49 protein-coding genes (2 of these 49 cut by a window edge) are annotated in these 57,671 nt (G+C 70.5%); 21 read left to right on the top strand and 28 right to left on the bottom strand.

Annotated elements, in window-relative coordinates:
* The 3 genes from ACIO52_RS26600 to ACIO52_RS26590 form a co-directional block, all read right to left on the bottom strand.
* Positions 1 to 299: the 5' portion of a serine hydrolase domain-containing protein gene (locus ACIO52_RS26600; RefSeq protein WP_402647665.1), read on the bottom strand. It extends 952 nt beyond the left edge of the window; only the first 299 of its 1,251 coding nucleotides appear in the window; the start codon lies at positions 297 to 299; the stop codon falls past the left edge of the window.
* 76 nt (positions 300 to 375) lie between these two features.
* Positions 376 to 2,127, bottom strand: coding sequence for a malto-oligosyltrehalose trehalohydrolase (gene treZ / locus ACIO52_RS26595; RefSeq protein WP_402647662.1), 1,752 nt, complete (start codon positions 2,125 to 2,127; stop codon positions 376 to 378).
* A gap of 81 nt (positions 2,128 to 2,208) precedes the next feature.
* Positions 2,209 to 4,128 (bottom strand): hypothetical protein, encoded by a 1,920-nt coding sequence (locus ACIO52_RS26590; protein WP_402647660.1) that lies wholly within the window; start codon positions 4,126 to 4,128, stop codon positions 2,209 to 2,211.
* A 96-nt stretch (positions 4,129 to 4,224) separates the two neighbouring features.
* On the opposite strand from ACIO52_RS26590, the gene ACIO52_RS26585 reads away from it, so the two are divergent.
* Genes ACIO52_RS26585 through ACIO52_RS26575 form a run of 3 tightly spaced genes read left to right on the top strand, consistent with a single transcriptional unit; the run spans position 4,225 to position 5,106 of the window.
* Positions 4,225 to 4,560 carry a hypothetical protein gene (locus ACIO52_RS26585; protein WP_402647657.1) on the top strand — a complete coding sequence of 112 codons (336 nt, stop codon included), beginning with the start codon at positions 4,225 to 4,227 and terminating at the stop codon, positions 4,558 to 4,560.
* Positions 4,561 to 4,605: 45 nt separating this feature from the next.
* A complete protein-coding gene (locus ACIO52_RS26580; protein ID WP_402647655.1) occupies positions 4,606 to 4,740 on the top strand; it encodes a hypothetical protein in 135 nt (44 codons plus the stop codon).
* Positions 4,741 to 4,755: 15 nt separating this feature from the next.
* Positions 4,756 to 5,106: a hypothetical protein gene (locus tag ACIO52_RS26575; RefSeq protein WP_402647652.1), complete on the top strand. Its 351-nt coding sequence runs from the start codon at positions 4,756 to 4,758 to the stop codon at positions 5,104 to 5,106.
* Here ACIO52_RS26575 and dnaE read toward each other — a convergent pair.
* Entirely contained in the window at positions 5,042 to 8,632 is a 3,591-nt protein-coding gene (gene dnaE / locus ACIO52_RS26570) for a DNA polymerase III subunit alpha (RefSeq protein WP_218720654.1), read from the bottom strand. The two genes, ACIO52_RS26575 and dnaE, sit on opposite strands and share 65 nt — an antisense overlap.
* Positions 8,633 to 8,850: 218 nt before the next feature.
* On the opposite strand from dnaE, the gene ACIO52_RS26565 reads away from it, so the two are divergent.
* From ACIO52_RS26565 to ACIO52_RS26525, 9 genes are all read left to right on the top strand, one after another.
* Positions 8,851 to 10,032 carry a sensor histidine kinase gene (locus ACIO52_RS26565; RefSeq protein WP_218720653.1) on the top strand — a complete coding sequence of 394 codons (1,182 nt, stop codon included), beginning with the start codon at positions 8,851 to 8,853 and terminating at the stop codon, positions 10,030 to 10,032.
* Positions 10,033 to 10,259: 227 nt separating this feature from the next.
* Entirely contained in the window at positions 10,260 to 11,168 is a 909-nt protein-coding gene (locus tag ACIO52_RS26560; protein ID WP_402647648.1) for a trypsin-like serine peptidase, read from the top strand.
* A gap of 105 nt (positions 11,169 to 11,273) precedes the next feature.
* The gene (locus ACIO52_RS26555) at positions 11,274 to 12,071 is read left to right on the top strand and encodes a LytTR family DNA-binding domain-containing protein (RefSeq protein WP_218720651.1); all 798 of its coding nucleotides are present in this window, start codon (positions 11,274 to 11,276) and stop codon (positions 12,069 to 12,071) included.
* Positions 12,068 to 12,433 (top strand): hypothetical protein, encoded by a 366-nt coding sequence (locus tag ACIO52_RS26550; protein ID WP_218720650.1) that lies wholly within the window; start codon positions 12,068 to 12,070, stop codon positions 12,431 to 12,433. Before ACIO52_RS26555 ends, ACIO52_RS26550 begins: the two co-directional genes overlap by 4 nt.
* A 124-nt stretch (positions 12,434 to 12,557) precedes the next feature.
* On the top strand, positions 12,558 to 14,312 hold the full coding sequence (locus ACIO52_RS26545; protein WP_218720649.1) for a cation acetate symporter: 1,755 nt from the start codon (positions 12,558 to 12,560) through the stop codon (positions 14,310 to 14,312).
* Positions 14,313 to 14,461: 149 nt separating this feature from the next.
* Complete coding sequence (locus ACIO52_RS26540) at positions 14,462 to 14,818, top strand: DUF485 domain-containing protein (RefSeq protein WP_218720648.1); 357 nt, start codon at positions 14,462 to 14,464, stop codon at positions 14,816 to 14,818.
* Positions 14,815 to 16,449: a cation acetate symporter gene (locus ACIO52_RS26535; RefSeq protein ID WP_402647644.1), complete on the top strand. Its 1,635-nt coding sequence runs from the start codon at positions 14,815 to 14,817 to the stop codon at positions 16,447 to 16,449. Before ACIO52_RS26540 ends, ACIO52_RS26535 begins: the two co-directional genes overlap by 4 nt.
* A gap of 74 nt (positions 16,450 to 16,523) precedes the next feature.
* Complete coding sequence (acs, locus tag ACIO52_RS26530; protein WP_402647641.1) at positions 16,524 to 18,467, top strand: acetate--CoA ligase; 1,944 nt, start codon at positions 16,524 to 16,526, stop codon at positions 18,465 to 18,467.
* Positions 18,468 to 18,534: 67 nt separating this feature from the next.
* Positions 18,535 to 19,167: an LON peptidase substrate-binding domain-containing protein gene (locus ACIO52_RS26525; protein WP_308248642.1), complete on the top strand. Its 633-nt coding sequence runs from the start codon at positions 18,535 to 18,537 to the stop codon at positions 19,165 to 19,167.
* A 6-nt stretch (positions 19,168 to 19,173) separates the two neighbouring features.
* Here ACIO52_RS26525 and ACIO52_RS26520 read toward each other — a convergent pair whose 3' ends face one another.
* On the bottom strand, positions 19,174 to 20,148 hold the full coding sequence (locus ACIO52_RS26520; protein WP_402647638.1) for an NAD(P)-dependent alcohol dehydrogenase: 975 nt from the start codon (positions 20,146 to 20,148) through the stop codon (positions 19,174 to 19,176).
* 174 nt (positions 20,149 to 20,322) lie between these two features.
* Here ACIO52_RS26520 and ACIO52_RS26515 point away from each other — a divergent pair, with 174 nt between their 5' ends.
* On the top strand, positions 20,323 to 20,742 hold the full coding sequence (locus ACIO52_RS26515; protein ID WP_218721104.1) for a Rieske (2Fe-2S) protein: 420 nt from the start codon (positions 20,323 to 20,325) through the stop codon (positions 20,740 to 20,742).
* Positions 20,743 to 20,750: 8 nt separating this feature from the next.
* Here ACIO52_RS26515 and ACIO52_RS26510 read toward each other — a convergent pair whose 3' ends face one another.
* Positions 20,751 to 21,221 carry a VOC family protein gene (locus tag ACIO52_RS26510; protein ID WP_218721103.1) on the bottom strand — a complete coding sequence of 157 codons (471 nt, stop codon included), beginning with the start codon at positions 21,219 to 21,221 and terminating at the stop codon, positions 20,751 to 20,753.
* 154 nt (positions 21,222 to 21,375) lie between these two features.
* Between ACIO52_RS26510 and ACIO52_RS26505 the strand changes: the two genes are divergently transcribed.
* Positions 21,376 to 22,236: an LLM class F420-dependent oxidoreductase gene (locus ACIO52_RS26505; protein WP_218721102.1), complete on the top strand. Its 861-nt coding sequence runs from the start codon at positions 21,376 to 21,378 to the stop codon at positions 22,234 to 22,236.
* 4 nt (positions 22,237 to 22,240) lie between these two features.
* On the opposite strand, the gene ACIO52_RS26500 is transcribed toward ACIO52_RS26505, so the two are convergent.
* Both ACIO52_RS26500 and ACIO52_RS26495 read right to left on the bottom strand, forming a co-directional pair.
* Positions 22,241 to 22,948, bottom strand: a complete 708-nt coding sequence (locus tag ACIO52_RS26500) for a hypothetical protein (protein WP_402647633.1) — start codon at positions 22,946 to 22,948, stop codon at positions 22,241 to 22,243.
* Complete coding sequence (locus ACIO52_RS26495) at positions 22,945 to 23,844, bottom strand: hypothetical protein (protein WP_374104911.1); 900 nt, start codon at positions 23,842 to 23,844, stop codon at positions 22,945 to 22,947. The genes ACIO52_RS26500 and ACIO52_RS26495 overlap by 4 nt, the downstream gene beginning before the upstream one ends.
* A 139-nt stretch (positions 23,845 to 23,983) precedes the next feature.
* Here ACIO52_RS26495 and lspA point away from each other — a divergent pair, with 139 nt between their 5' ends.
* The 3 genes from lspA to ACIO52_RS26480 all read left to right on the top strand — a co-directional run bounded on the left by lspA (position 23,984) and on the right by ACIO52_RS26480 (position 26,248).
* Entirely contained in the window at positions 23,984 to 24,601 is a 618-nt protein-coding gene (gene lspA, locus ACIO52_RS26490; protein ID WP_402647630.1) for a signal peptidase II, read from the top strand.
* Complete coding sequence (locus ACIO52_RS26485) at positions 24,598 to 25,524, top strand: RluA family pseudouridine synthase (RefSeq protein WP_218721098.1); 927 nt, start codon at positions 24,598 to 24,600, stop codon at positions 25,522 to 25,524. Before lspA ends, ACIO52_RS26485 begins: the two co-directional genes overlap by 4 nt.
* Positions 25,525 to 25,612: 88 nt before the next feature.
* Positions 25,613 to 26,248, top strand: a complete 636-nt coding sequence (locus tag ACIO52_RS26480; protein WP_402647627.1) for a hypothetical protein — start codon at positions 25,613 to 25,615, stop codon at positions 26,246 to 26,248.
* Between the two features lie 171 nt (positions 26,249 to 26,419).
* On the opposite strand, the gene ACIO52_RS26475 is transcribed toward ACIO52_RS26480, so the two are convergent.
* Positions 26,420 to 27,238: a PhzF family phenazine biosynthesis protein gene (locus ACIO52_RS26475; protein ID WP_218721097.1), complete on the bottom strand. Its 819-nt coding sequence runs from the start codon at positions 27,236 to 27,238 to the stop codon at positions 26,420 to 26,422.
* An 80-nt stretch (positions 27,239 to 27,318) separates the two neighbouring features.
* On the bottom strand, positions 27,319 to 29,742 hold the full coding sequence (locus tag ACIO52_RS26470) for a cation-translocating P-type ATPase (RefSeq protein ID WP_402647623.1): 2,424 nt from the start codon (positions 29,740 to 29,742) through the stop codon (positions 27,319 to 27,321).
* 35 nt (positions 29,743 to 29,777) lie between these two features.
* Between ACIO52_RS26470 and rarD the strand changes: the two genes are divergently transcribed.
* A complete protein-coding gene (gene rarD / locus ACIO52_RS26465; protein ID WP_218721095.1) occupies positions 29,778 to 30,701 on the top strand; it encodes an EamA family transporter RarD in 924 nt (307 codons plus the stop codon).
* A 162-nt stretch (positions 30,702 to 30,863) separates the two neighbouring features.
* A complete protein-coding gene (locus ACIO52_RS26460; protein WP_402647712.1) occupies positions 30,864 to 31,748 on the top strand; it encodes an ADP-ribosylglycohydrolase family protein in 885 nt (294 codons plus the stop codon).
* A gap of 108 nt (positions 31,749 to 31,856) precedes the next feature.
* Here the strand turns inward: ACIO52_RS26460 and ACIO52_RS26455 are convergent, their stop codons facing one another.
* From ACIO52_RS26455 to ACIO52_RS26445, 3 genes are all read right to left on the bottom strand, one after another.
* Entirely contained in the window at positions 31,857 to 35,093 is a 3,237-nt protein-coding gene (locus ACIO52_RS26455) for an arabinosyltransferase domain-containing protein (protein WP_402647619.1), read from the bottom strand.
* A gap of 129 nt (positions 35,094 to 35,222) precedes the next feature.
* On the bottom strand, positions 35,223 to 35,720 hold the full coding sequence (locus ACIO52_RS26450) for a hypothetical protein (RefSeq protein WP_316573335.1): 498 nt from the start codon (positions 35,718 to 35,720) through the stop codon (positions 35,223 to 35,225).
* A gap of 57 nt (positions 35,721 to 35,777) precedes the next feature.
* Positions 35,778 to 37,172, bottom strand: coding sequence for a DNA polymerase IV (locus ACIO52_RS26445; RefSeq protein WP_218721092.1), 1,395 nt, complete (start codon positions 37,170 to 37,172; stop codon positions 35,778 to 35,780).
* Positions 37,173 to 37,267: 95 nt separating this feature from the next.
* Here ACIO52_RS26445 and ACIO52_RS26440 point away from each other — a divergent pair, with 95 nt between their 5' ends.
* Positions 37,268 to 38,143, top strand: a complete 876-nt coding sequence (locus ACIO52_RS26440) for a UTP--glucose-1-phosphate uridylyltransferase (protein ID WP_218721091.1) — start codon at positions 37,268 to 37,270, stop codon at positions 38,141 to 38,143.
* A gap of 3 nt (positions 38,144 to 38,146) precedes the next feature.
* Here the strand turns inward: ACIO52_RS26440 and ACIO52_RS26435 are convergent, their stop codons facing one another.
* The 9 genes from ACIO52_RS26435 to ACIO52_RS26395 form a co-directional block, all read right to left on the bottom strand.
* The gene (locus ACIO52_RS26435) at positions 38,147 to 38,656 is read right to left on the bottom strand and encodes an NlpC/P60 family protein (protein WP_255588518.1); all 510 of its coding nucleotides are present in this window, start codon (positions 38,654 to 38,656) and stop codon (positions 38,147 to 38,149) included.
* 305 nt (positions 38,657 to 38,961) lie between these two features.
* Positions 38,962 to 42,093 (bottom strand): isoleucine--tRNA ligase, encoded by a 3,132-nt coding sequence (ileS, locus tag ACIO52_RS26430; protein ID WP_218721090.1) that lies wholly within the window; start codon positions 42,091 to 42,093, stop codon positions 38,962 to 38,964.
* A gap of 276 nt (positions 42,094 to 42,369) precedes the next feature.
* Entirely contained in the window at positions 42,370 to 42,570 is a 201-nt protein-coding gene (locus tag ACIO52_RS26425; RefSeq protein WP_316573332.1) for a hypothetical protein, read from the bottom strand.
* 83 nt (positions 42,571 to 42,653) lie between these two features.
* Complete coding sequence (locus ACIO52_RS26420) at positions 42,654 to 43,514, bottom strand: DivIVA domain-containing protein (protein ID WP_218721088.1); 861 nt, start codon at positions 43,512 to 43,514, stop codon at positions 42,654 to 42,656.
* A gap of 60 nt (positions 43,515 to 43,574) precedes the next feature.
* Positions 43,575 to 43,877 carry a YggT family protein gene (locus ACIO52_RS26415; protein WP_019046242.1) on the bottom strand — a complete coding sequence of 101 codons (303 nt, stop codon included), beginning with the start codon at positions 43,875 to 43,877 and terminating at the stop codon, positions 43,575 to 43,577.
* Between the two features lie 89 nt (positions 43,878 to 43,966).
* The gene (locus ACIO52_RS26410) at positions 43,967 to 44,722 is read right to left on the bottom strand and encodes a cell division protein SepF (RefSeq protein ID WP_218721087.1); all 756 of its coding nucleotides are present in this window, start codon (positions 44,720 to 44,722) and stop codon (positions 43,967 to 43,969) included.
* 107 nt (positions 44,723 to 44,829) lie between these two features.
* Positions 44,830 to 45,573 carry a YggS family pyridoxal phosphate-dependent enzyme gene (locus ACIO52_RS26405; RefSeq protein ID WP_218721086.1) on the bottom strand — a complete coding sequence of 248 codons (744 nt, stop codon included), beginning with the start codon at positions 45,571 to 45,573 and terminating at the stop codon, positions 44,830 to 44,832.
* Positions 45,570 to 46,301: a peptidoglycan editing factor PgeF gene (gene pgeF / locus ACIO52_RS26400; protein WP_402647610.1), complete on the bottom strand. Its 732-nt coding sequence runs from the start codon at positions 46,299 to 46,301 to the stop codon at positions 45,570 to 45,572. The genes ACIO52_RS26405 and pgeF overlap by 4 nt, the downstream gene beginning before the upstream one ends.
* A gap of 102 nt (positions 46,302 to 46,403) precedes the next feature.
* Positions 46,404 to 49,595, bottom strand: a complete 3,192-nt coding sequence (locus ACIO52_RS26395) for an AAA family ATPase (RefSeq protein WP_402647607.1) — start codon at positions 49,593 to 49,595, stop codon at positions 46,404 to 46,406.
* A 162-nt stretch (positions 49,596 to 49,757) separates the two neighbouring features.
* Here ACIO52_RS26395 and ACIO52_RS26390 point away from each other — a divergent pair, with 162 nt between their 5' ends.
* Complete coding sequence (locus ACIO52_RS26390; protein WP_218715999.1) at positions 49,758 to 50,303, top strand: hypothetical protein; 546 nt, start codon at positions 49,758 to 49,760, stop codon at positions 50,301 to 50,303.
* 164 nt (positions 50,304 to 50,467) lie between these two features.
* Here ACIO52_RS26390 and ftsZ read toward each other — a convergent pair whose 3' ends face one another.
* From ftsZ to murD, 6 genes are all read right to left on the bottom strand, one after another.
* Positions 50,468 to 51,721, bottom strand: coding sequence for a cell division protein FtsZ (gene ftsZ, locus ACIO52_RS26385; protein ID WP_218716000.1), 1,254 nt, complete (start codon positions 51,719 to 51,721; stop codon positions 50,468 to 50,470).
* Between the two features lie 160 nt (positions 51,722 to 51,881).
* On the bottom strand, positions 51,882 to 52,559 hold the full coding sequence (locus tag ACIO52_RS26380) for a cell division protein FtsQ/DivIB (protein WP_218716001.1): 678 nt from the start codon (positions 52,557 to 52,559) through the stop codon (positions 51,882 to 51,884).
* Between the two features lie 8 nt (positions 52,560 to 52,567).
* On the bottom strand, positions 52,568 to 54,010 hold the full coding sequence (gene murC, locus ACIO52_RS26375; protein WP_316573696.1) for a UDP-N-acetylmuramate--L-alanine ligase: 1,443 nt from the start codon (positions 54,008 to 54,010) through the stop codon (positions 52,568 to 52,570).
* 119 nt (positions 54,011 to 54,129) lie between these two features.
* The gene (gene murG / locus ACIO52_RS26370; RefSeq protein ID WP_308248323.1) at positions 54,130 to 55,245 is read right to left on the bottom strand and encodes an undecaprenyldiphospho-muramoylpentapeptide beta-N-acetylglucosaminyltransferase; all 1,116 of its coding nucleotides are present in this window, start codon (positions 55,243 to 55,245) and stop codon (positions 54,130 to 54,132) included.
* Between the two features lie 58 nt (positions 55,246 to 55,303).
* Positions 55,304 to 56,809, bottom strand: a complete 1,506-nt coding sequence (gene ftsW / locus ACIO52_RS26365; protein WP_374104814.1) for a putative lipid II flippase FtsW — start codon at positions 56,807 to 56,809, stop codon at positions 55,304 to 55,306.
* Positions 56,806 to 57,671, bottom strand: the 3' portion of a protein-coding gene (gene murD / locus ACIO52_RS26360) for a UDP-N-acetylmuramoyl-L-alanine--D-glutamate ligase (protein WP_218716008.1). Its footprint extends 571 nt past the window's final position; 866 of the gene's 1,437 nt are visible here — the last part of the coding sequence; its start codon lies beyond the right edge, outside the window — the gene reads right to left on this strand; it ends in the stop codon at positions 56,806 to 56,808. Before murD ends, ftsW begins: the two co-directional genes overlap by 4 nt.

Below are 57,671 nucleotides of genomic sequence, written 5' to 3'. Positions count from 1 at the left end.
TGGTAGTCGATCAGGCCGCGATCGGCGAGCCGGTGGATGACGGTGGCGGTGACGCCCTTGGTCGCGGAGAACACGATGGGCGCGGTGTCGGCGGTCCACGGCCGGTCCCCCGCGCTGCCGGTCCACAGATGGGCCAGGGGTTCGCCGTGCCGATAGATCGCGATGGCGCCGCCCGCGCTGCGGCGATGGCCGATCAAGGTGGCGAAAGCGCGCACCAGCGGACCGAATCCGGCTGCGGCGTGACCGCCCACACCGGCCGGGAGGGCAGCGCTGTCCTGCCCATAAGCGTCGTTGCTCATCGTTCAACCGTACGGACGTCTGTTCGCTTGGGCAACGGTCTACCGGCGACCGTAGCCGAGCCGTGCTCTGCGCGGATCAGTCGGTGACCACGGTCCCCGCGCCGTCGCCCTCTTCCAGCACGGCGAAACTGTGCCCCGAGATGAGCGTTCCCGCACCGGATTCGGTCGCGGGCGCCCAGGCGAGCAGCACCCGGCCGTGCACCGGGATCACCGCCTCGTCCTCGGACAGGTTGCAGACCACCGAGATCCGGCCGCGCCGCAGCACGAACCAGCGATTCGCCTCGTCGTAGTCGGCCCAGACCCGTTCCAGCCAGGGGTCGGTGAACTCGGACCTGCTCCTGCGCAGAGCGAGCAGCGCGCGATAGCAGGCGAGCAGCCGGGCATGCGGTTCCCTGGTCGGTTCGGTCCAGTCCAGCTTGGAGCGGAGGAAGGTGTCCGGGTCCTGCGGGTAGGGCACCTCGTCGGTGGACCAGCCGTGCTCGGCGAATTCGGCCCGGCGGCCGGCCGCGGTGGCCGCGCCGACGACCGGGTCGGTGTGCGAGGTGAAGAACTGGAACGGGGTGCGCGCACCCCATTCCTCGCCCATGAACAGCATCGGCGTGCTCGCCGAGAGCAGCACCAGCGCCGCCTTCACCGCCAGCTGTCCCGGGGTGAGATAGGCGCTCGGGCGGTCGCCGACGGCCCGGTTGCCGATCTGGTCGTGGGTGCAGGTGTAGCCGAGCAGGGCGCTGCCGGGGATCAGCGCGCGCGGGATCGGCGTGCCGTGGGTGCGGCCGCGGAAGCTGGAATACGTGCCGGCGTGGAAGAACCCGTGGGTGAGGGTCTGGGCCAGGCAGGCCAGCGAGCCGAAATCGGCGTAGTAGCCCTGCCGTTCACCGGACACGGCCGTGTGCACGGCGTGGTGCAGGTCGTCGTTCCACTGGCCGGTCAGGCCGTAGCCGCCCGCCGCGCGCGGCGTGATCAGGCGAGGGTCGTTGAGGTCGCTTTCGGCGATCAGGCTCAGCGGGCGGCCCAGATGCGCCGACAGCGCGGTGGTTTCGACGACGAGTTCCTCGAGCAGGTGGGTCGCGGTGCGGTCGACCAGCGCGTGCACGGCATCGATGCGCAGCGCGTCGATGTGGAAGTCGCGCAGCCAGCGCAGGGCGTTGTCGATGATGTGGCGGCGGACCGCGTCGGAGCCGGGACCGTCCAGGTTCAGGCTCTCGCCCCAGGTATTGCGCCCCGAGGTGAGGTAGGGGCCGAAGCGGGGCAGGTAGTTGCCGGAGGGGCCGAGATGGTTGTAGACCACGTCCAGGCAGACCGCCAGGCTGCGCGCGTGGCAGGCGTCGACGAAGCGTTGCAGGCCGTCGGGACCGCCGTAGCTCTCCTGCACCGCGTACCAGAGCACGCCGTCGTAGCCCCAGTTGTGGGTGCCGTCGAAGGCGTTGACCGGCATCAGCTCGACCGTGGTGACGCCCAGCGCGACCAGGTGGTCGAGCCGGTCGATCGCCGCGTCGAAGGTGCCGTCCGGGGTGAAGGTGCCGATGTGCAGTTCGTAGAACACCGAACCGGCCAGCTGTCTGCCGGTCCAGTTCCGGTCGGTCCAGGCCGCCGGGTCCAGGTCGTGCACGGCGGAGGGCTCGTGCACTCCGTCGGGTTGGCGCGGGGAGCGCGGGTCGGGCAGCACGGTCGGATCGTCGTCGATCAGGAACCCGTAGCGGGCGCCCTGACCTGCGTCGACGGTGACCGACCAGCGTCCGCCGCCATTGCGCCGCATCGCATGGGTCACCCCGTCCAGTTGCAGCCGCACCGCCCCCGCCTCCGGCGCCCAGACCCGAAACTGCCTCATGGCCCCAGCATCGCACGCGCGCGGTCATCGGGCAGGGCGACCGGTGCCACGCGCGGTGGGGCTCCCGGCTTCCGGCCGACGTCAGTCGTGGGCCACCACCCCGACCGGCCCTGTGCCGAAGCACAATTCGATGTTCGGCGTCAGCGCGCGGACCCGCAGCGCCGTGCCGCCGCCGAGCATGCGGAGGTAGACCGGATGCAGTCCGGCCCTGACCTCGGCGACGGTTTCGGCGGCGCCCTCGAACGAGACGGCGATCGCGCCGTCGCGGTCGGCCAGGTAGTTGAGCTGGGCGGTCCATTCGCGGATCTGCATCGGTCCGTCCAGCGGCAGCCGGAGCGCCTCGCCCGGCGTCATCCGGTAGCCACAGCCGGGTTCCGGGGCGGGCACGATCGAGCGGTTCCACCACACCTGGGCGTCGACGAGGTCGCCGTCGTCGGTGAACATCCGCAGGTGCGGTGTCGAGCGGGCGAAGGTGTCCGGTCCGGCGAGCGCGGCGAATACCTGGTCGGTCATGTTCTGCGGGAAGGCCAAGGGGTTGAGCACGTTCCAGGGAACCTCTTGCGGCAAGAGCGGCGCGTCCGCGCCCGGGAGTGCGGCGCGCACCCCGGTGACGTAGGTGCGGGCCGGGCTCGGCTCCCAGGAGCGGGTGAAGGTGACGGTTGAAAACACGCTGCTCACGAGGAAGATCACGGTCGCCGCCACGGGCGCGACCGCGCGGAAGCCAACGCGATCACCGTCGTCTCGCTCCGCGACGAGCTGCCGCACCGCGAGCCCGCCACGGAGGCGTTCTCCCGCCTCGTGAGCCGTGTCATCGGCCACCGAGGAACCGGCGCGGACGCCACGCGGCACGCGGTGCGCGGCGGTCATGATCAGGGCGAGTCCCAGGCAGGCGATCACGGCGACATCCGCGAAGTACCGGATGGACTGCAGCAACAGCGCCGCGGTGCCCGGTCCGTCACGCAGCACCACCACCGGCGCGACGGTCAGGACGACGTAGGCGGCCGCGCACACCCAGACCGCGCCGACCCGGACGCGCGTGCGGATCGTCCACGCCGCGAACGCGATCAGCAGCAGCCAGCACAGCGCGACGGCCACGCCGGGCGGATCGGCCCACGGGGTCGCGGGCTGCCAGCGTTCCCACCGCCACGGTCCCCCGAACAGAGCGGGTACCAGGCCGTCCGAGAGCGCTTGGCGCAGCAGCGCGGTGGGCTGCTCGGGCCGGGACAGCCCGCGCGGACGCTGGATGACCAGCAGGAAGAACGCCGACCACGCCAGCAGCACACCGCCCGCCGCCGTCCAGAGAGCGGCGCCGCGCCGGGCGACCGCGCGCACCGATTCCCCGCGGACGTACGCCGACAGCGTCACCACCGCGAACGCGACCGGCAGCACCACCACCGCCTTCTCGAAGCACAGCAACGCGACCGCGTACCCGGCCGCGCCCGACACCGCGTACCGACGGCGGCCGGTGCGCACGAGCCGCAGGGCGTCCGCGCTGACCCAGGCGAGCGCGATCTGCAGCGGCAGCGCGTTCACCGCGGCCGACCACCAGGCGAAGGCGGGCACCGTCAGCGGCACGAACAGGTAGCAGGTCAACGGCACCAGCAGGCGTGGCCCGGTCCCGAGCAGCACGACGACCAGCCGCAGCACGGCCAGGGAGGCCAGCAGCTGCAACAGCACCAGGACGGCCGCCGCCACTGCCCACTCGAACGGCGCCACCGCGGTCACCACCCAGGTCAGCGCGAACGCCATCGGCATCACGTGTCCGTCGTGGCTGGTGAACAGCAACTCCGCCGACCACAGCGGATGCCGCCCCACCTCGCCGAGCAGGATGAAGTCGTCCCAGTAGAAGAACCCCGACGCCGCGACCCAGCCGCGCAGGACCAACTGCGCCACGATCAGCGCGGCGGCGGCGAGCAGCACGGCCCGCGGCGACACCCGCAGGCGCGGCCGCGCGGGCCGCGCGGGTTGTGGTGGCGAATCGAGCCGAGTCGCTGACGTCACGTCTCCCGACGCTAGCTCGTCGCCCGCCGGGTTTCGATGAGCACCCGCCGGGGCCGTTCTGGACTGACATGTCCACAACGCGCGACGGTCGCCGTCATGGCCCGTCCCAAAGCATTCGACGAGGACCGCGCGCTCCAGCGCTCCATGACGACCGAGAACGCGACCATCTTCGAGATCCTCGACCGCGGCGCACCGGCCCGCGATCGTCTCCGTGCGGTCCTGGACCAGGCCGCCGACGCTCCGGACGCCGAACCGGCGGGCTGCCTGGTGCTCGATTCGACCGTCGAGCTCGCCCCGCACGACACCGCGGTCAGGGCGACGCTGCGCGCCGACCAGGACCGCAGCCTCGCCGCGCTCACCGCCACCATCACGGGCAGCGCGCCGGGGAGATCACCACCGACCGCCCCGCCCGCGACCTCGCCCGGTTCCTGACCGCGACGATCAGCGGCATGCGCGTCGCCGCAGAGAGAGCTCTCCGTGCCGCCCGCCCTCTGCATCCTGGGGTTGTCGATCTTCGCCCAGGGCAGCTCCGAGCTGATGCTCGCCGGACTGCTCACCGACCTCGCCGCCGATCTCGGTGTCTCCATTCCCCCTGCGGGCCTGGTCATCTAGGGCTTCGCGCTCGGCATGCCGGTCGGGGCACCGGTGCTCGCCGCGGTCACGCTGTGCCTGCCCCGGTGCGACACCCTGCTGGTCTTCCTCGCCGTCCTGGTGGCCGCGCATATCGTCGGCGCGCTGACCGGCGAGTACCGGATGCTGTTCGGGACGCGCGTGGTGAGCGCGTTCGTCGACGCCGGTTTCTGGGCGATCGCGGCGGCGAGCCCGGTCCCCGCCGACCTGCGCGGCCGGGCGATGAGCATCGTTTCTCGACCGGCCGGGGGCGCGCGGTGCTCGCGGGAGCACCGCGCCCGGCTCAGCCCAGGCAGCCGGGACCGAGCAGTGCCTTCAGATCGCCCATCAGCGCCGAGGACGGGCTGACCCGCCAGCTGTCGTCGAGCTTGAGCAGGGTGGTCTTCTCCCGCGCGCCGACATGGCGGACATGCACGTCGGAGGTGCCGGGGTGGCGCGAGAGCACCTTCTTGAGCTCACCGATCTTGTCCGGCGTGCACATGCGGGTCGTCATCACGACCGATACCGGCTTCGCCACGCCGATCGCCGAGAGATCGGGCACCACAAGGTCGTTGGCGATCAGCGAGATGCGGTCGTCGCGGACCGACACGCGCGCCTTGACCAGCACCACGGCGTCCTCGACCACGTCCATGCCGTAGACCGAGTACGACTGCGGGAAGAACAGCACCTCCACGCCACCGGTGAGATCCTCGAGCTGCGCCGAGGCCCAGGCGAGGCCGTTCTTGTTGATCCGCCGGTTGACCGAGGCGAGGATGCCGCCGATGGTCACCTGCGCGCCGTCCTTGACGTCGCCTTCCAGGATCGCCGGGATGGGCGTGTCGACCTGGGCGGCCAGCACGTGCTCGACACCGTTGAGCGGATGCCCGGAGACATAGAGGCCCAGCATCTCGCGCTCGAGGGCGAGCTTGTGCTTGGTCTCCCATTCGTCCTCGGGGACCTTCACATTGAAGACCGAGGCCACCGAGTCGTCGCCGTCGTCCAGGCCGCCGAACAGGTCGAACTGGCCGATCGCCTCGGCCTTCTTGGTCGACATCACCGCGTCGATCGCATCGGAATGGATCAGCAGCAGGCCCTTGCGCGGATGCCCGAGGGAGTCGAAACCGCCTGCCTTGATGAGCGATTCGGTGACCTTCTTGGAGCAGGCGATCGCGTCGATCTTGTTCAGGTAGTCGGAGAAGTCGGTGAACTTCGACTTCTCCTTGCGCGCGGCGATGATCGAGGACACCACGTTGGCGCCGACGTTGCGGACCGCGCCCAGACCGAAGCGGATGTCCTTGCCGACCGAGGCGAAGTTCTGCTCGGACTCGTTGACATCCGGCGGCAGCACCGTGATGCCCATCTTGCGGCAGTCCGACAGGTAGATCGCGGCCTTGTCCTTGTCGTCACCCACGGAGGTGAGCAGGCCGGCCATGTACTCGGCCGGGTAGTTGGCCTTGAGGTAGGCGGTCCAGAAGGAGACCAGGCCGTAGCCGGCGGCGTGCGATTTGTTGAACGCGTAGCCGGCGAACGGGAGGATGGTGTCCCACAGGGCCTTGATCGCGGGCTCGGAGAAGTCGTTCTTGAGCATGCCCTCGCGGAAGCCCGCGTAGGCCTCCTCCAGCACCGAGAGCTTCTTCTTACCCATGGCGCGGCGCAGGATGTCGGCCTGACCGAGCGAGTACCCGGCGACCTTCTGCGCGATCTGCATGATCTGTTCCTGATAGACGATCAGGCCGAAGGTGTCGGCCAGGATCTCTTTCAGCGGCTCTTCGAGCTCGGGGTGGATCGGCTTGACCTCTTGGCGACCGTTCTTGCGGTCGGCGTAGTCGTTGTGGGCGTTCATGCCCATCGGGCCGGGGCGGTACAGCGCCAGCACGGCGACGATGTCCTCGAAGCCGGTGGGCTGCATGCGGCGCAGCAGATCGCGCATGGCACTGCCGTCGAGCTGGAACACCCCGAGCGTGTCGCCGCGGGCGAGCAGCTCGTAGGTGGCCGGGTCGTTGAGCGGCAGATGATCCATGTCGAGATCGATGCCGCGATTGGCCTTGATGTTCTCCAGGGCGTCACCGATGACGGTGAGGTTGCGCAGACCCAGGAAGTCCATCTTCAGCAGGCCGATGGCCTCACACGACGGGTAGTCCCAGCCGGTGATGATCGCGCCGTCCTGCGCGCGCTTCCACACCGGGATCGCGTCGGTGAGCGGCTCGGAGGACATGATGACCGCGCAGGCGTGCACGCCCGCGTTGCGGATCAGGCCTTCCAGGCCGCGCGCGGTCTCGTAGATCTTGGCGACGTCGGGGTTGGAGCTGATCAGCTCACGGACCTCGGCGGCTTCCTTGTAGCGCTCGTGGTCCGGGTCGGTGATGCCCGAGACCGAGATGTCCTTGGCCATGATCGGCGGCGGCAGCGCCTTGGTGATCTGGTCGGCGATGGCGAAACCGGGCTGGCCGAACAGGACTCGCGCGGAGTCCTTGATCGCGGCCTTGGTCTTGATGGTGCCGAAGGTGATCACCTGGGCGACGCGGTCGCTGCCCCACTTCTCGGTGGCGTAGCGGACCATCTCACCGCGGCGGCGATCGTCGAAGTCGATATCGATATCGGGCATCGACACGCGCTCGGGATTGAGGAACCGCTCGAACAGCAGGCCGTGCGGGATCGGGTCGATATTGGTGATGCCCATCGCGTAGGCGACGAGCGAGCCCGCGGCCGAACCACGGCCGGGGCCGACGCGGATGCCGACCTCGAGGGCATGGCGGATCAGGTCACCGACGACGAGGAAGTAGGCGGGGAAACCCATTTCGCAGATGACGCCGAGTTCGTAGTCGGCGCGGGCGAGGTAGTCCTGCGGCGGGCCGTCGGGGAAGCGGCGATCCAGACCGTCGAGGACTTCCTTGCGCAGCCAGGTGGCCTGGGTGTGGCCCTCGGGCACCGGGAAGATCGGCATCCGGTCGCGGTGGGCCCACACGTCGTCGTAGGACTGCACGCGTTCGCCGATGAGTTCGGTGTTGTCGCAGGCGCCGGGGACCTCCGCGTCCCAGATCGCGCGCATCTCCGCGGCGGACTTCAGGTAGTAGCCGTCACCGTCGAACTTGAAGCGGGTCGGGTCCGAGAGCGTCTTGCCGGTCTGGATGCACAGCAGCGCTTCGTGATTGGTCGACTGGTCCTTGGTGACGTAGTGGCAGTCGTTGGTGGCGATGGGCGGAATGTCGAGCTGCTTGCTGATGCTGAGCAAGCCCTCGCGGACCCGGCGCTCGATGGACAGGCCGTGGTCCATCACCTCGAGGAAGAAGTTCTCCTTGCCGAAGATCTCCTGCCACTTCGCGGCGGCCTCGAGCGCCTCGCGCTCGTGACCGAGGCGCAGCCGGGTCTGCACCTCACCCGACGGGCAACCCGTCGTGGCGATGATGCCCTCCGCATACTGCGCGATGATCTCCTCGTCCATGCGCGCCCACTTGCCCAGCTGACCCTCGATGGAGGCCAGGCTCGACAGTTTGAACAGGTTGCGCAGGCCGGTCGCGTTCTCGGCGACCATGGTCATGTGGGTGTAGGCGCCCGAACCCGACACGTCGTCGCTCTTCTGACCGGGATCGCCCCACTGCACCCGCTTGGTGTTGAACCGCGACTCCGGCGCGATATAGGCCTCGATGCCGATGATCGGCTTGATGCCGGCCTTCTTGGCGCTGTTGTAGAACTCCGAGGCGCCGTACATGTTGCCGTGGTCGGTCATGCCGACGGCGGTCATGCCCAGCCGTTCCGCCTCCGCGAACAGCGGCGAAATCTTCGCCGCACCATCGAGCATGGAGTACTCGGTGTGGTTGTGCAGGTGAACGAACGATCCGGACGGAGCCAAGACGGTCCTTCCTCCCAGGGTGTCGACGGGGGTTGGCCTAGGCATTCTAGGCACGTGGGTCCGACAACATTTCGCGTGCCACACGGGCACCCCGCCCCCGTGCTGGACGGTTGCGGCGTGTCGTGGCGAAGGTCACCGGCGAGTCCTCGGCAACGTCTGTTTTCCGCTGGTTCACCGGGGCGCGCGGGCACCGGGCGCGCGCATCGGCGCGCGACGGCGGACTGCGGCGATAATCGCCGGATGCGAGCGGACAGGAGTGCACGGTGACGACCACAGCGGTGGCGCTGGCCGGTGTGGTGATCGTCGTGGCCACCGCCTGGCTGGTGTGGCGACGGACGCAGCGGGTGGTGACCACGCCTGCCCAGCGGGCCGTTCATCAGGCGTTGCATACCGCGTCGCTGGCGGCGGTGCCGTTGCGGCGGGGGTTGACGGCGGAGGCGGCGCGGGAGGCGGCGCCGCATCTGCGGGCGCTGGCCGGGGCCGAGGCGCTGGGAGTGGTGGACGCGGAGGCGACGCTGCTGGCGTGGGATGGGCCGCATCCGGAGATGGTCGAGGCGTTCGCCGAGGCGGCGCGGCGGGCGATCGCCGATGAACGGGCGGTGCTGGTCGGTGGGGACGAGCATTCGCTCATCGCGCAGCCGCTGCTGATCGAGACAGGGGCGGCGGTGGGGGCACTCGGGATGGTGACCACCGGGAAGCCGGGACCCGGCATGCTCGGGGCGGCGGGTGAGGTCGCCCGGTATGCGTGCGGGCAGCTGGAGCTGGCCGAGCTGGACGCCTCGAGGGCCCGGGTCGACCGGGCCGAACTGCGGGCGCTGCGGGCGCAGATCAGTCCGCATTTCATCTACAACGCGCTCAATACGATCGCCTCCTTCGTCCGCACCGATCCCGACCGGGCCCGCGAACTCATCCTCGAATTCGCCGACTTCACCCGCTATTCGTTCCGCGCCGCGGGCGAATTCACCGTCCTCGCCGACGAACTGCGCAATATCGAGCGCTACCTCGCGCTGGAACAGGCCCGCTTCGGCGACGCACTCGACGTGCGGTTGCAGATCGCACCCGAGGTACTCGGCGTGGTGCTGCCGTTCCTGGCCCTGCAACCGCTGGTGGAGAACGCGGTGCGGCACGGCCTCGGCGGCGGCGGTCGCGGCGGGCACTTGAGCATCGTCGCCGGCGACGAGGGCACCGACTGCCTGATCAGCGTCGAGGACGACGGCATCGGCATGGACCCCGAACTCCTGCGCTCGGGCGCCCTCGACGCCGTCGACACCGGCACCGGCCCCGCCCGCACCGGCGAAGCCGCCCACGTCGGCCTCGCCAACGTCGACGACCGCCTGCGCGCCGCCTTCGGCAACGACTACGGGCTGGTCGTGGACACCGCCCCCGGGGCGGGCACCAAGGTCAGCATGCGCGTCCCCAAATTCCGTGCGGGCATCCGCGCCTGAACGACCGGGTTCCCGGACGGGCGGATCGCGGATGATCGCACGCTCGTCACACACTCTTAAACATATCTGTTTCGGAAACCGATACTGTGACGCCTGTTCACAGCTAACATCTCGTTCACCCACTGGGCGCTGGGGTGACGACGGCGCCCCGCGGGCTTCCACCCCCTTGCGCGGCGTTGCCGACCTGGCTGCGTCGGCGACCGCGCCGACATCGAACAGGATTCGCTGTGAACAAGACTCGTCGGACAGGGCAGCGGCTCGCCGCGGCCGCGGTCACGATCGCCGCCTGCACGCTCGGGGGGATCCCCCACGCCACGGCCGACAGTGCCGTGCAACCGGATCCCAGTGGCTCGCTGCTCTACAGCCGGCTGGTGAAGAACGACGACGGATCACTGAAAACCAACGGTAAGGGCGGCTATTTCGTCTCCGCGCCCTACACCGGCAACGAGGTGACCCGCAAGGTCGGCAGGCTCACCACCGGCGGGCTGTGCACCGCGACGGTGCTCGACAGTCCGAGCGGCGCCTTGGCGATCACCGCGCGTCACTGCATCGACAACGACGCGGCGCTGATCGCGGCCGGCAGGGCGACATTCACCCCGGCCTGGCACGACGGGCAGCGCCCCTACGGTGACTGGGTGGTCGACAGGGCCTTCACCTCCGAGATCCCCGTGGACGGCAGCGTTCCCGATGTCGCCGTGCTCGCGATCCGCCCCGCCGAGGGCAACCGCGTCGTCTCGGCGGCCACCGGTGGCGGCCTGAAGGTGCACCCGGCACTGTCGAGCAGCCAGTCGGTCCAGTCGACACTGCTCGGCTACCCCGGTCCCGAACCGTACAACGCCGTGCTGATGTCGGCGTGCGTGGGCGATTACACCTATTTCCCCGGCCGGGGCCGCGCCGCCGTACACCGGGTCACCGACCAGTCCGAGTGCCACGTCGGTGGCGGATCCAGCGGCGGCCCCTACGTGACCGGTACGGCCGCGGGCCCGCAGATCATCACCGTCCTCAACAGCGACGGCGGCTCGGCGATCGCGGGGGTCGCCCCCGCCCTCGTCACCGAAGCCGACAACTGGGTCTTCGCCCAGTACCCGGGCCTGCCCCGCGGGGGTGGCTTGCCCTCCACCGGTTCCGGTTCCTGACCCGAGGCAGGGTGATGCGGCGCAGGTCGGTGGGCGAACCGGCCCGAAGACCTGGCCGCTGTCCGGGTACGCCGCGCGTCCACGTGCCGCTACCATGGATGGGCTGTGACCTGGACCACCGAAGAATCACCGACCGCGCTGCGGGTGCTCGCTGTCGATGACGAGAAGCCCGCGCTCGACGAGCTCGTGTACCTGCTGAGCGCGCAGGCCGGGGTCGGGGAGATCCATCGGGCGAGCGAGTCGACCAGTGCGCTGCGGTTGTTGCGGGCCCATCCGATCGACGCGGTGTTCCTCGACATCGATATGCCGGGGCTCACGGGGATGGAGCTGGCGGGGATCCTGTCGGAGTTCGCGGAGCCGCCCGCGGTGGTGTTCGTGACCGCGCACGACGATCACGCGGTGGCGGCGTTCGACCTCGGGGCCGTCGACTATCTGCTGAAGCCGTTGCGCGCGGCGCGACTGGCGGAGGCGGTGCGGCGGATTCTCGCCGCCAGGGTGTCGGCGCCCGCGGCGACACCGCCGGAACCGGCGCATCCGAGCGAGGTGATCCCGGTGGAGCTCGGCGGGGTCACGACCCTGGTGAACCGGGCCGATGTCGCCTGGGTCGAGGCCGACGGCGATTACGCGCGGTTGCACACCGGCACCGGATCGCACCTGGTGCGGATTCCGCTCTCGGCGCTCGAGGCACGATGGGCGGACGCCGGGTTCCTGCGGGTGCACCGCTCGTACCTGGTGGCGTTACGCCTGGTCACCGGGCTGCGCAGCGTGGGCACCGGCACGGTGGTGTGTCTGCGGGCCGAGGGCGCGGCCGGGGCGGTGGAACTGCCGGTGAGCCGACGGCAGGTACGCGAACTCAAGCAGCGGCTGGTGCACGGCCCGCGACAGAACTGGTCGCAGCGATGACCGGACCGCAGCGCCCGCCCCGCGAGCGCGTGGTGCTGGCGCAGCGGCGGGGCGCGCGGCAGGTTCGCACGCGCACCGAAGTGGTCGAGCAGACCGATCTCGGCGCCGCCCTCATCAGCGGTCTGATCCGCGCGCAACTCGGCCTGGCACTGCGCCTCGGCCTGGTCGTCGTCGCCGGGTTCGGCACGCTGCCGGTGCTGTTCGGCATCGATGCCGTGGCCGAGACGACCGTCCTCGGCATCCGGCTGCCCTGGCTGATTCTCGGTTTCCTCGCGTTCCCCACGCTCTACGCGGTGGGACGGCTGTACGTGCGCCTTGCCCAGCGCAACGAAGACGACTTCCTCGAACTGGCCGGGGACTGAACATGACCGCCCGCGACCTCACCGCCGTGCCTGCGCCGCGGACCACCACCGGCGCGACGATTCCGCGCGAGGCCGACGGCCCGACCCCGCCCCGCGTGACCTCGGCGCCGCCCGGATGCCCCCGATGAGCGTCGGCAATCCCGCCCTCACCGTGACCGCCCTCGTGTTGGCGGCTCTCGCCACGATCGGCATCGGCTTCTACGGAGTTCGCCTCTCGCGCACCACCTCCGACTTCCTGGTCGCCTCCCGCACGGTCGGCTCCCGGTGGAACGCGGCGGCGATCTCGGGCGAATACCTGTCCGCCGCGTCGTTTCTCGGCGTCGCCGGGCTCATCGCCAAGTACGGGACCGACGCGCTGTGGTATCCGGTGGGCTTCACCGCGGGCTACCTCGGGCTGCTGATGTTCGTCGCCGCTCCCCTGCGCCGCTCCGGCGCGTACACGGTCCCCGACTTCGCGGAGTTCCGGCTGGGCTCGATCCGGTTGCGGCGCATGGCCGCCGGGCTGGTCGTCGTCGTCTGCGCGGTGTATCTGATCCCGCAGTTCCAGGGCGCCGGGCTCACGCTGCACATCCTGCTCGGCGCGCCGTCCTGGGTGGGCGCCGTCGCGGTCGGGATGATCGTGCTGGCGAATGTGATCGGCGGCGGCATGCGATCGGTGACATTGGTGCAGGCCTTCCAGTACTGGCTGAAACTGACCGCGGTGGCGGTGCCCGCGCTGGTGCTGGGCCTGCACTTCCTCGCCGACGAACGCCCGGTCGGCACGGCGGCGCCGTCGACGGTGGCCGAGCGCACCACCGTCGACATCTCGACCGATGTGGTGGTGCACCTGGATGTCTCCCAGCAGGTCACCGTGTTCGGCACCCTCGACGGACGCAGCGAGGACGGGCCGGTCCTGCTCACCCCCGGCGACCACACCCTGGCCGCGAACACCGAACTGATCCTCGACGCGGGATCGGCGGTACCGGTGGTCGCCGGCGCACCCGCCGACGGCGCGGGCTGGGTGGCACCCGGCGGCGGCTTGGGCGGCGAACACCCCCAGTACCAGGTGTTCTCGCTGATCGTGGCGACCTTCCTCGGCACCATGGGGCTACCGCACGTGCTGGTCCGGTTCTACACCAACCGCGACGGACCGTCGGCCCGCCGGACCGCGCTGACCGTGATCGGGCTGGTCGGCCTGTTCTACCTGTTCCCGATCCTGCTCGGCGTCTTCGCCCGGCTGTACGTGCCGCAGCTGCTGATCACCGGCGCCTCCGACGCGGCCGTCGTCCTGCTGCCCGGTGCGGTGCTCGGTGGCCTCGGCGGACAGCTGCTCGCCGCCCTCGCCGCGGCGGGAGCCATCGCGGCGTTCCTGTCGACGTCCTCGGGTTTGCTGGTCAGCCTCGCCGGGGTGCTCAGCACCGACGTGCTGCGGGGCCGGATCCGGGACTTCCGCGCCGCCGCGCTGGTCGCCGGGCTCGTCCCGCTGACCCTGGCGCTGACGGTCGCGTCCCTTGATCTCTCACGCACGGTCGCGCTCGCCTTCTCGGTGGCCGCCTCGACCCTGTGTCCGCTGCTGGTGCTGGGCATCTGGTGGCGCGGGCTCACCGCAGCGGGTGCGGCGAGCGGACTCCTGACCGGTGGCATCACCGCCGGTGGCGCGACGGTGCTCGCGGTCCTCGGCGGGGTCTCGCCCGAACTGGCGGGCGGCTGGGCCTCGGCGATCGTGGACTACCCGGGCGCGGTGAGTGTGCCGCTGGCGTTCGCGGTGACGATCCTGGTGAGCCTGCTGACCAGGAAGCAGGACAAGCGCGCGATCGCCGGGATCTTCCTGCGGATGCACGCACCGGAACGGCTCGGGATGAGCGCCGACCGCGACCCCGAATCGGCCGCCCACCGGTGATCTCGCGCTGACCGTTCGTCGCGCCACAGCGACCGTTCACCGCACATGTGACGGCTTTCACCGAGTGACCCAGGCCACACCATCCTGCGCGTCCGCTCGCCGTCTTACCGTCATCCCACGCACGACCCCCTCACGCTAGGACCTCGAGCATGACCGAAACCGATACCGAAGAAGCGCCCGACCGGCGCGCGCCGAGTGCCGAGGAATGGCTCGCCGTGCAGGCGAGCCCGCAGTTCCAGGATCTGCGCAATCGCCTGCGCCGCTTCGTCTTCCCGATGACCGCGCTGTTCCTGCTGTGGTACCTCAGCTACGTGGTGCTCGGCGCGTACGCGCACGACTTCATGGCCACGAAGGTCTTCGGCAACATCAACGTGGGTCTGCTGCTCGGCCTCGGGCAGTTCGTCTCCACATTCCTCATCACCGGGCTCTACGTCCGCTTCGCCAATCGTGAGCTGGATCCGCGCGCCGCGGCCATTCGCGAGTCTCTCGAGGAAGGCCGCGCGTGAACATCCTTGCCGCGGACACGACGGTGGGTAACCCCGTCGCCAATATCGCCATCTTCGCGCTGTTCGTCGCGGTCACCATGGTCGTGGTGATCCGGGCCAGCCGCAACAACGCCAGTGCCGCCGACTATTTCACCGGCGGTCGTGGCTTCTCCGGTCCGCAGAACGGCATCGCCATCGCCGGTGACTACCTGTCGGCGGCCAGCTTCCTCGGCATCGCGGGCGCGATCGCCGTCTACGGCTACGACGGGTTCCTGTACTCGATCGGCTTCCTCGTCGCCTGGCTGGTCGCGCTGCTCCTGGTGGCCGAAATGCTGCGCAACACCGGCAAATTCACCATGGCCGACGTGCTCAGCTTCCGATTGAAGGAAGGCCCGGTGCGCACCGCGGCCGCGCTGACCACGCTGACCGTGTCGCTGTTCTACCTGCTGGCGCAGATGGCGGGCGCCGGCGGTCTGGTCGCGCTGCTGCTCGACATCTCCAGTCGCGCGGGCCAATCGGTCGTGATCGCGATCGTCGGCGTGCTGATGATCGTCTACGTGCTGGTCGGCGGCATGAAGGGCACCACCTGGGTGCAGATCATCAAGGCGGTGCTGCTGATCGCGGGCGCCGCGCTGATGACGGTGATGGTGCTGGCGAAGTTCGGCTTCAACTTCTCCGACATCCTCGGTGCCGCCCAGGAATCGGTGAGCGAGTCGACCAACAAGGCCGTCGCCGCCCGCGATGTGCTCGCGCCCGGCGCGCAGTACGGCGGCAGCGACACCTCGAAGCTGAACTTCCTGTCGCTGGGCCTGGCGCTGGTGCTGGGCACCGCGGGTCTGCCGCACGTGCTGATGCGCTTCTACACGGTCCCGACCGCGAAGGAGGCTCGGCGCTCGGTGGTCTGGGCGATCAGCCTGATCGGCGCATTCTACCTGTTCACCCTGGTGCTCGGGTACGGCGCGGCGGCCATCGTCGGCCCGGACAAGATCCTGGCCGCGGCCGGTGGCCAGAACTCGGCGGCCCCGCTGCTGGCGTTCGAACTCGGCGGTGTGATCCTGCTCGGCGTGATCTCCGCGGTCGCGTTCGCGACGATCCTGGCGGTCGTCGCCGGTCTGACGATCACGGCCTCGGCCTCGTTCGCCCACGACATCTACGCCAGCGTGATCAAGAAGGGCAAGGTCGACGAGCGCAAGCAGGTGCGGGTCTCGCGGATCACCGCCGTGGTGATCGGTGTGCTCGCGATCGGGCTCGGCATCCTCGCCAACGGCCAGAACATCGCGTTCCTGGTGGCGCTGGCGTTCGCGGTGGCGGCGGCGGCGAACCTGCCGACGATCCTGTACTCGCTGTTCTGGAAGCGCTTCAACACCACCGGCGCGCTGTGGTCGATGTACGGCGGCCTGATCTCGACGATCGTGCTCATCGTGTTCTCCCCGGCGGTGTCGGGCACCAAGACCTCGATGATCACCGGGACCGATTTCCACTGGTTCCCGCTGTCCAACCCCGGCATCGTGTCCATCCCGCTGGCCTTCGCGCTCGGCGTGATCGGCACCTTCGTCGGTGACCGTGGCGAGCAGGTCGACACCGCCAAGGCCGCGGAGATGGAAGTGCGCGCCCTGACCGGCGTCGGTGCGGAGAAGGCGATCTCGCACTGACGTTGCCCTGCCCGTGCCGGTGGTTCCCCACCACCGGCACGGGTTTCACCCCTGTTGTTCGAAGGAGATCTCTTGTGACCGGTGCAGTCACCGACCCCACCCGGCCCGACCACGCGACCAGCTACCCGCCCACCGCGGAGTTCGTCGCGCAGGCGAATGCCGATGCCTCGCTGGCCGAGCGGGCCGGCACCGATCGTGACGGTTTCTGGGCCGAGCAGGCCAACCGGCTGCACTGGCACACGCCGTTCACCCAGGTGCTCGACTGGAGCGACGCCCCGGTCGCGCGCTGGTTCGCCGACGGCGAGCTCAACGTCGCCTACAACTGCGTCGACCGCCACGTCATCGACGGACACGGCGACCAGGTCGCCATCCACTGGGAAGGCGAACCGGGCGACTCCCGCGACATCACCTACCGCGAACTGCTCGACGAGGTCTCCCGCGCGGCCAACGCGTTCACCGCGCTCGGGCTGGTCGCCGGTGATCGCGTCGCGATCTACATGCCGATGGTGCCCGAGGCGATCGTGTCGATGCTGGCCTGCGCCCGGCTGGGTCTCACCCACTCGGTGGTGTTCGCCGGCTTCTCGCCGACGGCGCTGCGCCAGCGCGTCGACGACGCGCAGGCGCGCCTGATCGTGACGACCGACGGGCAGTGGCGCCGTGGCAAGCCCGCGCCGCTGAAGTCGGCGGTGGACGAGGCGCTCGGCGACGACCCGACCTCGGTCGAGCGTGTGCTGGTGGTGCGCCGCACCGGCCTTGACGTGCCCTGGACGCCGGTCCGCGACCTGTGGTGGGACGAAACCGTCTCGCTCGCTTCGCCGTCGCACGAAGCCCAGCCCTTCCCCGCCGAACACCCCCTGTTCATCCTCTACACCTCCGGCACCACCGGAAAACCCAAAGGCATCCTGCACACCACCGGCGGCTACCTCACCCAAGCCGCCTACACCCACCACAACGTCTTCGACCACAAACCCGGCACCGACATCTATTGGTGCACCGCCGACATCGGCTGGGTCACCGGCCACAGCTACATCGTCTACGGCCCCCTCGCCAACCGCGCCACCCAAGTCGTCTACGAAGGCACCCCCAACTCCCCCAACGAACACCGCCACTTCGAGATCATCGAAAAATACGGCGTCACCATCTACTACACCGCCCCCACCCTGATCCGCACCTTCATGAAATGGGGACGCGAGATCCCCGACGCCCACAACCTCACCACCCTGCGCCTGCTCGGCTCCGTCGGCGAACCCATCAACCCCGAAGCCTGGCGCTGGTACCGAGACGTCCTCGGCGCCAACAAGACCCCGATCGTCGACACCTGGTGGCAAACCGAAACCGGCGCCATCATGATCTCGCCACTGCCCGGCGTCACCGCCACCAAGCCGGGCGCCGCGACCGCGCCGCTGCCGGGGATCTCGGCGACGGTGGTCGACGACGACGGCACCCCGCTGGACAACGACGCCTCAGGTCTGCTGGTCCTGGATCAGCCGTGGCCGTCGATGCTGCGCGGAATCTGGAACGACATGGACCGCTTCCGTGAAACCTATTGGCAGCGTTTCGCTTCCGAGGGGTGGTACTTCGCCGGGGACGGCGCCAAGCTCGACGCCGACGGCGACCTGTGGATCCTGGGCCGGGTCGACGACGTGATGAACGTGTCCGGCCATCGCATCTCGACCGCCGAAGTCGAATCGGCCCTCGTCGGACACCCGGCCGTGGCCGAGGCCGCCGTCGTCGGCGCCACCGACGCGACCACCGGGCAGGGCATCGTCGCGTTCGTCATCCTCACCGGCTCGGCCGCGCCGGACGACACGCTGGTCACCGAGCTCAAGGCCGCTGTCTCCCTGGAGATCAGCCCGATCGCCCGGCCGCGCGAGATCCACCTGGTGCCCGAGCTGCCCAAGACCCGCAGCGGCAAGATCATGCGCCGACTGCTGCGCGATGTGGCCGAGGGCCGGGAGCTGGGCGACACCTCCACGCTGGTCGACCCGACCGTGTTCGAGGCGATCGCGAAGGGATGACCCGGGGATCTGACGCTCGCGCATGTCGGATGGGCACGGTCTGCGCGACAGCGGGCATGCTGTGAGGGTGGAGATCCCTATGTTCCCGTTGGGCGCGGTCCTACTGCCCGGCGAGCCGCTGTCGTTGCAGATCTTCGAGCCGCGCTATGTCGCGTTGGTCGAGGACTGCCTCGACGGGCGGCGGGAGCCCGAGTTCGGCGTGGTCCTCATCGCGCGGGGCCACGAGGTCGGCGGCGGCGAGGTCCGGACCGACCTCGGCGTCCTCGCCCGGATCACCGATGTCGTCGAGCTGTCGGGCTCGCGGTTCCGGTTGCGCTGCGCGGGCACCGAGCGGATCCGGGTCGACGAGTGGCTCACCGACGCGCCGTATCCGCGAGCCGAGGTGTCGGTGTGGCCCGACGGCGTCGGCGCCGACGACAGCGAACTGCTGGCCGACCTGCGCAAACGCGCCGACCGGCTGCACACGCTCACCGCGCAGCTCGCGCGCCGCTCCGGGATCCGGCGGCCACCGCCGTCGGCCTCGCTCGACGGGCTGTCCGACGACCCGACGGTGCGCTCCTACGAGCTGGCCGCGCGCCTGCCGATCGGCCCGACCGACCGGCAGGCGGCCCTGTCGGCGCCCGACCCGTACACCCGGCTGGAGAATCTCATCGTCGCTGTCGACGACGCGATCGCGATGATGGAGTTCCGGCTGCAGTGACGGCGGTCAGCCGACGGTGATCGCGATCTTCGCCCTGGCGTGCTCGGTTTCCAGGTAGTGGATCGCGGCGGGGACCTCGTCGAGCGGGTAGGTGCGGTCGATGATCGGACGGATTCGGCCCGTGTCGATCAGGTCACGGAGTTCGTCGAGCGCCGCGCTGCTCTGGTTCGCCATCGGCACCCGGATCGTGGGGCGCACGAACAGTCGGCTCAGCTGGGCGCGGGCCATGAGCCCGATCGGGCCGAAAAGGCTACCGCCGGTGTAGTTTCCGCCGCCGGACAGGACCAGGGTGCCGGTCGGCTCGACCAGGCGCAGCAGCTCGCGCAGGCGCCGGCTGCCGGCCAGGTCGAGGACGGTGTCGTAGCGGCCGGGCACCGGGTCGCGGGTGTAGTCGACGACCCGCGCGGCACCGAGCCCGCGAATCAGTTCGACATTGCGGGTGCTGCACACCCCGGTGACCTCGGCGCCCGCGGCGAGCGCGAGCTGCACCGCGAAGGTGCCGACCCCACCGGAGGCCCCGATGATCAGCACGCGGTCCCCGGCCGCGACGTGGCGCAGACAGGTGAGCGCGGTATTGGCCGCCAACGGCACCGCCGCCGCCTCGGCGAAGCTCAGTCCCGCGGGCTTGGCGGCGACCACCGACCGGTCGACCGCCAGATACTCGGCGAACGCGCCGCTGATCGACTCGCCGTACACCTCCTCGCCCGGGCGCAGATCTGTCACCCCGGCCCCGACCGACTCGACGACCCCCGCGAAGTCCCCGCCGGGAATCGGCTGCGCGGGCCCACGCCGCCCGAACACCGACCGGTCCATCCACCGCGCGATCCGCGGATCGCCTCGCATGATGTGCCAGTCCCGCGCGTTCAGCGACGCCGCGCGCACCCGGACCAGCACCTGCCCGTTCCCCGCTACGGGCCGCTCGACCCGGGCCACCTCCAGCATCGCCGAAGATCCGTATACCTGCTGCACGATCGCCTTCACGAGCGTGACAGTAGGCCCGCACCCGTCCCGGCCGCATCGGGGAACTCCCGGAGAAGGGGCCCCGATCCGGTCCCGAGGTCGAACCCGGGACCCGCCGGTCCCGTTGAACCGATAGGGAGCGGTCGGAACGCCCGGCCACCGGCTCCCCTCGCCAGTTCCGATCGGAGTTCCACGATGACCAGTAGTGAGATCCAGCTCGACCGCAGGACCGTCGTCGTCGGCGCGGGGGTCCTCGCCGCGGCCGCCACGCTGACCGCCTGCGCGGGCACGGACGAGAGCGCGCCCGCGGGGGCACAGGCCCCGGCGGGCGGGCCGACGGGCGCGTTGGCGAAGACCGCCGATGTGCCGGTGGGCGGCGGGGTGATCGTGGGCGACACCGTGATCACACAGCCGACGGCGGGGACCTTCGTCGGGTTGTCCTCGACGTGCACGCATGCGGGCTGCCGGGTCGGCTCGGTCGCCGACGGCTCGATCGCCTGCCCGTGTCACGGGAGCCGGTTCGGGCTCGACGGCAGCGTCACCGCGGGGCCTGCCACGGCGCCGCTGCCGGCGAAACCCGTCCGGGTGTCGGGTGATTCGATCGTGCCGGCCTGACGGCGGGGTCAGCCCGCCGCGTTCATCATCTCGTCCATGCGGCGCTGCATCTCCTCGGGCGTGACGTCTTCGATGTGGGTCGCCACCGTCCAGCGGTGGCCCCACGGGTCTTCGAAGGCGCCGGTGCGGTCGCCGTAGAACTGGTCGGTCATCGGATTGATCTCGGTGGCGCCCGCGCCGAGGGCGGCGGCGAACGCGGCGTCGGCGTCGGGGACGTAGACCATCAGGTTGACCGGCGAACCGCCGACCGCCGTCGGGTCGAGGAAACCCATTTCCGGCGCCGGGTCGCCGACCATCAGCACCGAGTCGCCGATCAGGAGTTCACAGTGCGCCACGGTGCCGTCCGGACCTGGCATCCGCATGCGCTCGGTCGCGCCGAAGACCGCGGTGTAGAAGTCGATCGCGGCCGCGGCGCCCGCACACGAGATTCCGGGACAGATACGCGGATAACCAGCGGGAAAGGGGGAAACATCAGACATCGGATACCTCCGTGTCGCGTTTGATGCTCGGACCGTTCGAGCCTATTCCCCTCGTCCCGCCGGGGAAAGACCGTCGGGCGCGCGGTCTTCCGAGCGGCCCGAAAGACTGGTAGAACTTGTTTCAGTTTTGTTGTCTGATCCGGAGGGCCGGAACATGCGCTACGGGCTCGTGTTGTTCACCAGTGACCGGGGCATCACGCCCGCCGATGCCGCGCTGGCGGCGGAGAACGCCGGCTTCGACGCGTTCTACGTCCCCGAGCACACCCACATCCCGGTGGTGCGGGCCGCGGCGCATCCGCAGACCGGCGACTCCTCGCTGCCCGACGACCGCTACCTGCGCACCCTCGATCCGTGGGTCGCGCTGGCGACCGCGGCCGCGGTGACCGAGCGGATCACGCTGTCGACGGCGGTCGCGCTGCCCGCCGAGCATCATCCGATCACCCTCGCCAAGACCATCGCCTCGCTCGACCACCTCTCCGGCGGCCGGGTCGAGCTCGGCGTCGGATTCGGCTGGAACACCGACGAACTCGCCCACCACGGCGTTCCGCCGCAGAAGCGGCGCACCGTGCTGCGCGAGCACCTCGACGCGATGCGCGCGATCTGGTCGCAGGAGGAAGCCGAATTCGACGGCGAGTTCGTGCGGTTCGGGCCGAGCTGGTCATGGCCGAAGCCGACCAGCCCGACGATCCCGGTCCTGCTCGGCGCGGGCGGCACCGAGAAGTCCTTCGGCTGGCTGGCCCGGCACGCCGACGGCTGGATCACCACCCCGACCGAGGGCGATCTCGGCGAGAAGATCGAACTGCTGCACCGGGTCTGGCGGGAAGCCGGTCGCGAGGGCACCCCGCGCGTGATCGCACTCGCCGGGCGCTACGACGCCGCCCAGCTCGCGCAGTGGGAAGAACTCGGCGTCACCGAGGTGGTCTTCGGCATGCCGGACCGCTCGGCCGACGAGGTGCGTGGCTACATCGCCCATCTCGGCGGCAAGATCGCACCGCCGGTGCCCGCCACCAGCTGACGAGTCAGCCGCGCAGTTTGCGGACCTGCGCGGCGGTGAGGTCGGCGAGCACTCCCGGGTCGACGGTCTCCGGTGCGGTGACCACCACCTGGACCAGGGTGTTGCCGACCTGCACCAGGGCCGTCGCCGAGGTGAGCGTCAGCCCTTCGCTGGCGGCGGTCAGGGTGAAGGCCGAACTCGCGTCGCCCGCGGGTGGCTGGTCGAGACCGGCGGCGCGGTAGTCGATGTGCACGCCCGCGTCGTCGCCGGTGTAGGCGGCACAGCGACGCGGCTGCGCCTGGAGCGCGTCGAAGGCGGCTGCCAGCGCCGCGTCGGGATAGCTCGCGGCGTCGATATCGATCGTGGCATAGCTGGGCCCGGCGAACTGGACCGAGGCGGCGGCGGCCGACCCGGGCCGCTGCTCGGCGATCGGGGTGAGCAGCCTGCCGCAGTCCGGCGGATCGGTGGGCGCCGCGGGCGGGACGGCCGCGGTGTCCCCGGCGGGCGTGCGCGGTGGGACGACGCTGAAGTCGCCGGGCAGATCCTCGGCCGCCAGCAGGCCGGCGGCGAGCTGGGCGGGATCACGCACGACCGTGCCGTTGCCCGGCGCCGCGCTGACCGCGGACGGGAAGGACCCGGCCTGCTCGTCGTCGGAAGCGCACCCGACGACCCCGGCGAGCGCCGCGCAGGCCGAGGCGGCCGCGCTCGCGCGCAGCAGGGTCGAGCGCATCATTCGGTCCAGGAGACGCGCGTGGACTGGGTCTGCACGAGGGTGCTCACGCTGCGCGCGTCGCGGTAGGTCTGCTGACCGCCGACGTCGATGGCGCCCGAGACCGGCAGCGGGAGACCGAGATCGACGGTGATCGTGCCGGTGCCCTCCATGACATAGCCCTCGATGTCGAGCGAGCCCGCGTTGTTGGGCAGCATCCAGACCTTGTCGGTCGGGGTCTGCGTCACCTGCAGGTCGATGGTGAGCCGGTCGCCGTCGCGGCTGGTCAGGGTGGCGGTGGTGATCTGATCGAGGGTGACGCCGCCGGTGATCTCCTGGTGCACCGTCCACACCGCGCCGACGCCCACCGGCGCGTCCGGGAACGCGATCGAGCGGTACACGGCCTGATAGAAGGCCTGCTCCAGGGCCGCGCGCGCGGTGTTGGGAGTATCCGGTGACGGCGCGAGCCGCAGTTCGGTGATCGCGCCGAGGTCGCTCATCTCCAGACCGGCGTGCGAGCCGTCGGCCGTGGTGAACGCCTTGTTCAAGGCCGGGTCGGGCGTGGTGACGGTGCCGACGGTGAGGTCGACCCCATCGGTGCCCGCGCGGGCGGTCATCGGGATGGTCAGCGCGGCGGGCGAGAAATCGCGCGCGGGCTGATCGTTGACCTGCTGCTGAATCCGGTAGTCGGTGCGCAGTGTCACCTCCTGCGTGGTGCCCGCCGGGTAGCGCGGTCGCAGCAGATCGCGCGGCTCGTCGCCGGCCGACACCAGGGTGGTGACCGCCGCCGTGATCGGCACCGTCACTTCCTTACCGATGCCCAGCGGCTCGAGGCCCTCGACATCGGCGGGCGATGCCGAGCGGTCGGCGCACCCCGCGCCGAAGGTCGCGAACCCGAGCACGAGCGCCACGAGTAACACCCCGGGACGCGCGACGCGGGGTAAGCGAGAACTAGACAACACCGTCACAGCCATCAGCGTACGACCGCTTCCTGAGTAACAGCTGGGACTCCCGGGCACCGCGGCGCAGCACCGATCGCCATTAGGGAATGATGGTCGCGTGAGTGAAGACCGGCCATCCGACAACGCTGCCGTTCCCGAGACGGGCGACGACTCGGCGGCACCGGCCCCCGACACCGTGCCCGAGGCCACCGGAACGGACGAACCCGCTGGTCGCCGCCGGTTGACGACGCTGCTGATCATCGCCGTCGTGCTGTTCGGCCTCGACCTGCTGACCAAGTGCCTCGCCGTCGCCTTCATCGATCCGGGCGAATCGGTGCCGATCATCGGCGATTTCGCGCGCTTCACCCTGGTCCGCAACCCGGGTGCGGCGTTCTCGATGGCGACCGGCATGACCTGGCTGCTGACCCTGATCGCCGCGGCCGTGGTGGTCGGCGTCATCCGGATCGGGCGCACGCTGCGGTCGCTGTGGTGGGCGATCGGCCTGGGCATGGTGCTCGGCGGCGCGCTGGGCAACCTGGTCGACCGGATCTTCCGTTACCCCGGCCCGCTGCAGGGCCACGTCGTCGATTTCGTCGCCGTCGGCTGGTGGCCGGTGTTCAACGTGGCCGACTCGGCCATCGTGTGCGGCGCCATCCTGCTCGTCGCGCTCACCGTGTTCGGGTTCGAGCCGGACGGCACCCGCAGCGGTCGCAACCAAAAAGAGGAGACCGCATGAGGGAAACCAGGACTATGCCCGTGCCCGACGGGCTGGACGGGATGCGGGTCGACGCGGGACTGTCCCGGCTGCTCGGGTTGTCGCGCACCGCGGTCGCCGCGCTGGCCGAGGAGGGCTCGGTGCAGCTCGACGGTGTCGCCGCGGGCAAATCCGACCGGCTGACCGCGGGCGCGTGGCTGGAAGTGGTGTTCCCCGAACCCAAGCGCGAGCTGACGGTGGAGGCCACCCCCGTGGAGGGGATGAAGATCCTCTACGCCGACGACGACATCGTCGCGGTGGACAAGCCGATCGGCGTGGCCGCGCACACCGGCGTCGGCTGGACCGGCCCGACCGTGGTCGGCGGCCTGGCCGCGATGGGCTACCGCATCTCCACTTCGGGCGCGCACGAACGGCAGGGCATCGTGCACCGCCTGGACGTGGGCACCTCCGGCGTGATGGTGGTCGCCCAGTCCGAGCACGCCTACACGATGCTCAAGCGCGCCTTCAAGCAGCGCACGGTCGACAAGCAATACCATGCCCTGGTGCAGGGACATCCCGATCCGAGCAGCGGCACGATCGACGCGCCGATCGGGCGGGCGCGCGGCAACGACTGGAAGTTCGCGGTCACCGGCGACGGCAGGCCGAGTGTCACCCACTACGACACGATCGAGGCGTTCCAGTCGGCCAGCCTGCTCGACGTCCATCTGGAGACCGGACGCACCCACCAGATCCGGGTGCACTTCTCCGCGGTGCGCCACCCCTGCGCCGGTGACCTGACCTACGGCGCCGACCCGACCCTGGCCAAGCGCCTCGGGCTGGAGCGGCAGTGGCTGCACGCGCGTCAGCTGGGCTTCCACCATCCCGCCGACGGTCGCTGGCTCGAGATCACCAGCGAGTACCCGGCCGACCTGGCCGGCGCACTGGACGTACTACGCAATGCCTGACGACCCGCGGTCGTCCGTACCGGCGCCGGACACGGCGCCGGACGACCGCGGGAGCGCCGAGGATCGCCGACTGTCGGGGCGCACGGCGGTGTCCATCGCCGCGGCCGTGGTGCTGGCCGTGGTCGTCGTCGTGCTCGGCATCCTCAATCCGCGCCCGTCGACGGGCGTGACGACCGATCGGCTCGGTCCCGCGCAGGGCGAACAGGTCGACGACTATCTGCGCGAGGCCCGCGCCTCCCTCGACGGCGCCGACACCGACCCGCACTGGGCGCTGGTGTCGTTCACCGACTATCTGACCGCGCCCCAGATCCCGGCCGCGGCCGACGGCCTGCGCGTCGCGGGCGTGATCCAGCACGTCCCGATCGATCGGGTGCAGACACCGGTGATCACCGTCGCGACACCGGCCGGTGCCGAACCCGCGGTGCAGTCCGCCGACGCGGCGGCGGGACTGGTGGCCGCCCAGCGGTTCCGTGATCAGCGCAGCGCCGATATCGCCCGGGTCACCGAGGCCAGGCTGCGCGCGGGCTGCGCGTGCACCGCAGGCCTGGTCGTGCGCGGCACGCTGCCCGAATTACGGGTGCTGGCAACACGACCCGGCGTCCGCGCGGTGCAGGCGCTGCCCGCCGACGCGATCGCGGGCCGCTTCGCGGTGGCGCCGCTGCTACCGGAGTCGACCGGGGTGATCACACCGACTCCGGACGACGCCCCCGTCCCCACCGAGTAGTCCCCGGCCCGCGCGAGGAGTCCGTGGCGGACCACGTGTCCCGAGTCATCCGGCGGCCCTCCGGCCGATCCGGCGGCGCCGTCCCGACGGGAGAGACGCCGCGCTGTCCTGGATCGAACCTCGACGGGATCTCGCGGCACGAAGGTACCTGCCGTCTCCGCGAGGCCCGACTCACTCGGGCAAGGTGACCACACCGTCGAGGTAGCGGCGGCAGCGCCCGAGCAGCAGCACCCGGTCGTCGGCGAGTTCGGCGCGCAGTGTCCCGCCGCGCCGGGAGAGCTGACGCGCGGTCAGCGTCGTGCGGCCCAGCTCGCGGCTCCACAGCGGAACCAGCTGGGCGTGCGCCGAACCGGTGACAGGATCCTCCGGGACCCCGACACCGGGGGCGAACAGCCGCGAGACGAAGTCGGTGGCGGTGCCGGGCGCGGTGATGATCGCGCCGCGGGCCAGCGCCGGGAACGCACCGAGATTCGGTGTGGCGGAGCGGACTTCGTCCTCGGAGCCGAGGACGATCACCTCGTCCTGGCCGGTGTAGGCGTGCAGCGGGGTGACGCCGAGGGCCGCGATCAGAGCCGGGTCGGGGTCGACGCGCACCGAGGCGAGCGCGGGCAGATCCAGCACGTACTCGTCGTCGTCGGTGCGGTCGACGTGCAGCCAGCCCGAGCGGGTGTAGAAGCTGACCCGATCGTGCTCGGGATGCAGGTCCTCGATGATCTGGGTGGCCGAGGCGAGGGTGGCGTGCCCGCACATGTCCACCTCGACCGCCGGGGTGAACCAGCGCAGGTGGAAGGCGGGCCATTCGCCGGGCGGGCCGCCGGCGTCCGGGGGTAACTCGGAGGTGTAGAACGCGGTCTCGGCGAGGTTGTTCTCCTCGGCCAGCTGTTGCAGCAGCGTGTCCGGCAGCCAGCGGGGCAGCGGCATGACCGCGGCCGGGTTGCCCGAGAACGGTGCGTCGGTGAACGCGTCGATCTGGTGCAGCAATACCTCCATAGTGCGCAAAGGTACTCCAACACCGAATGTGCGTCCGGCGCAAGGGTTCTCGAGGCAAACCCGGCCTGGTCAGCGCGGCCTCAGGCGCCCTGGGCGCCCACCGCTGGAACGAACTTGCCGGTGTTGCCGGACAGCCGCGCCTGCACCCACCACGCCAGCTCCACCAGCACGATGCCCACCGCGCCACAGACGAACGCGGCCAGCGTCAGTCGCGGGTTCGACGGGTCGAGCTTGAAGAACTCGCGGGTGAACGGGATCGTGAACAGCGCGATGTAGGCCAGCACCGATGCGGCGATCAGCACCACCTTCCACCACACGTAAGGCCGCGCGACCAGCGCCAGCACCCACACCGCGATCATGATCAAGGTGATCAGCGCGGTGGTGCCCGCCTGGATCTTCTGTGTCTCCGAGGCTTCCGGCCCGGCGTAGGCGATGAGGTAGGACACGAACGTCGCGACGCCGATCACCACGCCCGAGGGCACCGCCAGGCGCATGACCCGGCCGACGAACCCGGTGCGGGCGCGCTCGTTGTTGGGCGCCAGCGACAGGATGAACGCCGGGATGCCGATGGTGAACCAGGCCGCGATGGTGACGTGGCGCGGCAGGAACGGATAGCCGATCGGGTCGTAGCCGAAGATCTGCGACCCGACACCGGCCAGGCCGACCAGGAACGCCAGCAGCACCGAGTACACGGTCTTGGTGAGGAACAGGTTCGAGACCCGTTCGATATTGCCGATCACCCGGCGGCCCTCGCCCACCACATAGGGCAGGGTCGCGAACTTGTTGTCCAGCAACACGATCTGGGCCACCGCGCGCGTGGCCGGGCTGCCCGCGCCCATCGCGACGCCGATATCGGCGTCCTTGAGGGCGAGCACGTCGTTGACGCCGTCACCGGTCATGGCGACGGTGTGCCCGCGCGACTGCAGCGCACCGACCATGGCGCGCTTCTGATCCGGGCGGACACGGCCGAAGGTGGTGTCGCGCTCGAGGACGTCGGCGAGCTCGTCGCGGTCCTCGGGCAGCGAGCGCGCGTCGACCGCGTGGTCGCCGCCGGGCAGGTCCAGCGAGGAGGCGACCGCGCCGACCGAGACGGCGTTGTCGCCGGAGATCACCTTGATCGAGACATGCTGGCTCGCGAAGTATTCGAGCGTGCCCTTGGCGTCGGGGCGGACCCGCTGTTCGAGCACGACGAGCGCGGCGGGTTCGACCCGGCCGGGGGCGTCGTCGGCGTCGACCGGGCGGTCGGAGCGGGCCAGCAGTAGCACCCGCAGGCCCGAGGAGCCGAGGTCTTCGGCCCGCTCGGCGTCGGCAGAGGCGGGATCGAGCAGCACGTCGGGTGCGCCGAGCAGCCAATCACCGTGGGCGCCATAGGAGATGCCGCTCCACTTCTTGGCCGAGGAGAACGGGGCGACGGCGGTCTGCGACCAGTCCGGCGAGTCGGGGAAGGCCTCGGCGATCGCCTGCACGCTCGCGTTCGGGCGCGGATCGTCGCCGGCCAGGGCGGCCAGCACCTGCCGGACCTGGTCCTCGTCGAAGGCGCCGAGCGGTTCGATCTGCGACAGGCGCATGCCGTTCTCGGTCAGGGTGCCGGTCTTGTCCGCGCACACCACGTCGACGCGGGCCAGGCCCTCGATCGCGGGCAGCTCCTGCACCAGGCAGTTGCGCTTGCCCAGACGCACCACGCCCACCGCGAACGCGATGGAGGTCATCAGGACCAGCCCCTCGGGGACCATCGGCACCAGCGCGGCGACCATGCCGGTCACGGCGGGTCGCCAGGACTCCTTGCTGGAGACCAGCTGGTTGTAGATGCTCAGCGCGCCCGCCGGGATCAGCAGGTAGGTGATGAACTTGAGGATCTTGTCGATGCCGGAGCGCAGTTCCGAGTGCACCAGGGTGAACTTGCTGGCCTCCTCGGCCAGCTTGGCCGCGTAGGCGTCCCTGCCGACCTTGGTCGCGCGGTAGGCGCCCGAGCCCGACACCACGAAGCTGCCCGACATCACCGGGGCGCCCACGCCCTTGTCGATCGGGTCGGCCTCACCGGTGAGCAGCGATTCGTCCACCTCGAGGGCGGCGGCTTCCTCGATCTCGCCGTCGACGACGATCTGGTCACCCGGACCCAGCTCGATCAGGTCGTCGAGGACCACCTCGCCGGGGGCTACCTCGTGGGCGACGCCGTCGCGGCGCACCGTCGGCTTGGCCTGGCTGACGATCGCGAGCTGATCCAGAGTCCGTTTGGCCCGGATCTCCTGGATGATGCCGACCGCGCTGTTGGCCACGATGAGCAGGCCGAACATGCCGTCGATGATCGAGCCGGTGGACAGCACCAGCAGGAACAGCACGCCCAGAATGGCATTGATGCGGGTGAAGACGTTCGCCCGCACGATCTCGCGCACGGACCGGCTCGCTCTGGCCGGGACATCGTTGGTGCGCCCGTCGCGGCGTCTTTCCTCGACCTGTGCTGCGGTGAGCCCCGTCGCCGCGGGCTCCTGCACGGAAATGGACATGCTCGTCAGGCTACGTCAGTCGTAACATGGGATGAATGCAGCGCAGCCCCTCTCCGCCCGGTGTCGTCTTCGGCGCCGGCGCCTATCTGATCTGGGGCATGTTCCCCGCGTTCTTCGGGTTGCTGGCGTTCGCCTCGGCGGCCGAGGTGGTGGCCCAGCGCATCATCTGGACGCTGGTCGTGGTGTTGATCGTGCTCGCGCTGACCGGACGGCTGCGGCAGATGCGCGGGATCGACGCGCGGACCTGGCGGCTGGCGGCGGCGGCCTCGGCGGCCATCGCGATCAACTGGGGCACCTATGTGTACGGCGTGAATTCCGGGCATGTCGTGGAGTGCGCGCTGGGGTACTTCATCAATCCGCTCGTCACCGTCGCCTTCGGCGTGGTGCTGTTCCGGGAACGGCTCACCCGCGCGCAGTGGCTGGCGCTGGGCCTCGGCGCGCTGGCCGTGGTGGTGCTCACCGTCGACTACGGCAGGCCGCCGGTGATCGCGCTGGTCCTGGCCTGCTCGTTCGCCACCTACGGTCTGGTCAAGAAGGTGATCACGCTCGACGCGCTGCGCGGTATCGCCGCCGAGGGCATCGTCGCCGTGCCGTTCGCCCTGGCCTTCCTGATCGCGCTGATGGCCACCGGCCGCAGCGAATTCACCTCCACCCCGGCCCATTTCGGCCTGATGCTGGCCACCGGGCCGGTCACGCTGATCCCGCTGCTGTTGTTCGCGGTCGCCGCCCAGCGCGTCCCGCTCTCGACGATGGGCATCCTCCAGTACCTCACCCCCGCCCTCCAGATGGCCTGGGGCGTCGCGGTCATGCACGAGCCGATGCCCGCCTCCCGCTGGGCCGGGTTCGCGCTCATCTGGGCCGCCCTGGCCGTGTTCACCACCGACGCGCTGCGTCGCAACCGACGCGCCCGGCGCGCGACCCCGGCCCCGGCTCCCGTCGACCAGGTCACCACGCCCTGACCGGGCCGAATCCGCCGCCCGACACGGGCGCGCCGGAGGGCGAAAGCTGGGTGTGTCGCACATCCCGACCGGTAGGCTCGACAGCTGGACACACGGAGAGCGGGCGCCCGAGAGGGGTGGGTTTCTGTGCATGATGCGGGGTTCTCTGATCGGGTGGCGGGGGTGCTCGTCGGCGGGGCCGCGGGGGACGCGCTGGGGGCCGGCTACGAGTTCACGGTGCCGGGGCCGGGGGCGGTGATCGACATGGTCGGGGGCGGGCCGTTCCACTGGGCGCCGGGCGAGTGGACCGACGACACCTCGATGGCGCTGGCGATCGTACTGGCGGCGGTGAACGGTCCGGGGATCGATCTGGACGCGGTCGCGGCGGGTTTCCTCGCCTGGTACGACTCCGTGCCGCCCGATATCGGGAACCAGACCCGCACCGTGCTGTCGGCCCGGCCGTCCTCGGCGCTGAGCATGCAGGCGGTGGCGATGTCGCTGTCGGGCCGCACCGGCGGCAACGGCTCGCTCATGCGGACCGCGCCGGTCGCGCTGGCCTATCTCGACGATGCCGCGGCCTGCGTCGCGGCGGCGGGCCGGATCGGCATGCTGACGCACCACGACGAGCACGCCGTCGAGGCGTGCAAGATCTGGACCTACGCCGTGCGGCACGCGGTGCTGCACGCCGATTTCGAGGGCGTGCGCGAATACGTCGGCGGTTCACGGCAATCCGAGTACTGGCACGACCGCCTCGACGAAGCGGAGAAGGGCACCCCGGCCGACTTCCCGAACAACGGCTGGGTGGTGCACGCCCTGCAGACGGCGTGGTGGGCCATCACCACCACCGACCAGTCGACCCCCGAGCATCTGCCGCGCGCGCTGGAAGCCTGTGTGCGCGCCGGCAACGACACCGACACCACCGCCGCCATCGCCGGTGGTCTGCTCGGCGCTCGCTGGGGCGCGTCCGCGGTCCCGGCGCGCTGGCGGGCGCTCCTGCACGGTTATCCCGGCCTGACCGGCGCCGATCTGCCGGATCTGGCCCAGCGCATCGCCGCCCACTCCCGCTGAGGAAGACGCGGCGCCAACGCTCCCGCGCAGGCGCCGCCGCCCACCTGCCGCCGACGGCACCCCGACCACCGCACCCGGCGCGGACGGATTTCCGCGCCGGAGTACCGGCTACCAGGCGGTGATGATCGGGCCGGGAGTCCAGGTCCCCCAGCGGTTCTCGGAGTCGACCTGCGGTCGCGCGGGGACCGCGGTGGTGTCCAGCGGCAGGTACTGCTCGATCGAACCCCAGTCCCGGTCCCAGTCGTTGTTCAGATAGGTCGGCAGGGTGCGGCCGGTGAACAGCAGCTGGGTCCAGCCGAGCGGCCCGCCGCCGTCGTGGCCCTGCCACAGGTTGGTGATCGTGGCGCCGTTGCGGTCGGGCAGGATGCGATAGGTGGGCAGCTCCGCGATGCCGTTGTAGGTCGGCAGGTGGTTCTGGCACGGGAAGTGCAGGCCCACAGCCCAATCCAGCAGCACCGGGGTCCGGCTGCCGACCAGGGCGTTGAGCGTGGTGGTCTGCGGCATCCGCGGCGGGGTCACCGCCAGCCACTGATCGGGGCCCAGATCCTTGTCCTGCGCGACCAAGCGGACCACGCTCGTGTCGGCGGGCAGCTGGTCGAGCGGGACGCGCAGGTTGCGCCACATGGGCGCGGGACCGATGTCGATCGGCGCGACCCGACCGGTCACCGCGACGGTGCCGTCGGCGGCCGCGGTGCCGTATTCGACGGCCAGTTCCTGGCCGGGATGCACGATGCCGTCGGCGTCGACCGAGCGGATCCGGCCCGCTACCGACACCGCGAGCAACGGGCCACGCGGACCCTCCGGCAGGCGGAACCAGCCGGTGGTCAGCGCCGCGGGCTCCTGCGTACCGGCGCGGTAGCTGCCGAGCACGGGCGTGGTCGCCGGGTCGAGGCCGAACGGCAGGGCCAGCGAGCCCTGCCGGGACTCCGAGCCCGCCGAGGTCGAGGCGTCGCGCAGCTTGTCGGGGTCGTCGGAGACCGAATTCGCCTGGCCCGTGGTCGATTCCACCTCGTCGGAGGTGAGGACCGGGGCCACGCCGTCGGGCCGGAACCCGGTCGAGTCACCGGCCAGGGCGGTCGCCATGTCGCCGGTCAGCGGCGCGAGCATCGACGCGTTCGGGTCGGTCTCGACGAGTACCTCGTCGGCCATGCCGCAGCCGCCGCCGAAGGCGGCCTCGAGGTTCGACCCGGCCAGCGAGTATGCCGGGTACTGCGCCAGGGTCGCCTTCGCGAAGGAGGCCACCTCGAACAGCACCATCATCGCGGCGACCACTGCCAGCACCGGGACCCGTGCCAGCGGCCACGACCGGGTGGACGGGCTCGGATGGATGTGGAACCAGGCTGCGGCGGCCAGGCACAGCACGGTCAGCCCGACGAACGCGGTCGAGATGCCGTAGCCGGCGATGCTCGGCGGCTTGTCCCACCACGGGATGCCCCACGACGAGACGTACCAGTAGCCGTTGGCGCCGACGAAGGTCATCGACAGCGCGAAGAAGACGGCCGCGGCGAACAGCGCGCGGTTGCGCAGCGGCCGCAGCACGGCCGGGCTCACCGCCACCGCGGTCACCGCGGCGACACAGGTCGCCAGGCCGGCGAAAACGCCGAACTGATGGGTCCACTTGGTCGGCGAGAACATCATCAGCACCATGGCGGCGAGGGTGATGCCGAGCAGCCTGCGGGTCGGGCCGACCGCCGTGCCGGGAATGTGCCCACCCCGGCGCAACATGGTGGCCGCGCAGACGATCAGCCCGAGCAGCATCGCGAAGACCCCGAAACGGCGGGTCAGCCAGCCGTCGGCGTTGAGCTGCAACAGGTACTGGTAGCGCAGGAACTCGAAGAACCAGGACTCCCCCGGCCCGATCTTGCCGTGCACCTCGAACATCTCCCGCACGCCGGCCAGGGTCCGGTCGGCGAACACGACGGTCAGCACCAGCGTGCCCGCCGCCAGGATCGGCAGCAGCTGCGCGAGATAGCCCACCGTCTTGGCCCGCCGCACGATCACCGCGGTGACGACGCGGGCACCGGCCACCAGCGCGCCCAGGCAGATCAGCCCCGACGGCGCGCCGGTCAGCGTGAACGCCGCGACGATCACCGCGACCGCGAACGGCAGCAGCCGCCGGGTCGCGATGGCCCGCTCGACCGAGACCCAGGTGACCAGCACACCCAGCGCGACGACGAACTCCGCGCGCAGGCCGTTGTTGTAGGGCAGCCAGAACGCCAGGAACACCAGCGCCGCGGTCCAGGTCGCGGCCCGCTGACGGCGCACGGCCGTCCCGAGCCGGGGCAGCACCTCGCGGCTGATCAGCCACCAGGTCAGCAGGCCGGCGCCGAGCGCGGGCAGCCGCACCAGCGGGCTGACCGCGGAAAGGTGGGTGATCCAGCCGATGATGTCGGTGTAGGGCGTGTAGAACGGCCCCTCGTCGACGCTGAACCAGCGGTAGTAGTTCGACATGGTGCCCGAGGAGCGCGCGCCCCTGGCCATGCCGAGGATGTAGCCGTCGTCGGAGGTGTTGGCGCCGATGAAGTGCCAGACGACCAGGACCGCGAACACCAGCCAGTCGACCGGCCGCAGGCGCCACCAGCGCTGCGGCAGGAACCGGCGGGCCGCGCGGCCGTCGAGCGCGTCGAGGCGGTGCAGGGCGAACAGCGAGAGCGCGGTCGCGAGCAGGCACAGCACGATCACGCCGAGCTTGATCCAGGTCGGCGAGGTGATGTAGCGCGCATCGGCCACCACCCGCACGTCCAGGCCCGCGGGCGGCGCGCCGGTCAGCTCGCTGAAGACGCCGACCACCTGGGGACGCAGGTCGGTGGGCAGCACCACCCCGGACGCGCCGAGACCGGTCGCGGTGACCGCGGCTTGCTGCGGGGTGAGGGCGACCGAGATCGCGCAGCCGCTGCCCAGGACCTCGGCCAGCGGCACCGTCCACAGCAGCGTGGACCGGGAGACCACGTCGACGCGACCCGCGCGTTCGGGTGTGTCGGCGACGACTTTGACGACGAAGCCGTACTTCTCCCTGTCGGCGGACTGGTGCGGGATCGTCGACACCGCGACGCCGCCGGTCTCGGCGAGCGCGCTCAGCGCCGCGCACGGCACGGTGGCGGTCAGCTCGGCGGGCGCGTAGGCGACCAGCGGGGATTCGATCGAGGTGGTCGCGCCGCGCTGCGGCCAGGCGACCGTCGCGGTGTCGACCCGGACCGGCAGGAACGGGATGGCGATCGCGCTCAGCACGCCGACCAGCGCGGCGACGATCGCGACGACGCGGACCCAGCGGTCGGGCCGGGCCCGTCGCGCGGAGTCCGAAACATCCTCGGGCGGATGCCCCGGCCGCACGATCGTCTCTACCACGGGGCCCGATAGTAGCGGCGCCGTCGACGGCTCGCGAAACACGTGCTGGTCACACGCGATCCAGCAGGGTCACCGAATGCGCGAACCCCGGCCGCGACGACAGCGGGGCCGGGGTTCGCGGCAGGAGAATCAGGCGCAGGCGACCGACTGCTGCCCCAGATTGGTCAGCATCCCGCACGCCCAGGTCTTCTGGACCTTCCACTTACCGTCCTCGGCCACGAACGGCACATCCACCACATTGGTCTGACCGTTGAGCGTGAAATTCGCCTTCGCGTTCACACTGTCACCGAACGAGGTCACCTCCGTGACCTGCACCTGCACATTGGCATCCTTGGCCGCCTGCGCCAACCGGTTCGGCAACTCCGGATCCGCCGAACCACCCTGCACGAAATCCAGCTTCTGCTCGTTCGGGATCGACGGATCCAACGCCGTGGTCAGCTGCTCGTTGAGCTGCTCGACCGTCGGCACCGCGGGCAGGTTCGCGGCAGCCGAGGCGGAAGCCTTGGCGCTGGTGGTGGTCTTCGCGGCGGGCTTGTCACCCTTGTCGTCGCTGCACGCGCTCAGGCCAAGGGCCGCGACCACGGCCAGTCCGGCGATCGCGACACGTCCGGTCGTACGAAGCTTCAACTGCTCGTCCTTTGCGTTCGAGGTGGGAGTGGTTCCATCGCGGTAGCCGAGGCTACTTCACGCGAGGCTGTCGAGGGGATCTGCCCGCGTCAGATCCTGATCGTCGGCTGGAAACGTACGCGCCGGGCCGGGACCTGTCGAGCTGGTCTCGAATCGGACCGTCACCACGCCGTAGCCCGCGCCCTGGACCCAGCCGTGGCCGAAGTCGGGGTGACGCACGTCCATACCGGGGAACCACTGTCCCGCAAGCGGATCGGGGCTGTCGACGGGCTCGCCCGCCGGTGCGGCCGCCTCGACCTGGTCGACGCCGAAGTCCTCGGGAACGGCCTGATCCAGTTCGGGGAACAGTGATTCCTGGCGGACCAGCGACAGCCCGCCGTAGCCGACGCCGACGAGCCGGATCGGGCCGAGTTCGGCCGGGTCGATCGCCGAGCGTTGCGCGGCCGCGGCCAGCGTGGTCAGGTCGGCGGTGGCATAGGGCAGGGTGAACGACCTGGTCACGATGCTCATGTCGGACTTCTTGAGTTTGAGCACCACGGTGCGGGCGGCGCGGCCGTCGCGGTCGAGTCTGCGGTGCGCGGCCGCCGCCATGGCGGTGATGGCCGCGCGCAGATCGGGCAGCGTGACGATGTCGCGCTCGTAGGTGTTCTCGGCGCTGATCTGTTTGGCCTCGGCGCGTTCGGTGACCGGGCGGTCGTCGATGCCGCGCGCGAGCCGGTGCAGCGCCGTGCCGATGCTGCCGCCCAGGATCGAGGCGGCCTCCGATTCCGGCAGCGCCGCGAACGCACCGACCGTCTCGATGCCGAGACTGCGCAGCCGGCCCTCGGCGACCGGGCCGATCCCCCACAGTTTGCGCACCGGCAGCCCGGCCAGCAGCCCGCCCTGTTCGGCGGGCGAGATCACCCGCATGCCGTCGGGTTTGGCCAGGCCGGAGCCGATCTTGGCCAGTTGCTTGCCGGTTCCCGCGCCGATCGAGGCGGTGAGCCCGGTCCGCGCGGTGACCAGCGCGCGCAGCATGGCGCAGTACTGCTCGACCTCGGCCACACTCGCGCCCGCCAGCTCGGCGGGTTCGGCGAACGCCTCGTCGAACGACAGCGTCTCCAGCACCGGGATCCGGCCGCGCAGCGTGTCGAACACCGCGGCGCTGAGCACCGAGTACACCGCGCCGCGCGGCGGCACCACCACCGCCGACACTCCGATCAACCGCCGGGCCTGATGCATCGGCATGGCCGAGCGCGCGCCGTAGACCCGTGCCTCGTAGCTGGCTCCGGCGACCACCCCGCGCTGACCCGCGCCGCCGACGAGCACCGGCCTGCCGCGCAGAGTCGGGCGGGTGAGTTGTTCGACCGAGGCGAAGAACGCGTCCATATCGATGTGCAGCACCCAGCGGCGGGCGGTGACCGCCGCATCTGCCCTGGCCGGGGCGCCTGCGGTGTTGGCGTCGGTGCTCACGCCCGCAATCTACGCGGCGCGGCCGACACATTTTCCCCCGCCGGTTGACAGCCGTGGCACAGCGATCACCCAGTCGGATATGTGATGATCGGTGGATGAAGATCCGCAAGGCTGTCATTCCGGCTGCGGGAATCGGCTCCCGGCTGCTTCCGCTGACCAAGGCGACGCCGAAGGAGATGCTGCCGGTCGGCGACAAGCCGGTCATCGAGCACACCGTCCGTGAACTGGTCTCCTCCGGGATCACCGACATCACCATCGTCGTGAGCAGCGGCAAGTCGCTGATCCAGGACCACTTCCGCCCCAACCCGGCGCTGGTCGCGCAGTTGCGCGCCGACGGCAAGTCCGCCTACGCCGACGCGGTCGAGGAAGTCGGTGAGCTCTCGCGCGCAGGCCACATCACCTACCTCGACCAGCACGGTCCGTACGGCAACGGCACGCCGGTCCTCAACGCCGCCCGCAATCTCGGTGACGAGCCGATGCTGGTGCTGTGGCCCGACGACGTGTTCGTCGCCGAGGTGCCGCGCGCCCAGCAGCTCATCACCGCCTACGAGTCCACCGGCTGCCCGGTGCTGGCGCTGCTGCCGATGGCGCCGGGCGAGTCGCAGCGCTACGGCGTCCCGGTGGTCCGCGAGGACCTCGACGACGGGCTGCTGCGCATCTCCGGCCTGATGGAGAAGCCCAAGCCCGAGGACGCCCCCTCGGCGTACGCGGCCATCGGCGGGTACGTGGTGACCCCGGGCATCATCGAGGAGTTGCAGACCCAGACCGAGAACTGGTACACCCACCAGACCGGCGAGGTGTACCTCACCGACGCGATCAACAACTACGCCGCCAACCACGCGGTGTACGGCCAGGTCATCCAGGGTCGCTGGTACGACACCGGCAATCCGGCCGACTACCTGGTCGCCCAGTTCGCCTCCGCGCTCGCCCACCCGGAGTACGGGCCGCTGCTGCGTCAGCTGGTCGACTGAGGCTCAGAAGCGCCGGATCGTGAAGATGTCGAATTCGCGCAGGGGATGCAGCCCCACCGGAACGCCCCAGTCGTGGGCGTCGAGGATCTGGCCCATCCCCGCGTAGATGCCGACGTGCGAGCCGTCGCCGTTGAGGATGACGACATCGCCGGGCGCGAGCCCGCGGAAGGTCACCGGCATGCCGACCTTCGCCTGTTCCCAGGTGGTGCGCGGCAGGTTGACCCCGACCTGCCGGAAGGCCCACTGCACCAGGGCCGAGCAGTCCCACGCGTGCGGCCCCATGGCGCCCCACTCGTAGGGCTTGCCGATCTGGGTGGCAGCGGCGGTGAGCGCGCCGATGCCGGTCGCGCTGGGTAACGGGATCGCGCCGGAGCCACTGGAGCTGCCGGACGAGGAGCCGCCCGAGCCCGACGCGCTGCCGGTCTGCGACCAGGCTGGCCCGGCGAGGACGAGGGTGGTGATGGTGGTGGCGACGAACCCGAAGGCCAACCGTCGCAAGACTTTTCGCCGCATTTGCTGTTCCGCCTCCCCGCTGTTCCTACGGACGTCGGAGCGTGGCGAGAAACTCGCCGGGCCAGGCGTCCCGGAATCGGGCGAACCCGGCGAGCTACCCGTGTTCGGACGAGATCAGACGTAACACACAGCTACTGCCGCCTCAGCGGTTCCATGCGCATCAGCAGTAACACCTCGATTGTGCTCGACGATCGACGGACTGTCACACACATTCAGCAAATTGTCAGCATCGTTATCATCGGCCGGGTGCGCGGACACGAACGGGGCGGGACCGAAAGCCGGTCCCGCCCCGCCGTTGTCGCCGGTCAGGCCTTGCGCACCCGAGCCTTCACCCCACCGGTGAGTTCGGCGGCCTCGGCATCGGTCGCGCCGAAATCGAGCGTGGTGGCGAGGACTTCACCGGCGATCAGATCGCGGTGGGTCCGCGCCCACGCCAGCCGCTCGGCCGGGACCTCCAGGGTGAGGGTGATCCGGTCCGACACCTCGAGACCCTGCGCCTTGCGGGTCTCCTGCAGGTCGCGGATGAGGTCGCGGGCCCAGCCCTCGGCCTCCAACTCCTCGGTGACCACCGAGTTCAGGACCACCAGACCGGCATTGCCGGGCAGGGCGGCGGTGGACTCGGGTTCGGCGGCCACCAGACGCTGGGTGTACTCCTCGGGCAGCAGGGTGATCCCGGCGGCGGTGACGACACCCTCGGCGGATTCGCTCCACTGCCCCGCCTTGACCGCCTTGATCACCGTCTGGACCTCTTTGCCCAGCCGCGGCCCGGCGGCGCGCGCGTTGACGACCAGCTCGAAGCGGCCGTGCGCGTCGACGTCGGTGGTCAGGTCGACCTTCTTGACGTTGACCTCGTCGGCGATCAACTCGGTGAACGGCGTGAGCCGCTCCGCGTCGGCCGCGGCGATGGTGACCTCGGCCAGTGGCAGCCGCACCCGCAGGTTCTGCGCCTTGCGCAGGCTCAGCACGGTGGAGCAGACCACCCGGACCTCGTCCATCGCGGCCACGAGCTCGGGATCGTGCGGCAGCTCGGTCTCGGTCGGCCAGTCGGCCAGGTGCACCGAGCGCTCGCCGGTGAGCCCACGCCAGATCACCTCGCTGATCAGCGGCAGCAGCGGCGCGGCCAGGCGGGTGACCACCTCGAGCACCGTGTGCAGCGTGTCCACCGCGTCACGGTCCTCGGACCAGAACCGCGAACGCGACCGGCGCACATACCAATTGGTGAGCGCGTCGGCGAACGAGCGCAATTCGTCGGTGGCACCGGCGATGTCGTAGGTCTCGAGCGCCTCGGTGATCACGTCCCGGGTGACCGCGAGCTTGGCCAGGATGTAGCGGTCGAGCACGTGCGGCGAATCCGTGCGCCACACCCCGGGCTTCGAGGCGTAGAGCTGCAGGAAGGTCCACGCGTTCCACAGCGGGCGCAACGCGTGGCTGACGCCTTCGCGGATGCCGCGCTCGGTGACGATGAGGTTGCCGCCCCGCAGGATCGGCGAGCTCATCAAGAACCAGCGCATCGCGTCGGAGCCGTCGCGGTCGAAGACCTCGTTGACGTCGGGGTAGTTGCCCTTCGACTTCGACATCTTCAGGCCGTCGTCGCCCAGCACGATGCCGTGCGCGGCAACAGTTTTGAACGACGGCGAGTCGAACAGCGCGGTCGAGAGCACGTGCAGTGTGTAGAACCAGCCGCGGGTCTGCCCGTTGTACTCGACGATGAAGTCGCCCGGGAAGTGGCTGTCGAACCAGTCCTTGTTCTCGAACGGGTAGTGCACCTGCGCGAACGGCATCGAGCCCGACTCGAACCAGCAGTCGAGCACCTCCGTCACCCGGCGCATGGTCGACTTGCCGGTCGGATCATCGGGATTCGGCCGGGTCAGTTCGTCGATGTAGGGCCGGTGCAGGTCGGTCGGGCGCACGCCGAAGTCGGCGGCGAGCTCGTCGAGCGAGCCGTAGACGTCCAGGCGCGGGTAGGCCGGGTCGTCGGAGACCCACACCGGGATCGGGCTGCCCCAGTAGCGGTTACGGCTGATGTTCCAGTCGCGCGCGCCCTCGAGCCACTTGCCGAACTGGCCGTCGCGGATGTGCTCGGGCACCCAGCTGATCTGCTGGTTCAGCTCGACCATCCGGTCGCGGAACTTGGTGACCGCGACGAACCAGGACGGCACGGCCATATAGATCAGCGGCTGGCCGGACCGCCAGCTGTGCGGGTAGGAGTGCTCGATCGTCTCGTGCCGTAACAGCTTTCCGGCGGCCTTGAGATCCTTGATGATCACCGGGTTGGCGTCGAAGACCATCAGGCCCTCGTACGGCGGCACCATCGAGGTGAACTTGCCTGCCGGGTCCAGCGGCTGGACGATCTCGATCCCGTTCGCCGAGGCGACGTCCATGTCCTCCTCACCGAAGGCCGGCGCGAGGTGGACTACGCCGGTACCGGAGTCGGTGGTGACGTAGTCGGCCTCGAGCACGCGGTGCGCGTTCGGGTGGCCGAGGAAGAAGTCGAACGGCGGTCGGTAGGACAGCCCGGCCAGCGCGGCGCCGTCGTACTCGCCGAGCACCTCCGGCTCGTCACCGAGCTCGCGGGCGTAGTGCGAGACCCGTTCGGCGGCAAGCACATAGCGCTTGCCGTCGGCGCCGCGCACGTGCACGTAGCGCACGTCGGGGTGCACCGCGATCGCCAGGTTGGACGGCAGCGTCCACGGCGTGGTGGTCCAGATCAGCGCGTTGGCGCCGTCGAGGGCCGCGAAGGGATGCTCGGCCGGGACGACGAGCTGCATGTCGACGGTGACCGCGGGGTCCTGCCGCATCTTGTACGCGTCGTCGAGACGGGTCTCCTGGTTCGACAGTGGCGTCTGCTCGTACCAGCTGTAGGGCAGCACGCGGAAGCCCTGGTAGATCAAGCCCTTGTCGTAGAGCGACTTGAACGCCCACATCACCGACTCCATGAAGTCGAGATCGAGGGTCTTGTAGTCGTTGTCGAAGTCGACCCAGCGCGCCTGGCGGGTCACGTAGTCGCGCCACTCGCCGGTGTAGCGCAGCACCGAGGACTTACAGGCGGCGTTGAACTCGGCCAGCCCCATCTCGTCGATCTGCGACTTGTCGGTGATGCCGAGCTGCTTCTCGGCTTCGATCTCGGCGGGCAGGCCGTGGGTGTCCCAGCCGAAGCGGCGGTCGACCTTCTTGCCGCGCATGGTCTGGAAGCGCGGGATCAGGTCCTTGACGTAGCCGGTGAGCAGGTGGCCGTAGTGCGGCAGGCCGTTGGCGAAGGGCGGGCCGTCGTAGAAGACGAACTCGGCCGCCCCGTCGCGGTTGGCCAGGCTGGCGCGGAAGGTGTCGTCGCGCGCCCAGTAGTCGAGTACCTGCTGTTCGAGTTCCGGGAACGACGCGCCGGAACCGGCGCCGAAGTCGACCCGGGGGTACGCACCGGTGGTTGTCTCGTCCGCCATCGCGGATCTGCTCCTCGTGCCGCCGCGCCGTCGGCGCGAATCCTGGGCACGGGGACGATGTCGGCGCCGGTGCGCCGTACCGCGGTACCACCCCGCTTGCCCGTGCCGTCCCGAGGGAGCGGCGCGAGCCTCTCGTTGTGTGAGCTGTGACGGGCTCACCCGTTCGGTTCTACTGAGCGCGAGCGCCGTTCTTCCGAAGGCTCCCCGGTGATGGCCGGATCAGTGCCGTGTGTTGTTCGATTCTAACCGGGACCGTCCAGCGGATATTTCGCGCCGTCAGTCCCGCCGGGCGTGTCGGCCGGGTGGGACCGGGTCGTTCTCGGGTTTTCGGGTGGCCAGCGCACTCACCAGCAGAGTGGCGGCACCGACGATACAGATCAGGATGCACCCCCAGGCCCACAGCACCGAACCGGTGGCGAGCGCCGCGACGAGCAAACCGAAACCGATAGCCGCGAGGACGAGCGTCAAGACGAGCATGCTGACTCCCAAGAACCCGAGCAGCCCGACGAAAGCTGGGCGTTTCCCGGGTCACACGGCGCGCCGTGTGACCCGGGTCCAGTTTACTTGCCGCCCTTGGCGAAGGAGGCGGGAGCCAGACTGTTGGCCGAACCGTTGGTTTCGCCGGCGAACTCGCCGCCGTCGACCGGGACGGCCGAGCCGCGGTTCTCCAGCTCCTCCAGCTGCGACTCCAGGTACGACTTCAGTCGCACGCGGTACTCGCGCTCGAAGGTCTTCAGCTGCTCGATGCGGCTCTCCAGCACCGTGCGCTGCTGGGTGATGGTGGCCATGATCTCGGCGTGCTGACGCTCGGCATCGGCGGTCAGGGCCTCGGCCTTGTCCTTGGCCTGACGGATCTGGGTGTCGGAGCGGTTCTGCGCGTCGGCCAGCATCGCGTCGGACTTCTGGCGCGCGTCGGCGATCATCGCCTCGGAGCGGGTACGGGCGTCGCCGACCAGTCGCTCGGAGTTTGCCCGCGCGTTCGAGAGCAGTCCCTCGGCCTCGGTCTTGGCGTCGGTGGTGAGGCGGTCGGCCATCTCCTGCGCCAGGGTGAGGACCTTCGCGGCCTGCATGTTCGCGTCCGGACCGGAGTTGTCACGCACGGGGGCGGCGACCGGCATCGGCGCGGGCGGTGCGGGTGGCACCGGCGGCGCGATCGGTTCCGGCGCCGGCGGCGGGGCCTGTTGGACAGGCGCCTTCACGGCGCTGACCGGCGCGGACGCGCGGTTCTTCTTGGCGTCGGCCAGCTCGGTGTCGAGCTCGGCGACCCGCTGACGCAGGTCGGCGTTCTCCTCGATCAGGCGCGACAGCTCCTGCTCGACGAGATCCAGGAAGGCATCTACCTCGTCCTCGTTGTAGCCGCGCTTACCGATCGGCGGTTTGCTGAACGCGACGTTATGCACATCGGCGGGAGTCAGCGGCATCGAAGGATCCCTTCACGCGTCTTTTGGAGAACTAGCAAGCGGTCTTCTCGATTCAGTATGTCACACGGAGGTCACGGGCTGCCCGAGCCTACCCACGATGGACATCAGGATGAACACCACGAAGAGCAGGACCATTATCGACAGATCGAGCCGAATACCCCCGAGATTCACAGGAGGTATCAACCGCCTCAGGAGTTTCACCGGCGGGTCGGTCACCGTGAAGATGACTTCGAGGATGATCACCACCACACCGGTCGGGCGCCAATCGCGCGCGAAACTGCGAATGAACTCGACGATCACCCGGCTGATCAGCAACAGCCAGAAGATGAAAAGCACCAGGTACAGAACCGCGAACAGGGCCACGTCTTCACTCTGCCGCAAAATCGGCGGCGTGCAAAATGGCCGCGCCGCGCAGTGCGCGGGCGGCCATCACGGTGTTGCGGATGTGGTGTCTATTTCTGGTTGTAGAAGCCGTTTTCGGCGATCCGGCGGCGCTCTTCCGCTGATACGTCGACATCGGCGGGTGAGAGCAGGAACACCTTCGTCGCCACCTTGTCGAACGAACCGCGCAGCGCGAAAGCGAGCCCGGCCGCGAAATCGACCAGCCGTTTCGCATCGGCATTGCTCAGGTCCACCAGGTCCATGATGACCGGGTTGCCCTCGCGGAAACGCTCACCGATGATCCTGGCCTCGCTGTAGTCCCGGGGACGCAGCGTGGTGATCTTGGACAAGGGACCTCCGTCCTCGAAGATCCCAGGCCGCCGCGCGGCGGCAGGCTCGGGGCGCATGCGCTCCTCCAGCCTGCGCTCCTCGGCGTCGGGATCGACCGCGAGCGCTCCACGGGTGGAGCCGCGCATGCCGGGTGCGACACCGCCGGCCCGGAACGAGCGACCAGACGACGGCGCGGTCTCGATCCTGGTCGGGCGACGTGGCGTCTCGTAACGATCGTCGGCGTAGGTGTCGGCGACGTAATCGTCACGACGCGCCTGGTAGGCCGACTTGTAGGCCGGCTGCGGGTAGTCGTCGGCCTCGTCCTCGAAACGGTCGGCGCCGTATCGGTCTTCGGCGTAGCGGTCGTAGCTGCGCGGGCGAGGGCGACCGGCGCGCTCGTCGGCGCCGCGAGGGGCGTGATCGTCGACGTAATCGTCTTCGTACTCGTCGAGCGGAACCATGCCGAAGTACGCCTTGAACTTGTGCAGCGTGCTCATCTGGTCGACCTTCCTTCGGCCCCGGTGGCGGCCGGGTGTTGAAGTTCTTGCTCAGCGCCTCGTCGGCCCAATCGTATGTGTCGAATGTGACTGATGAGGTTTCTTTGCTACGCCGAGGTTATCGGTCGCGCGCCCATCAAGGCGGTACCGACACGCACACACGTCGAACCGTGTTCGACCGCAGATTCCAAATCACCCGACATACCTGCAGAAAGTTCGGTGGCGTCGGCGTGTCGAGTCAGCAGCGAAGTGTGCAAAGTCGCAAGATTCGCAAAGGACGCATCACTGGCGGCGTCAAGGGGCGGAATCGCCATCAGACCGGCCAGATGCAGGCCGGGAGCCTTCGCCACGAGATCGGCCAGGGCGGGCAGATCGGCCGGTGCGACACCCCCGCGCCCGGGGTCGTCGTCCAGGCTCACCTGGAGCAGGACACGCAGGGGCGCGGTACGCTCGCCGGCTGCCATGGCGTCGCGCGCGGCCCGGTCCAGCGCGGTTGCCAGGCGTTCGCTGTCGACCGAGTGCACGGTGTGCGCCCAGCGCGCCACCGCGCGCGCCTTGTTCCGTTGTAAACGGCCGATCATGTGCCATTCGACGTCGTCGTAACCGAGCTCGGCGACCTTGGCCGAGGCCTCCTGCTCGCGCGACTCGCCGAACTCGCGCCTGCCGAGGCGGTAGAGGATGTCGACATCGGCGGCGGGGAAGAACTTCGTCACCGGCAGCAGCCGGACCGAACCGGCCGGTCGGCCCGCGGCGGCCACGGCGGCGTCGATGCGGGCCAGCAGACCGTCGAGCCGGGCCGAGAGTTCCTGGGCGCGGGCGGTCTCCCGGGTGGTCTCGCGCGCTGCGCTCATGCGGTGGGGTCCATCCAGATCACGCCGGCGATGCGGCCGGTCGGCGCGCCGCGGCGGTGGCTGAACAGGGTCTTGTCCTCGATGGTGCAGCGCGGGTCGAGGGCGATCCCGCCGACGCCGGCCTCGGTGAGCTGCCTGCTGATGCCCGCACGCAGATCCAGACCAGGGGTTTTGCGGACCGTGGTGGTGGCGCTGCCGGGCAGGTGGGCCTCGACGTCGGCCCGCATCGCGGCCGGGACCTCGTACTGGCGGCCGGAGGCGGCGGGGCCGAGGAAGGCACCGATCCGTTCGACCCGCGCGCCCACCGACACCATCGCCTCGAGCACCCGCGGCACGATCCCGATCCGGGCGCCGATGCGGCCCGCGTGCACCGCGGCGATGACACCGGCCTCGTCGTCGGAGAGCAGGATCGGCACGCAGTCGGCGGTGAGCACCACCAGGGCCAGGTTCGGCACGGTGGTGACCAGCGCGTCGGTCACCGGAACCGGTTCGGCGCGGGGTCCGTCGACGATCTCGACGTTGCGTCCGTGCACCTGCTCCATCCACACCAGCCGGTCCGGGGTGAGCCCGATGCCCTCGGCCAGCCGAACCCGGTTGCGGCGCACGGCTTCCGGATCGTCGCCGACGTGATCGCCCAGGTTGAACGAGTCGTACGGAGCGGCGGAGAAGCCACCGGCGCGGGTGGTGGTCACCCGGCGGACGGTCACGGTGGTGGGTGCGGAAGTCATGACTTCGAGCGTAGTGCCGTCCGGGCGGGGTGGGTCGCCCGTGGGCGGTGACGTCGGTCAACCTCGGCGCGGTGACATCGTTCGGCCTCGGCGCGGAGCGCGCTACCCCAGTTCGTCGAGCTTGCGGGCGATGCCCGCGCGGCTGGTGAGGCCGAGCTTGCGCAGGACGCGGCCGAGATGGTCCTCGACGGTGCGGGGGCTCAGATAGAGATGGGCGGCGATGTCCTTGTTCGTGTGGCCGTGGGCCGCCAGTTCGGCGACTTCCCGCTCGCGCCTGGTGAGGGAGGTGGGGCTGGGCGAGCGGGATCCGGCCAGGCTGCGCTGGGCCGTGGTGGTCTCGGCCAGCAGTCGCTGGGCGCCCGCGGCGGCGAATATCGCGCGTGCCGAGGCGAAGCGGCTGGTCGCCTGGCCGAAGTCGCCGCGGCGGCCCGCGACGATACCCGCGAGCAGTTCGGCCTGTGCGCGGTTGACCACCATTCCGGCGCGGGTGAACGCGGCGATCGCCCGCTCGGCCGATGTTGCCGCGGTGTCGAGATCACCGACGGCGACGGCGTAGTCGGCACCGGCGAGCGCGGCCGCGCCCACCTGGCTACCGAGACCCTCGTCGGTCGGGTGCGACGCGGCGACCGAGTGCGACGCGGCGACGGGGTGCGACGCGGCGACGGGGTGCGACGCGGCGACCAGGTGATCCGGGCCCTCGCAGTGCAGCACCTGAGCCGTGCTACCCGGGCTCTCGTCGGTGTGGTGCGCGCCTCGCGATGACGAGTGCCGGCTGCCGGAGCGAATGCCGGCGTCGGTGGGCGTCCTCGTCGACTCCGTGTCGCGGGGTTCGGGCGGTAGCTCCGGCGCGGTGGAAACGGCATCGCCCGCAACGGTTTCGCCGGTGGCGGAGGCCGAGGTTCGGTAGCCGGCCGCTGCGGTCGCCCGGGCGACCAGGTCGGCGGCTATGGTCAGGTCGCCGTCGGCGATCGCGGCATGGGCCGCCCGGGCCAGGTGCGTCGGATGCAGGGGGCCGGGGCGGGTGTCGGGGGCCAGGGCGGTCGGGGTCGAAGCGTCAGGGACCACCGGGGCGTCGGGCTCCGGCGCATCCTGGACCAGCGAACCGGCGGCCGGAGCACCCGGGACCGGCGGACCGGGCGCTGAGACTCGACGGGTCGGGGCACCGGGCACCTGGAGGTCCGGTCTCGGAAGGCCGAGGGGGCGGGCGGTTTCGACGAGGGTGGTCTCGACTACCTGGCGCCACCATCGCATGGCGGGACGTGGCAGGGCCGCGACCGTGTGCCACTGGGTGGTGACCGCGTCGGTGGGGGCGGTGAGCAGCAGGGTGCGGAGCTTGACCGCGCCGGCGAAGGAGAGCAGGTCGGGGTGGTGGAAGGTGGTGGCGGCATCGGTCGCGTCGTCGGCGGCGGCGATCGCGGCGTCGAGGCGGCCGAGTTTGGCCAGCGAGTAGGCGCGGACGGTCTGGAGTTCGGCCAGGGCGTAGCTGCGGCCGAAACGGTGGCTGACGCGGATGGCACGGTCGAGGTGGGCGAGGCCGTCGCGGTCGTGGTCGAGGAAGTAGGCGCACCAGCCCAGGGCGGGAACCGCGTGGACGACCTCGCGGAAGCCGGCGTCGGTGAGCTCGTCGAAGGCATGGTGACAGTCGGGGTAGAGCTCGGCGGCGGTCCGGATCTGACCGTCGGCGACGAACCCGAGGCAACGCAGCGCCGTCGCGGCGGCCCGCACCGCCGGGTCCGCGATCTCGGCGGACTCGAACAGGGCGTTGAGCCGGGCGTGGCCTTCGGCGTCCTGGTGATCCTGCAATTCCAGGATGGCCAGCTCCAGTTGGACCGGACCGTCCCCGCGGCGCCGAGGCAGGGTCGCGGCGGTGGCGAGCAGAGTCCTGGCCTCCTCGACCCGGCCGCACATGCGGGCGCACCGGGCCGCCAGCAGCAGCGCTTCCAGCTGATGCGGGCCCGGTGCGGCGGCCGCCGGGGCGAGTGCCGCCGCCGCGCGCTCGCCCGCGCCCGCGAGCAGCAGTGCCCGGCCCAGTGCCACCGCGTCGGCGAGTGGATCGGTGGCCGAGGGGGCGATCCGGTGGGCGAGCGCGAGCCAGCGCGCGGCCGAGGCCGGCGCGTCGGCGAGCACCCGGTCGGCCGCCAGCCGCAGTTCGGCGCCCGCGAGCTCGTCGCGGCCGAGCAGAGCGTGCTCGAGCTGCGCGGCCCGCGCGGCCATCGGCGCGTCCCGGGCGCGCAACGCCAGTGCCGCGCGGCGGTGGGCCAGGGCCAGCCAGCCCTGTCCCGCCAGCCGATAGGCGGCGGTGCGGATCAGCGGGTGGACGAAGGTCACCGCGCCATCGATCACCCGGACGACGCCGCGACCGACCAGCCCATCGAGCGCGTCGGCCACCGTCACCGCCGGGAGATCCGCGGTCGCCGACAGCAGTTCGAGGTCGGGCGGCGCGCCACACACGGCGGCGGCCTGCGCGACCGACCGGTCGAGCTCGGGCAGCTGGGCCAGTTCGGCCCGGATCGTGCGATCCAGCGCCGCGTAATCGGTCGAGGTCGGATCCGGGTTCTCCCCGCGCAGCGCCCGCTCCAGTTCCCGGTCGGGCAGGTCGGCCAGGAGCGACAGATACAGCGGATTGCCCTGGGACGCGTCGAGTAGCCGGGCGCGGCGACGGGGATCCTCCCCTGGGAGCAGCCCGTCGACGTCGACGCCGGTGAACGGCGGCACCCGGACCTGGACCGAGCGGACCAGCGGCACCCGCAGCAAACGGGTGAGCGACGGCGGGCAGCCGCCGTCGCGAAACGCGAGAAGCAGCCGGAATCCGCCGACCGGGCGATTGCGGATCAGGAAGGCCAGCAGCCGAACCGATTCCGCGTCGGCCCACTGCGCGTCGTCGACGACCAGCAAGGTCTCGACCGTGCCGAGCGCGCGCCGCATCCGCCGGGCGAGCGCCGTGTCGGCGACCACGTCCGCCGCGGACACCTCGGCGTCGGCCGAGGACCACGCCGCCGGTGGAACGACCGCCGCGCCGCGTGCGCGTTCTTCCTCGGCCGGATCGACGTCATCGAGCTGTTCGGCGAGATCGTCGGCGAGGTAGCGCGGTTGGGTGCGGGCGTCCTCGGCACCGGTGACCGAGAACACCCGGCACGGCGCGGCCTGGGCGAAATGGGCGATCAAGCGGGACTTGCCGATTCCGGCGGGGCCCTCCACCAGCAGCAGCCAGGGGGCGTCGGGGCCGGTGAAGGTCGTGGTCAGGGTAGCCAGTTCGGGGGCTCGGCCGACGAAGGCGCGTTCGATCACCGTCATCACCCTTTCCTGCCCGGTTTGTCCGGGGTGAGCCTAACCCGGGTCACCGACGAGCAAATGCCGTGGTTTCCCGGATGCTCCGCGGGCGGACGTGGGGTTGGGTGGGCGAGGCCGATCACCGCCGAAGGGTCCGCGGTGAGGTTCTTCAGAAAGTAGGTTCGCATGACGTTCACCGGCAAGGGAATGGTTTCGCGGTTCGCGCTCGCACTGCTGGCGGTCACGGCACTCGGTGCCGCGGGCTGCTCGGCCGTGGACAAGGTCACCGAGGTGGCCAAGGACGCGGGCAAGTCCGACACCGCCCGCTCGAAGGTCGGTGACTGCATCAACGTGATCTCGGCGTCGATGATCGACTCCAAGACCGAGCCTGTCCCCTGCTCGGCCGAGACCGCCGTCTACAAGGTCGTGCAGGTGCACGACCAGAAGGTCGAGTGCCACGAGGACTACACCTCCTACGAGGAGACCTTCGGCAGCGGCGGCACCCTCGCGTTCCTGTGTCTCGCCCCGAACTTCAAGGAGGGCAGCTGCTACAACGAGGGCATGATGACCGGCTACAAGTTCGTGCCGTGCACCGCCACCGAGGCCGACTTCAAGGTCGTCTCGCGCATCGACGGTCAGGTCGACGAGCAGCTGTGCGGCGAGGACGCCGACTCGGTCCTGGTGGTCAACGACCCGAAGACCACGTTCTGCCTGGGCAGCGCCAAGGGCTGAGGCCCGCACGACGAGAAGCGGGGGGGGGGCCCCCGGGGGGGGCGGGGGGGGGGGGGGGGGGGGGGCGGGGGCGGCGGGGGGGGGGGCCCGCGGGGGGGGGCGCGCCCCCCCCCCCCCCCCGCCCCCGCCCCCCGGGGCGCCCGCCCGCTTCTCGTTTGTCCTGGCTATCGGCGCATGAAGATCGGCACTTCGATGTCGTCGTCATCGTCGCCGTCATCGCCCTGGTCGGGGTTGTTGACGCGGTTCATGGCCTGCTCGGTGACCCGCTGACGCTCCGACTCCCGATACCGCTCGGTGTCGCGGTAGCTCGGGGCGCTGGTCCGCCCGCTCGACACCCCGCTGGTGGCGGGTTCGGTCGCGCGGACCGGAGCCTCGCTGCGCGCCTGGCCGACCTCGCCCGCGCGCCCGGCGCCGATCGGGTTGGACCCGACCCGGGTGCTGTGCGATTCGGGCACCGCCCGCCGGGAGGGGCCGCCACCGTCGAAACCGGCCGCGATGACGGTGACGCGCACCTCGTCGCCCAGCGAATCGTCGATAACCGTACCGAAGATGATGTTGGCCTCGATGTGGGCCGCCTCCTGCACCAGCGAGGCCGCCTCGTTGATCTCGAACAGACCGAGATCGGAGCCGCCGGCGATCGAGAGCAGCACGCCGTGCGCGCCGTCCATCGACGCCTCGAGCAGCGGCGAGTTGATCGCCGTCTCCGCGGCCTTCACCGACCGGCCCTCACCGCGCGCCGAGCCGATGCCCATCAGCGCCGAACCGGCGCCGGACATGACGGACTTGACGTCGGCGAAGTCGACGTTGATCAGACCCGGGGTGGTGATCAGGTCGGTGATGCCCTGGACACCGTTGAGGAGCACCTCGTCGGCGGAGCGGAACGCGTCCATCAGGCTCACCGCCGCGTCGCCCAGCTGCAGCAGCCGGTCGTTCGGAATGACGATGAGGGTGTCGCACGACTCGCGAAGCAGGTTGATCCCCACCTCGGCCTGGTTCCCACGCCGCTTGCCCTCGAAAGAGAACGGCCGGGTCACGACACCTATGGTCAGCGCGCCCAGCTTACGGGCGATGCTGGCGACGACGGGCGCGCCACCGGTACCGGTGCCACCGCCCTCGCCCGCGGTGACGAAGACCATGTCGGCGCCCTTGAGCACCTCTTCGATCTCGTCCTTGTGGTCTTCGGCGGCCTTGCGGCCGACTTCCGGATCGGCACCGGCACCGAGGCCGCGAGTCAGCTCGCGGCCGACATCGAGTTTGACGTCGGCATCGCTCATCAGCAGGGCTTGGGCGTCGGTATTGACCGCGATGAACTCGACTCCCTTGAGTCCCTGTTCGATCATTCGGTTGACGGCGTTCACGCCGCCGCCGCCGATACCGACGACCTTGATCACTGCAAGGTAGTTGTGCGGGGGCGTCATGGGCTCTCGCCTTCCTTCGATCTTAAACCCTCAACCTCAACCATAGGGTTGGCGTTATGTCAAGTATCCGACTGCTGCGGAACGCTATTCGCAGCCACTGCGATCCCGGCGCAGGCGCGCCGAGACGAGAGCCAGAATCTTGTGCCACAAAGAGTGTCGCTCACTTTACCGTGACCAGATTCGGACTCGACACGTCGAACACGGTCCCCTCACGGGTCAGCAGCGGCAACACGACGGCAGCTTTGCGCTCGCCGTCGCCCGTGCCGCCCCACACTACCTTCCTACCGTCACGTAGGTTCAATGAGACGTCCGAATTCGACCGTGCGACAACCTCACCCACCTGCACCGACAGGGCGGGTGGCAGCGTGACCAGCACGTCCACCGCCGCCCTGGCCGCCGCGGGCCCGGTGAAGGATCCCTCGGTGAGCAGCTTCGGCACCCCGATCGGCGGCGCGGGCTCGATCGCGAATTCGACGCTCTCGGCATCGATCAGGTGCGCGCCGTCCGGTGATTCGAGGTACACCACCGGTGTTCGTTCCACCACGCTCACCAGCACGGTGGAGGGGAATTTGCGCTGCACCCGCACCGAACGCACCTTCGGAATCGCGGCCACACGCTGGGCGATCGCGGTGGTATCGATGCGCAACATCGAACGGCCGTCCGGGATTTCGAGCCGCGTGCGGACCTCCTCCTCGGAGACCGCGGCCAAGCCGTCGACGCGCACGGTCCGCACCGACAACACCGGGGTGAACCACGCGAGAACGACGAGGACCGTGACCACGAGGACGCCGACCGCCGTCCAGAGCCGGTAGCCGCGCCACCCGCGCGCGGCGGGCATCGGCAATCTCACCGGCCGCCCTGTTGCGGCCGGGCGCGCAAGCCGTCGAGGATCTGGCTGCCGAGCATGGTGACATCGCCGGCGCCCATGGTGATCACCACGTCACCGGGCTGCGCGAGCCCGGCGACCTGCTTGCCCACCTTCGACATATCCGGCTGGTAGTGCACGGGGCTCGTCACCGCCTGCGCCACCAGCGCGCCGTTGACACCGGGCAGCGGCTCCTCGCGCGCGCCGTAGACATCGAGCACGACGACCTCGTCGGCCAGGCTCAGCGCGGTGCCGAACTCGGTGGCGAAGGTGGCGGTGCGGCTGTACAGATGCGGCTGGAACACCACGATCACCCGGCCGCGCCGGGTCCGCGCGCCGTCGCGCGCCTCCTGGGCGACCAGCTGGGCCGCGGCCTCGAGCACGGCGCGCACCTCGGTGGGATGGTGGGCGTAGTCGTCGAAGACGCGAACGCCGTTCTCCCGGCCGGTGAACTGGAACCGGCGGTGTACGCCGCCGAACCCCTCCAGCCCCTGCACGATCTCGTCGATATCGGCGCCGGTGGCCCGGGCGGCGAGCAGCGCGGCGAGCGCGTTGAGCGCCATGTGCCTGCCCGGCACCGACAGCCGCACCGTGCGCGGTGTGCTCTCCCCCGCCAGCTCGAATTCGACGATGCCGCCGACATCGCGCGGCTGCCAATCAATCAGGCGCGCGCCGACCGGCACCGGGGACGCCGACAGGTCGCCGGAGCCGTAGCCCAGGACCGCCACGCCGCGCTCGGCCAGGCGCGGGGCGACCCGATGCGCCAGCGCCAGCGAGCCGGGGTCGTCCAGGCACACCACCAGCAGACCGCCGGGGGCGAGCCGGTCGGCGAAGTCGTCGAAGACCTGGATGTAGGCCTCGTCGGTGCCGAAGAAGTCGAGGTGATCGGATTCGATGTTGGTGACCACGGCGACGTCCGGGTCGTACTGCAGCAGTGAGCCGTCGGACTCGTCGGCCTCGGCGACGAAGATGTCCCCGCTGCCGTGATGGGCGTTGGTGCCCGCCTCGTTGAGCTCGCCGCCGACCGCGAACGACGGGTCGGCGCCGCAGTGCTGTAGCGACACGATCAGCATCGAAGTGGTCGAGGTCTTGCCGTGCGTGCCCGAGACCAGCAGCGTCCTGTGCCCGCGCATCAGCGCGGCGAGCACGGTCGGGCGCAGCAGCACCGGGATCTGGCGCCGATTCGCCTCGACCAGTTCGGGATTGGTCTTCGGGATCGCGGCATAGGTGGTGACGACCACCGTCGGGCCGCCGGGCAGCAGGTCGAGCGCGTCGGCGTCGTGGCCGATACGGACCTGCGCGCCGCGTGCCCGCAGCGACAGCACACCGCGGCTCTCACGGGCATCCGAACCGGAGACCGCGCCACCACGGGCCAGCAGGATCCGGGCGATGCCGGACATGCCCGCGCCGCCGATGCCGACCATGTGCACCCGTTCGAGTTCGGGCGGCAGCGCCGTCGCGAGATCCTCGCCGCTCGAGCTGCGTCCACCGCCGATGATCGGGCGGCCCTCGTGCTCCGCTGCCGCCTCCGGCCGCTGACCGCTCATCGGGCGACCTCGGTGACGATCCTGGCCACCGTGTCGGCAGCGTCGCGATGGCCGGCGCCGGCGGCGGCGCGGCTCATCTCGGCGAGTCGAGCGGGGTCGAGCAGCAGCGGAATCACCTCATCGATCACGTATTTCGGGGTCAGGTCGGCATCGGCGACAATTCTGCCACCTCCCTGCGCGACCACGGGCCTGGCGTTGAACTCCTGCTCGCCGTTGCCGTGCGGCAGCGGAACGTAGAAGGCGGGCAGTCCGACCGCCGACACCTCGGCCACGGTCATCGCGCCGGAGCGGCACACCACCGCGTCGGCGGCGGCGTAGGCCAGGTCCATCCGGGACAGGTACGGCACGGCGACATACGGCGCGGCCGCGTCGGCGGTGCTCACCTCGACACTGTTCTTCGGGCCGTGCGCGTGCAGCACCGAGATGCCCGCGGCCGCCAGCTGCGGCGCGGCGCCGGAGACGGCCTCGTTGAGGCTGCGCGCGCCCTGCGACCCGCCGAACACCAGCAGCACCGGCCCCTCGGCCGGCAGGCCGAAGTGGGCGCGGGCCTCGGCGCGCAGGGCCGCGCGGTCGAGGCCGGTGATGGAGGCGCGCACCGGGATGCCGACGACCTGGGCGTTGGCCAGGCCCGAATCGGGCACGGCGGCCAGCACCTTCGCGGCGAGCTTGGCGCCGACCTTGTTGGCGATGCCCGCCTTGGCGTTGGCCTCGTGCACCACCACCGGCACGGCCCGCTTGCGGCCGAACAGGCCACCGCGCGCGGCGAGGTAGGCGGGCAGCGCGACATAGCCGCCGAAGCCGATGATCACGTCGGCCTGCACCGCATCGATGACGGCCCTGGTCGCCTTCACCGAGGCGCGCACCCGCCCGGGCAGACGCAGCAGGTCGGCGGAGGGCTTGCGTGGCAACGGGACCGGCGGGATCAGCTCGAGCGGGTACCCGCGTTCGGGAACGAGCTCGGTCTCCAGTCCGCGTTCGGTGCCCAGCGCGGTCACCCGGATCGAAGCGTCGAGCGCGCGCAGGGCGTCGGCGACGGCGAGCGCGGGTTCGATATGGCCTGCGGTGCCTCCGCCTGCGACGATCACCGACAACCCGGGACGCGGGTGACTCACGTGGATCTACCTCGTTCTCTCTGTGTTCGACTTGCCCGGTTCACGAGGGCCTGCGTGGTCACGCATCGCCACCTCCGGCCCGCCTCTTCACCGGGCGGTGCGGCATCGGATAGGTCGGTTCCCATGCTCGGGTCGACCGTAGCGAACTGGTGCCGCGGCTCTGGGGGGCGCGTCGGCGACGGGGGGCCGGGCTCTCGCGGCGCGCGGCCGGACGAGGCCGCTCGGCCCTGGCTTTCGAGGCGGACCGGCGCGGGGCGTCGGCCTTGAACGGTGTGTACACCTCGGGCACCGGCAGGCGCAGCATCCGGCTCACGCGGCCGTCCTGTCCGGCCTGCAACGCCGAGACCGCCTCCGGTTCGTGCCGGGCGGCACTGGCGATGATGCCGAACATGAACAGCGTGATGGCCAGCGAGGAACCACCGGCCGACACCAGCGGCAGCTGCAGACCGGTCACCGGCAGCAGGCCGACGACGTAGCCGATGTTGATCAGCGCCTGCGCGGTGATCCAGGTGGTGGCGGTGGCGGTGAGCAGCCGCAGGAACGGGTCGACCGACCGCAGCGCGATCCGGATACCGGCGTAGACGAACAGCGCGAACAGCGCCAGCACCAGCATGCAGCCCAGGAAGCCGAGTTCCTCGCCGATGATGGCGAAGATGAAGTCGTTGTGCGAGTTCGGCAGGTAGCTCCACTTCGCGCGGCTCTGGCCGAGGCCGCGGCCCCAGATGCCGCCGTCGGCGAGGGAGTACTTGGCCTGGCGCGCCTGGTAGTTGACGCCCTGCGGGTCGTCACCGGGGTTGAAGAACGCGCGCACCCGGTCGGAGCGATAGCCGGCCGACAGCGCCAGCACCGACGCCGCGACCACACCGGTGACCATGATCCCGACGAACAGCCGCACCGGCAGCCCGCCGAACCACAGCAGCGCCATCAACACGATGCCGAGCGCGATCGTGGTCGACAGGTTCGGTTCCAGCACCACCAGCAGACACACCAGCAGACCGGCGGGCACCAGCGGCACCAGGATGTCCTTGAGCTGGGCGCCACGGCGCGAGGCCAGCAGATGCGCGCCCCACACCACCAGCGTCACCTTGACGACCTCGGACGGCTGGATCGACAGCGGGCCGATGTCGAACCAGCGCCGCGCGCCGCCGTGGATGGCGCCGATGCCGGGGATCAGCACCAGCACCAGCGCGAGCACCGAGATGCTGAAGATCGGGAACGACCACTGCCGCAGCAGCCGCAACGGCAGCCGTAGCGCGATATAGAAGGCGATGGCGCCGAGGCCGGCGAACATCGCCTGCTGGATGAACAGCGCGTACGCCGATCCGCCGCCGGCGTAGGCCTCGACGCTCGACGCCGAGAGCACCATGACCAGGCCGAGCACGGTCAGCAGAGTCGCGATGGTGACGATCAGATGGAAGGACGCGAGCGGGCGGGCCAACCACGCGCCGAAGCGCTCCCCCGCCCAACCCGGCTGTGCCGCGTTCCGTCCGCCCCGGCGTCCTACGCGGTTACGCAAGCTGCCTCCTCCGGGCGCTGACGGTTCAGCCGGGCGCGTCTGTGTCATAGTGCCCGCCCGATGTCACCGTCTTCCAGTGCCGTCACCGCGTCCACGAAGCAGCGTCCGCGGTGGGTGTAGTCGTCGTACATGTCCAGGGAGGCGGCCGCGGGCGCGAGCAACACGGTGTCTCCGGCACGGGCCAGACCCGCCGCGGCGCGCACCGCGCGGCCCATGACCGCTTCGGCACGCTGGGATCTCGACGACTCCATGCCTGCATCGTCTCGCGCGTCCAGCTCGATGACCGGGACCTCGGGTGCGTGTCGCGCCAATGCGGCGGCGATCACCGGCGCGTCGGCCCCGAACAGGACCGCGCCGACCAGCCGGTCGCCCACTTCCTCGATGAGGTCGTCGACACTGGCGCCCTTGAGCAGACCGCCCGCCACCCAGACCACGTGCGGGTGCGCCATGATCGCCGCGCGCGCGGCGTGCGGGTTGGTGGCCTTGGAGTCGTCGATGAAGTCGACCCCGCCGAGTTCGCGGACGAACGCGGTGCGGTGCGGGCCCACCTTGTGCTCGGCGAGGCCTTCCTTGACGAACTGCGGGGCCACGTCGATCGCCCTGGTCAGCGCGGAGGCGGCGAGGGCATCGGCGATGCCTGCCGGGCCCTGCGGGCTGATGTCGGAGGTCTCGGCCAGGATCGCGGCCTTGGTGAACGCGCGGTCCAGCAGCTTGCCGTCGACCACGCCGAGCTCGCCGTCGGCGGGCACGCCGATGCGGAAGCCGACGGTGCGACGGGCCTTGGCCTTGCGCGCCAGCGAGCCCGCCACCGGATCGTCGAGGCCGACGACGCCGACCCGGCCGGTCAGCGCGCGCGCCTTGGCGGCGGCGTAGGCGTCGAGGCCGCCGTGCCAATCGAGGTGATCCTCGG

It is taken from the genome of Nocardia sp. NPDC087230 (assembly GCF_044744725.1).
Classification (GTDB): Bacteria; Actinomycetota; Actinomycetes; order Mycobacteriales; family Mycobacteriaceae; genus Nocardia; species Nocardia canadensis.
The sequence above is the reverse complement of the archived record's forward strand: the minus strand, read 5'-3'. Positions and strand labels throughout refer to the sequence as shown.

Bases quoted from the DNA above. Each gene is read 5' to 3' on its own strand.
- treZ (WP_402647662.1), bottom strand. From the start codon at position 2,127: ATGAGGCAGTTTCGGGTCTGGGCGCCGGAGGCGGGGGCGGTGCGGCTG.
- ACIO52_RS26585 (WP_402647657.1), top strand. From the start codon at position 4,225: ATGGCCCGTCCCAAAGCATTCGACGAGGACCGCGCGCTCCAGCGCTCC.
- ACIO52_RS26575 (WP_402647652.1), top strand. From the start codon at position 4,756: ATGCCGGTCGGGGCACCGGTGCTCGCCGCGGTCACGCTGTGCCTGCCC.
- dnaE (WP_218720654.1), bottom strand. From the start codon at position 8,632: ATGCCTAGGCCAACCCCCGTCGACACCCTGGGAGGAAGGACCGTCTTG.
- ACIO52_RS26550 (WP_218720650.1), top strand. From the start codon at position 12,068: ATGACCGGACCGCAGCGCCCGCCCCGCGAGCGCGTGGTGCTGGCGCAG.
- ACIO52_RS26545 (WP_218720649.1), top strand. From the start codon at position 12,558: ATGAGCGTCGGCAATCCCGCCCTCACCGTGACCGCCCTCGTGTTGGCG.
- ACIO52_RS26540 (WP_218720648.1), top strand. From the start codon at position 14,462: ATGACCGAAACCGATACCGAAGAAGCGCCCGACCGGCGCGCGCCGAGT.
- ACIO52_RS26515 (WP_218721104.1), top strand. From the start codon at position 20,323: ATGACCAGTAGTGAGATCCAGCTCGACCGCAGGACCGTCGTCGTCGGC.
- ACIO52_RS26510 (WP_218721103.1), bottom strand. From the start codon at position 21,221: ATGTCTGATGTTTCCCCCTTTCCCGCTGGTTATCCGCGTATCTGTCCC.
- ACIO52_RS26505 (WP_218721102.1), top strand. From the start codon at position 21,376: ATGCGCTACGGGCTCGTGTTGTTCACCAGTGACCGGGGCATCACGCCC.
- ACIO52_RS26500 (WP_402647633.1), bottom strand. From the start codon at position 22,948: ATGATGCGCTCGACCCTGCTGCGCGCGAGCGCGGCCGCCTCGGCCTGC.
- ACIO52_RS26485 (WP_218721098.1), top strand. From the start codon at position 24,598: ATGAGGGAAACCAGGACTATGCCCGTGCCCGACGGGCTGGACGGGATG.
- ACIO52_RS26475 (WP_218721097.1), bottom strand. From the start codon at position 27,238: ATGGAGGTATTGCTGCACCAGATCGACGCGTTCACCGACGCACCGTTC.
- ACIO52_RS26470 (WP_402647623.1), bottom strand. From the start codon at position 29,742: ATGTCCATTTCCGTGCAGGAGCCCGCGGCGACGGGGCTCACCGCAGCA.
- rarD (WP_218721095.1), top strand. From the start codon at position 29,778: ATGCAGCGCAGCCCCTCTCCGCCCGGTGTCGTCTTCGGCGCCGGCGCC.
- ACIO52_RS26440 (WP_218721091.1), top strand. From the start codon at position 37,268: ATGAAGATCCGCAAGGCTGTCATTCCGGCTGCGGGAATCGGCTCCCGG.
- ACIO52_RS26435 (WP_255588518.1), bottom strand. From the start codon at position 38,656: ATGCGGCGAAAAGTCTTGCGACGGTTGGCCTTCGGGTTCGTCGCCACC.
- ileS (WP_218721090.1), bottom strand. From the start codon at position 42,093: ATGGCGGACGAGACAACCACCGGTGCGTACCCCCGGGTCGACTTCGGC.
- ACIO52_RS26425 (WP_316573332.1), bottom strand. From the start codon at position 42,570: ATGCTCGTCTTGACGCTCGTCCTCGCGGCTATCGGTTTCGGTTTGCTC.
- ACIO52_RS26420 (WP_218721088.1), bottom strand. From the start codon at position 43,514: ATGCCGCTGACTCCCGCCGATGTGCATAACGTCGCGTTCAGCAAACCG.
- ACIO52_RS26410 (WP_218721087.1), bottom strand. From the start codon at position 44,722: ATGAGCACGCTGCACAAGTTCAAGGCGTACTTCGGCATGGTTCCGCTC.
- ACIO52_RS26405 (WP_218721086.1), bottom strand. From the start codon at position 45,573: ATGAGCGCAGCGCGCGAGACCACCCGGGAGACCGCCCGCGCCCAGGAA.
- pgeF (WP_402647610.1), bottom strand. From the start codon at position 46,301: ATGACTTCCGCACCCACCACCGTGACCGTCCGCCGGGTGACCACCACC.
- ACIO52_RS26395 (WP_402647607.1), bottom strand. From the start codon at position 49,595: ATGACGGTGATCGAACGCGCCTTCGTCGGCCGAGCCCCCGAACTGGCT.
- ACIO52_RS26390 (WP_218715999.1), top strand. From the start codon at position 49,758: ATGACGTTCACCGGCAAGGGAATGGTTTCGCGGTTCGCGCTCGCACTG.
- ftsZ (WP_218716000.1), bottom strand. From the start codon at position 51,721: ATGACGCCCCCGCACAACTACCTTGCAGTGATCAAGGTCGTCGGTATC.
- ACIO52_RS26380 (WP_218716001.1), bottom strand. From the start codon at position 52,559: ATGCCCGCCGCGCGCGGGTGGCGCGGCTACCGGCTCTGGACGGCGGTC.
- murC (WP_316573696.1), bottom strand. From the start codon at position 54,010: ATGGTCGGCATCGGCGGCGCGGGCATGTCCGGCATCGCCCGGATCCTG.
- ftsW (WP_374104814.1), bottom strand. From the start codon at position 56,809: ATGACACAGACGCGCCCGGCTGAACCGTCAGCGCCCGGAGGAGGCAGC.